Origin of the sequence: Gordonia amicalis NBRC 100051 = JCM 11271 (assembly GCF_000332995.1) — a bacterium.
GTDB lineage: Bacteria > Actinomycetota > Actinomycetes > Mycobacteriales > Mycobacteriaceae > Gordonia > Gordonia amicalis.
The window spans coordinates 1-57671 of the sequence record NZ_BANS01000029.1 but is presented as its reverse complement, the minus strand read 5'-3'; the positions used below and the strand labels follow the sequence as shown (position 1 = coordinate 57671).

Here is a 57671-nt window from a genome sequence, read left to right as displayed (position 1 = left end):
ACGCGCCTCGGTGCCGGAGTGGCGCGAGCGCCGCTGGTAGGCCGGTCCCGGTCCCACCCGCAAACCCACCATTTTTCGATATTTCCACCCCCGGCCAGGGAGGTGGCTTCATCGAAAAAGGGGTGGGTTTGGCGTCAAGTCGGGACGGCCGGGTTTGAGCCCCGCCCCCTCCGGATACCTGGTTCTCGAAGCGCTCTGCCAAACGTGCCCCCGGGATCCCGAAATTCCCGAACGGATCACGAAGAGTCGATTCACCTGCATGGATCCGGAGGGCGGGTAGCGTTGATCAGGCCAGAAACGCGCTGTACCCCGACGGATCTCGAACCGCACTCGATCGAAGAAGGTTGTGACCGAATGATTCTCCGCCGTATCGCCCGCCCGCTCCTCGCGTCTGCGTTCGTCGCCAGTGGCGTCGACGCCATCCGGAGCCCGAAACCGATCGCGCAGTCCGCGGCGCCTCTCGTCGACAAGGCACGCACCGCCCTGCCGCCGGAGGTCGCGGACAAGGTCCCGGAGAACACCGAGACCCTCGTCCAGATCAATGCGGCGGCGCAGATCGGCGGTGGCATCCTGCTGGCGACCGGCAAGTTCCCGCGTCTCGCCTCGGTTGTCCTGGCCGGCACGCTGATCCCGACGACGGCCGCCGGTACGGACTTCTGGAACGAGGCCGACCCGGTCCGCAAGGAAGCCCAGCGCGACGCATTCATCAAGAACGTCGGCCTGCTCGGCGGCGTGCTGCTGGCCGCGGTGGACACCGAGGGCAAGCCGTCGCTCGCGTGGCGCGGCCGGCAGAAGGCCGGTGCCGTCGCCGCGGCGCTCCCGATCGGCGCGACCGCCGGACATTCGACCTGGGATTCGCTCGTCGAGCGCACACACGAGGGTGCCGAGGTCGTCGGAGAACGGTCGGCCGAGGCCGGCGAGCTGCTGAGCAAGGGTGCCCACGTGCTGTCCGAGCGGTCCGCGGAATGGTCCGCCGAGGCGGCGGCCAAGTTCCGCGAGCACGCCCCCGAACTCGCTGAAGCTGCTCAGAAGCGTTCGCTCGAGATCGCGGACAGGGCCGCCGACACCGCGGCCGTCGTCGCCGATCGCATTCGCGATCGAGCACCCGTACTGGCCGACGCCGCGCTGGTGCGCTCGTCGACCTTGGCCGACGCAGCACTCGATCGTTCGTCCGAATTGGCCGAGACCGCCCGCAAGCGGGGCCCGAAGCTGGCGAAGAAAGCGCAGAAGCGCGCGGAGAAAGCCCAGAAGCAGGCCAAGAAGAACGCGCCGAAGATCGCCGAACTCGCCCGGGACCGCTCGGCCGAACTCGCCGAACTCGCCCGGGACCGCTCGGCCGAGTTCGCCGATCTCGCCCGCGCCCGTTCGGCCGAACTCGCCGAGTCCGCACGGCAACTCGCGGCCGCCGCCGAGGAAACCGCCTCGCACACCGCGGACGAAGGTCGCAAGCGCTGGCGCAAGGCGCGCGGCTGACCGTCCTGCCCGGTAGCCGGATGCGAGTACGACGCTGACCACCACCGATCACCACGCGGACGCGGCACACCCTCCAGAGAACTATCCCTGGGTGTCCGCGTCCGTTGTGGTCGATCACGTCCCGTCGCTCCCGCCTCCGGGTACGCGTCTGGTGGTCGCGGTCGGTTCGAACGCGGCGCCGAGCGTCCTCCGCCGCAAACTCGGGCACCTCGACCCTGCCGCCCTCCTCCACCTCCGGCGTGTGCGGGTCGCCAACATCACAGTCGGTCACTCCGCCCACGTCGCAGTCCGCGGATACATCCCTGCGGCACCTGTTCGCACAGCTCACGGCACATGGGAAACGGTGGCGGCCTGGCTGTCACCGCTCCAGACCGAGGCGCTCGACCTGACCGAACCCAACTACGATCGACGGACAGTGAACACGCACGACCATCCCCTCATTCTCGGTGACCCTCGGCTGCCCCACGACGGTCCCGCCACTCCGGACGAGTTCGACATCTACGTGTCGCGTCACGGAGTCCTCGCCGACCCCGCGACGGGAACGCCGCTGCCGTTCGGCAGCCAGGCACGCGTCGTCGGATGGCTGGACCAGCACCTGCACGATCCCGCCCTTCAGGGTTCGACGCCACAGGTCTGCGCGCGACTGGCGACTGCGGACCACGCGGCACGGATCACCGGGCTGATCAAGGACGCCGGGCTGGCACGGTCGGGGTGGCCCGTCGACGCGCGCGGAGGTGTGGCGTGACCGCCTTGTCCCCAGACACCGACACCGACCCTCGGATCGGCGAGGAACAGGAGCACCTCGACCGGGTGTACGGCCGTCTCGACCGGATGCGGCAGACGACCCAGCGGCGCCTGTCGTCGACCCTGAGCGAGCGCGGCGGAACCCCGCAGGCACGGTCGGAACGTGAGTCCTACGAGCGGATGTACAACGAGGATCTCGCGAAATTCGATGCCGCCGAACACAACCTGTATTTCGGCCGCCTCGACCTCGACGACGGCGAGATCCGGCGGATCGGCCGCATCGGTGTCCTCGACGACGGTCTGGGAGCAGACGGGACACACGACCACACCGCGACCGACGCGACATTGCTGCTCGACTGGCGGGCCCCACTCGCACGCCCCTTCTACCTGGCCACGCCGGCCGCCCCCGAGGACGTCGCCCGCCGTCGCCACATCCGGACCCGCAGCCGCAGGGTCCGCGGGGTCAGCGACGAATCACTGACCGCCGGCGACGCCCTGCTCGACGACTTCGGCCACGGCGACGTCGTCAACGAATCCGCTCTCGTCGCCGCCCTGAACGCGGCGCGCACCGGCGAGATGACCGACATCGTCGAGACCATCCAGCGCGAGCAGGACCTCATCATCCGGTCGACACACCGCGGTGTGACGGTGATCCAGGGCGGTCCGGGCACCGGCAAGACGGCCGTCGCGCTGCACCGTGCCGCGTACTTGCTGTACACACACCGCGAGATCCTCTCACGCAGTGGCATTCTCATCATCGGACCGAACGACGACTTCCTCAGCTACATCGGCCAGGTCCTGCCGTCGCTCGGCGAATCCGGCGTCCTGCTCTCGACGATCGGCGACCTGTTCCCCGGCGTCCGGGCACGGAGCGAGGACCCGCGGTTCACCGCCGGAGTCAAGGGCGGGCTCCGGATGGTCGACGTCCTCAAACGCGCTGTGCGCGCGAAGCAGTCGTTGCCGTCCCGTCCCGAACCGGTGGACTTCGACGGCTATCGGGTCGAGATCGACTCCGCCCTGATCAAGGCGGCGCGTGCCAAGGCCCGTGCGACCCGGCGTGCACACAACCAGTCCCAGAGGGCCTTCCTGAAGGCCGGTCTCGCCGAACTCGCGGCGCGGCACGCCTCGACCATCGGCTCCAGTCTGCTCGACGGTTCCCAGCTCCTGAGCCCCGCCGACATCTCCGACATCCGCGACGACATGAGCAGCGACCCCGACATCCGCGCGGCGCTGCTGAAATACTGGCCCACACTGACTCCGCAGGACATGTTGCGCGAGCTGCTCACCGACGAGCGTGCGATCCGCAAGGCCACGCCCGGCTGGTCCGACGCGGACCGGGCGGCCCTGCTGCGTGAACCGCGCACGTACTCGACCACCGGGGACGACTTCTCCCCCGCCGACGTGCCGCTGCTCGACGAGTTGGCCGAACTCATCGGGTACGGCACCGACGACGCCGAACGTGCCGAGCGCGCCCGCTGGCGTCGCCGGCTCGCCGAGGCCCAGGACGCACTCGACATCCTGACCGGTTCGGCCCCACAGGATCTCGAGGACGAGCTCGATCCCGAGATCCTGATGGCCTATGACCTGATCGACGCCGAACAACTGGCGTCGCGCCAGACCGAGACCCGGCGCGCCACCACAGCCGAACGCGCCTACGGCGACCGCACCTGGACCTTCGGCCATGTGATCGTCGACGAGGCACAGGAGCTCTCGCCGATGGCGTGGCGGATGGTGATGCGCCGCATCCCGAACCGGTGGATGACCATCATCGGTGACACCGCACAGACCTCCGACGAGGCGGGCACCTGGTCGTGGGGTGACGTGCTCGAGCCCTACGTCGCCAAGCGCTGGCAGTTCAAGGAACTGTCGGTGAACTACCGGACGCCCAGCGAGATCATGACCTACGCCGCGCGCGTCCTCGACGAGATCGGCAACGGCGAGACCTCGCCGACCTCGTTGCGCAGCAACGGTGTCGAGCCGGTCGCGATCCCGGTGACCGATGCCGGGGATGCGCAGAGCATCGCGACCGGTGTCCTGCGTGCCGTCGACCTGGCCGAACCCCAGGGACTCACGGCGGTCGTCGTCCCGGACGCCCTTCTCGATGCGGTGAACGCCGCGCTGGACCCGGACGCATTCGACGCGACAGACGTCGAGACCCCGAAGGTCTACACGGTCCGGACCTGTAAGGGTCTCGAGTTCGACACCACGATCGTCGTCGAACCCGCCGCGATCATCGCGCAGTCACCGCGGGGTCTCAGCGATCTGTACGTCGCACTGACCCGCGCGACGCAGCGACTCGTGGTCGTCCACGGCGACCCTCTTCCCAAGGTGCTCGCCGACCTGCCGGCCGTCACCGGCGTCGCGACTCCGCGTCGCTGAGCGCCGCGTCGATCCGCGGACCGAACTCCGCCAGCGCCTCGCTGCCGACGATCCCGAGGTGGTCGGTGTCGATGTCGATGCGGGTGATGTCACCCCCCCACATGGTGCGCCCAGCGGTTGGGCGCCTCGTCGGTCGAGTCCTCCTCGCCGTCGGTGGCGACGACGAGCATCGCGTCGTAGGGTCGCGGCCGGTGGGCGATGGCGCGTTCCGCAGAACTCGTCATACGCTGCAGCATCCGGTCGAAGGATTCCGCATCGAGCAGGCCGAGTCCGATGGCCTTGTCCCGGATCGCGGCCGCGATGGTCTCCGGCGCGACGGACCCCGGATGGGCGGGGTCGACGAGCTCGTCCACGTCGATGACCGCTCGCCAGCCGCCGAGCAGCTCGGCGGCCAGCTCACGCGCATCGATGTCCAGCGACATCTCCCCGTCGTCGGTCCAGCCGGTCGCCGGCTCGGCATCGTCGGCCGGGAAGCTGTCGAGCAATCCGAGAACGCCGACCTCCGCACCGCGCAAACGCAGTTCGACGGCCATTTCCTGCGCGATGAGACCGCCGATCGACCAACCCACGAGGTGGTACGGGCCGTCGGGGGCGATGCGCCGGATCTCGTCGACGTAGCGCACGGCCAGGTCGTGCACGGTGGCGTCGGGGAGGTCGCCGGCCACCACGTACGGGTCCTGGAGTCCGTACACCGGCCGGTCGTCGAGGTGGGGTGCGAGGCCACCGAACAACCACGCCAGCCCGTCCGCGGGATGCACACAGAAGACCGGGTTCCGCGATCCCTCCCGGCGCAGCGGCACGACGACGCCGCCGTTTGCCGCAGCGGTGGGGCCACCGGCGCGTTCCGGGTCGCGGTGTGCGGCCAGCCGCGCACCGAGATCGCGAGGAGTCGGCCCGGCGAACACCCAGGCGACCTCGACCGGAAGGCCGGTGCGGCGGCGGAGCTCCGCGACGAGCCGCACCGCGGACAGTGAAGTTCCGCCGACATCGAAGAATCCCTGGACCGCGGTCGTGACCGGGACGCCGGTGACTCCGGACATGCACTCGGCGACGAGCACCTCCCACTCCCCGACCGGCGCCTCGGGCCGCTCCGGGACACCCGCATCGCGAGCGGCAGTGCCGATCATCGTCGACATCCGCGCATGATCGGGCCGTCCGTCGTCATCGACCGGGATCTCGTCGACGATCGTCAGCGTCGACGGAACACAATGCGGGGCAATGCTTTCCACGGCAGCTCGACGAAGATCGTCCGCCGTGATGTCGGCGTCGACGCTCACCCAACCGTGGATCTCGACACCGGCGGCGCCCGGTATGGAGACGACGCCGCTCGACCGCACACCGTCGAGATCGGCGAGCATCCTCTCGACCCGGTCGAGATCGACCCGCAACCCACCGATCCGGACCTGACGGTAGAGGCGGCCGAGAACCTCGATCCGCGGTCCCCCACCGTCTTCCAGCCACCGTGCGAGCAGTCCGGTCGAGGAATCGACCGGCGTCTCGTCGGACCTACGCAGTTCACCCGGGATCCGCGGCGGCAGGAGTCGCCCGGCGGGATCGACGACGACGCCCGGTGCATCCGGAGAGCGGAGTCGACGACGGTCGTCGTCGGTGACCAGATCGATCTCACCCAGAACCGTGGCGGTCGGGACGTCCGCGGTGATCGCATCGACCATGCGATGGAAGACGTCGCGGAACACGGCGACCGTCTCCGGATCGAAGAGCCCTGCGGCGTAGTCGATCTCGCCGGCGATGACCGTCCCGTCGACGGTGTTCGTCTCGGCGAGTCCGAGAGTCAGGTCGACCTTCGCCGGCGGCGGGCCGGGATCGACCGGTTGCACACGCAACCCCTCTACCTCACCCAACTGTGCGAGCGGCGGTTCGGCTGACCCGCCGGTGGTGTCCGCGAGGTAGTTGATCATGACCTTAGCGCTTCGGCCACCTCCGCAGTCGAACGCGGCTCGGCCAGCTCAGGCAACGGTGTCGATCGCCGACGCGAGGGCCTCGACCGTCGGCGCGTCGAAGATCACCCGCACCCCGATCTCGACACCGAGTTCGGCGCCGAGCCGTGCGACGACGCGCGTCGCGGACAGCGAGGTGCCGCCGAGTCGAAGAACGAGTCGAGTGCGGACACGCCCGGTGCGTCGTCGGCGCCGTCCATGCCGAGGACCTCGGCGAAGGCCGCGGCGACCGTGCGTTCGGTCGCGGTGCGCGGTTCGACGTGGACGCCGCGGGAGAACTCGGGTACCGGCAGCGCGGCCCGGTCGAGTTTGCCGGTGGCGGAGAGGGGGATCTCGTCGAGCGGGACGATCGCGGTCGGCACCATGTGCGCGGGCAGCTGCCGTGCGGCATGGGCTGCCAGCGCCGACACGTCGATGACCGCACCTTCGCTGTGGTGAACCCACGACACCAGCACGGTCTCGCCCGACGTCGGGTGGGCGACACCGGCGGTGGTCGAGAAGTCGACCGCTGCATGACTTTCCAGCACGGCGTCGATCTCGCCCGTCTCGATCCGGAATCCGCGGATCTTGACCTGGAAGTCGCTGCGACCGAGGAAGTCGAGCTCCCAGCGGTCGTCCCGACGACGGCGGCGGACGAGGTCACCGGTCCGGTACATCCGCTCGCCCGGTCGCCCGAACGGCGCGGCGACGAACCTCTCTGCGGTCAGGGCGGTGTGGTTCAGGTATCCGGCGGCCAGCGCCTGGCCGACGAGGTACAGCTCGCCCGCGACGCCGGGTGGCACCGGATGCAGGCGGGCGTCGAGGACCAGCACACCGACTCCCGCGATCGGTCCGCCGATCGTGACGGGCCCGCCGGGACGCATGGCGCCGGATGCGGTCGACCAGATGGTGGCCTCGGTCGGACCGTACAGGTTGTACATGATGCGTCCGTCCGACCAGGCGCGGACGAGTTCGGGCGAGCAGGAGTCGCCGGCCACGCACACCACGCGGAGATCGGGGAACGCCTCGACGGGAACCGTGGCCAACGCACTCGGTGTGATCGTCATGTGCGAGACGGCCTCGTCGGTGATGACTGCCGCCAGCTCCCGGCCACCGGTGACGCCCGGTGGCACCACGACCAGGGTCGAGGCGGCGGCCACCGCGACCAGGGTCTCGAACACCGAGGCGTCGAATCCCGGTGCGGCGAAACGCAGCACCCGCGACGACGGGCTCAACTCGAAACGCGACCGGGCGTCGGCGACGAGATCGGCGAGCCCGCGGTGCGTCACCGCGACGCCCTTGGGACGACCGGTCGAGCCCGAGGTGAAGATGACGTAGGCCGTGTCGTCCATCCGGACGGACGGCAGCGGATCATCGAACACACCCGACTCCGGCGCCCATCGCGAGCGGTCCGTCAGGTCGAGAAGATCCTCGACGACGAGCCAGGAGGTGCCGACGTCCGGCTCGCTCGGTGCGCCGGCACCGCCGACGGCATCCGCCGCCGCGCACGTCACGCCGAGCGTCGTGGCCAGTGTGCCGGTCATGTACCGGATGCGTTCGGCCGGCTGAGACGGGTCGATCAGTCCGGCCGCCGCCCCGGTCCGGGCGATCGCCCAGAAGGCCACCGTGCCGACCGACGAACGGGGCACGGCCAGTGCCACGACCGTGCCCGGTCGTGCACCCCGCGACCGGAGTTCCGCGGCGAGCAATCGTGACGCCGCATCGAGTTCGGCGTAGGTCAGCGAGTGTTCACCGTCGGTGACGGCGACACCGTGCGGATGGTGGGCCACCGCGGAGTCGAGTAGCGCGGGCAGCGCGACCGCCGAATCCGTGAGGGCCGGCGAGTTCACGAGTGCCGGGACGGCGTCGGACTCCCCGGTCGGCAGGTCACCGATCGGGGTCTCCGGTGCGTCGACGACCGACCGCGCGATGGATTGCAGGCGATGCAGCAGGTCGGCGATGGTGTCCGCGTCGAACAATGCTGTCGCGTAGGTGATCACGACGGGCGTGTCCTCGTCGCGAGGCCGCCCCGGTGGGTCGACGACCGTCACCTGCAGATCCACCTTGGCGGTGGTGACCGGTACCTCGAGTTCGGAGACGACCAGTCCGGGGAGTTCGACGACCGGCCGTTCGGTGTTCTGAAAGGCGAGCGCGACCTGGAACAGCGGCGGGTGCGCCGTGCTGCGGGCGGTCGTGACCTCCTCCACGACCGTTTCGAACGGCAGATCGGCGTGATCGAGGGCAGCGATGTCGGTCTCGCGGCAGATCGCGAGAACCGTGGCGAAGTCCGCGTCACGTCGCAACGGGGTGCGCAGCGCGAGCGTGTTCACGAACATCCCGACGAGACTGTCGAGCTGACGCTCGCCGCGACCTTCCACCGGTGTGCCGATCACCAGATCCGCGCTGCTCCCCGACCGCAGCAGCGTGACCGCGAGAAGCGCGTGGACACACATGAACATGGTCGCGTCGTGCCGGTCGGCGAGTTCGAGCAGGCGGGACCACGTCGCGGCGTCGATCACCGCGGACAGTTCCGCCCCGCTCTCGTCGCGTACGGGCGCACGTGGACGGTCCAACGGCAGATCGGTGAGCTCGGGGACGCCGGCGAGCTGTGTCTTCCAGTAGGCGAGCTGACGGGCCGCGAGCGACGCGGGGTCGGCGCTGTCCCCGAGGATCTCGTGATGCCACACCGCATAGTCGACGTACTGCACGGTCAGTGGCGGCCACTCCGGGGCACGACCGGACAACCGGGCCTGGTATGCCTGGACGAAGTCCGCCACGAGCGGCGCCATCGACCCACCGTCGCCGATGATGTGATGGACGACCAGCACCAGCACCCATTCGTCGTCGGCGACCCGGATGAGCCGCGCCCGGACCGGCGCTTCGTTCTCGAGATCGAAACCGCGCGTGACGATGTCGGCGACCGTCGCGGTCACCCCGGGTGTGCCGGTACCTCGCATGTCGATCGGTGGATCCGCCCGGGCGTCGTGCCGCGCGGTATCGGGGTCGTCGATGATCTGTCGGGGAACCCCGTCGCCGGCGACGAACCGTGTGCGCAACGTCTCGTGACGGACGATCAGGTCGTCGAGCGCCGCGGCCACGGCCGCTGGATCGACAGGTGTGCCCGGCGCGTCGGCGTCCGAGCGGCCTCGCAGGCGCAGGACGGCCGGGATCAGGTAGGCCGCTCCCCCCGGGTTCATCGTCTCCAGGAACCAGATCCGGCGCTGGGCCGGTGACAACGGTAACGGCCCGGTGCGGTCCACCGGACGCAGCGGCGGCCGCGCGGGTCCCGGCTCATCGCCGTCGGCGAGTCGCTGGTCGATCACCTCGGCGAGGCCGCGCACCGTGGGCGTCGCGAAGAGGTCGCGCGCGGCCACCGTGGTCCCCAGGTCCTCGGTCGCGCGCGCCGCGACGCGGGTCGCGGTGAGTGAATTGCCGCCGAGGTCGAACAGCGAGGCGGTGACGCCGATCTCGTTCTCGCCGAGGATCTCCGCGACGAGAGCGGCCAGCCGCTCTTCGGTCGGGGTGGCGGGCGGTTCGTCGATTCCCGGGTCGTCGGTGGCGTCCGGTTCGGGCAGGAGCGTGCGGTCGAGTTTCCCGTTGACCGTGAGCGGCAGCGCGTCGAGCCACACGAACAGGGTCGGCACCATGTACTCCGGCAACGCGGCCGCGAGACGGGTCCGGACGGTGGCTTCGCCGGGTCCGTTCCCGGCGGTGGGTACGAGATAGCCGACGAGATGTTCGGTATCGCCGCGCATGCGGACGTCGGCGCCGGCCGCGTCGATGCCGTCGACGGCGGACATCGCCGACTCGACCTCGCCGAGTTCGATACGGAACCCACGCAGCTTCACCTGTCCATCGCGCCGGCCGACGAACTCGATCGATCCGTCCCTGGCGACGCCGATGTCACCGGTTCGGTACATCCGGCTGCCCGGCGGGCCGAACGGGTCGGCGACGTAACGCGTCGCCGTCAGGCCGTGGCGCCGGAGGAAACCCCGGGTCACCTGGACACCCGAAACGTACAGTTCGCCGGGCACACCGTCGGGCAGCGGCGCGAGCCGTGCGTCGAGGACGTGCACGCGGGACCCGAGAAGCGGTTGTCCGATGTCCGATGCCGTTGCGGCGTCGACGAATCCACGCGTGAGCTCGCGCCGCGTCATGTACACCGTCGTCTCCGTCGGCCCGTACATGTTGTTGAGCTGGGGCCCGGGGACGTCGGCTCCCGGCCTGGCCGGCGACCCGTCGGCGGCGCGGTCGGCCTGCCACTTCCGCACATGCTCGTAGTCGAGGAGCTCACCCGAGAAGTGGAGGCGCCGAACCGATTGCGGGAGAACCGAACCATGCGGCGGCCGGACCGCCGCGGCGAACTGGTAGAAGGACGACGGCGTGAAGTTGACGACCGTGACGCCCTCGCGGTCGAACACCTCGACCACGTCGTCCGGCGCACGCGTGGTGGCATGGTCGAGCACGACCAGACGGCCCCCGGCGAGGAGCGCCGCCCAGATCTCGCCCACCGACACGTCGAAGGCATACGAGTGGAACATCGACCACACGTCGTCGGGCGTGCTCTCGACCAGCGCGCCGAGCGCGACGAGCAGGGAGATCACGTTGTCGTGGGTGACCACAACACCTTTCGGCACACCGGTCGATCCGGAAGTGTACATGACGTAGGCACTCGTATGTGCGCCGATCCGATCGGGAAACGCCACCGGGACCGGTTCGGCCCACGCCGTCAGATCGTCGGGCGTCGAGACCCGGGCAGGCATGTCCGCCCAGGCGGCGGCGGTCTCGGGGTCGGCGAGGACGAGTACCGGCGCGGCGTCGTCGACGATGGTTCGCAGCCGCGCGATGGGATGGGTGCGGTCCAGCGGCAGGTAGGCCGCGCCGGTCTTGAGCACCGCGAGCAGTGCGACGACGAGCTCGGTCGACCGTGGCATCGCCACGCCCACCAGCGATTCCGGCCCGGCTCCGGCGGCGGCCAGTGCGCGGGCGAGCCGGTCCGTCCGATCGTCGAGCTCGCGGTAGGTGATCGCCGCGCCGTCGAGGTCGGTGAGCGCCACTGCGTCTGCGCGTCGGCGTGCCGACACCCGGAAGAGACCCGGGAGGGACTCCACGTCGCGCGTGCCGAGAACGTCGTCGATCCGCCGTTCGTGGTCGGCGAGGACCTCACCGGCGGTGGCCGCCAATTGTGCCGGGGTGCTTCCGGTTCGGGGCAACAGCGCCGTGACCGTCGCGCGCACCGCCGGGGCCGGATCCACACCGCGAGCGGCCAGGGTGGTCGCTGCCGCCGTCACCCGCCGGTGCAACTCACCGAAGGTCACGGGCCCCGACGCACCGACCATCGCCTCGGCGTCGGCCGCGTGGGTCGCGGCGAAGGTGAGCCTGCGCAGCACCGCCGGCTGGTGAGTGGACCCCGCGGACGTGCGCGCCCCGACGCTACGCGATACCGAGGTGTCCGACGTCACGCGGGGTCCGCCCGGTTCCGTCGGGGTTCACCGTTCACCGCATCGGCGCCTACGCACAGTGCGTTCGTCGCCGCGGTGCGGATGCACGCGAACACCTCGTCGATGGTGCGGTCCGCGTCGGCGAGGAGCGTGGTGACCGCGACCGTCAGCGCCTCACCCGGGTCCTCGTCCGGCACGGAGAAGGCCATGGCGACCGAGGTGGCCTCGAGGTCGGCGAAGGTCACCGACGGCGCCCCGGGGATGCCGATCACCGCGTCGAGCACCGTCGCGGCGACTGCGGACACGAGTTCGTGGAGCGCCTGCTCCTCGTCGACTACCTCCGACGACTGCCTGTCGGCCCAGATGGACAGGTCGCCGACCGGGGTGCCCGGCCGGGCCGCGATGTCGGTGAGCAGGTTCCGGTAGCGCTCGACGATCCGTTCGGCACCGGCTCGGTCGAAGAGGTCGGTGTCGTAGGCGATCTGGCCACCGAGTGCACCACCCCGATCCACCCCGTCCAGGTCGTCCGGGTACACCATGATCTCCAGATCGACCTTGGCCGCGATCGACGCCGGGGGCCGGACCCGGACGGACAGACCGTCGAGGCTCACCTCCGGGAAGTCGAGGTTCTGGTACGAGAGCATGACCGAGAACAACGGGTTGTGGCGGCCGCGCCGGACCGGTCCCGTCTCGGCGCGGTTCAGGTGGTCGACGATCTGGTCGAAGGCGACGTCGGCATGGGCCAGGTCGGTGACGTCCTCGGTCCGTACGCGTCGCAGAAGCTCGTCGAACGGCTCGTCGAGGCGCAGACGCGTTCGGAGCGGAACCGTGGTCGCGAGCATGCCGACCATCTCGGCCAGGGCGGGATCGTCGCGGCCGGCGAACGGCGTCCCGATCACGATGTCCTCGCTTCCGGACAGACGGCCGATGAGGACCGCGAGCGCCGCGTGCATCACCACGAACTGCGTCGTGTTGTTCACACGCGCGAGATGTTTGAGAACCGTTGCGGTTTCGGGCGGGATGCTCAGGTCGACGACACCTCCGCGGTGCCGGGGTTCGGCCGGCCGCGGACGGTCCGTCGGGATCACCGCCGGTTCCCGTACCGTCCCGAGGCGTCGTTCCCAGTACTCGAGTTGAGCCCGTTCCTCGGTCAGCCCACCGGGTGCCTCGGCCGCCAGCCGCTCGGCATGCCAGATCGCGTAGTCGGCGTACTGCACGCGCGGTGCGCTCACGGTCGCCGTCCACGGTCCCGCCTGCCCACTGATCCGGGCACGGTAGGCCGTGGTCAGGTCGCGGGCCAAGGGCCGCAACGAACCGCCGTCGGCGTTGATGTGGTGCACCACGAAGACGAGGAGGTGGCGGTCGGACGCCAGTCGCAGGATCACCGCCCGGATCGCGTTGGGGCCGGTCAGGTCGAAGCCCGGTTCGACGACGGCGGCGATCTCCTCCCCGACGCGGTCGGGGGTGGTGTCGACGAGGGCGACCCGGAATCCGCGGAGAGCATCAGCGGCCGGGATGATGACCTGAACCGGCCGCCCCTCGTGCAGCGGGTACCGCGTCCGGAGCGACTCGTGGCGGGCGATCACGTCCCCGAGTGCCCCCGTGAGGGCCGGGATGTCGAGGGGCCCATCGAGTTCGAGGGTGAATCCGACGTTGTACGCCGACGACGACGGGTCGATCTGGTTGAGTGACCACAGTCCGCGCTGCACACCCGTGAGGTCGACCATGTGCGGCCGTTCCCGCGGTGTCAGGACACGTCCCGCCCCGACGGACTCGACGGTGTGCAGTGCGGCGACGAAACTCGCGACCGTCGGGTTCTCGAACAGCAGGGCGAGCGGCACCCGCCGGTCGACGTGCTGTTCGACCCGGTAGGTCACCTTGGTCGCCGACAGCGAACTGCCTCCGAGTTCGAAGAATCCGTCGTGCACGCTGACCGTCTGGAGTCCGAGGACATCGGCGAAGATCTGCGCCACTGCCGCCTCCAGACGGCTTCGGGGAGCGACATATTCGCGAGCGGGTGAGATCTCGACGGCCGGCAGCGCACGGCGGTCCACCTTGCCGGTGCGGGTGACCGGGAACTCCTCGAGCACCTGGACGGTGTGTGGGACGAGATGTGCCGGCAGGTGGGCGACCGCGTGGTCGACGATCTGCTCGGGTGCCGGACTGCGGCCCGGCCGGCCGGTCACATAGGACACCAGGACCGTGTCGCCGGCCGGCGTGGGCATCCCCACACTCACCGAGTGCTCGACGTCGGGGTGGGTGACGAGCACTGCGTCGACCTCCCCCGGCTCGACCCGCATGCCACGGATCTTGATCTGGAAGTCGTTGCGGCCGTGATAGATCAGCTCGCCATCGGGTGTCCATGAGACGAGATCACCGGTGCGGTACATCCGTGTGCCGACACCGAACGGGTCGGCGACGAACCGGCCCGCGGACAGCCCGGCGCGTCCGTGGTAGCCCCGTCCGAGCGCACGTCCGGCGAGGTAGAGCTCGCCCACGACGCCGGGCGGCACCGGTCGCAGACCCGGGTCGAGAACCCGTGCTCCGACGCCGGAGATGGGGCGCCCGATGGTCACCGGCGCCGTCGCGCGCAGCGGTCGGGACGCGGTCGCCCAGATCGTGGTCTCCGTGGGACCGAACAGGTTCAGCAGGCGCCGGCCATCGGCATCCCACCGAGCGACCAGTTCCGGCGGGCACTCCTCCCCGCCACCATGATCGTCTCGACGTCCGGGACCGACGCCGGATCGATCGTCGCCAGAGCTGTCGGCGTGGCCACGGCGTGCGTGACCCGATGCCGTGCGATGACGTCCTCGAGTTCGGGTCCGGCGAACACGTCCGGCGGGCTGATCACCAGTTCCGCGCCCGCACAGATCGCGAGGATGATCTCCCAGACGGCGACGTCGAAACCCGGTGCGGCGAGCTGCACTACACGGGACGCCGGCGTGGCCCCGAGCCGGGCCTGCTGTTCGGCGACCATCTCCGCCAGCCCCGCGTGGGTGACCGCGGCCGCCTTCGGACGTCCCGTCGATCCGGATGTGAAGAGCAGGTACGCGAGATCGTCGACACGGGTGCGACGCGTCCGGTCCGCGTCGGTGACCGGATGGTCGCGGCGCCCGGCGATGTTCAGTTCCACCTCGAGGTCGTCGAGCAACCACTCCTCGACACCGAGGTCACGGACGCTCGTATCACGCTGCTGCGGTGCGGCATCCGGTTCCGCGGCCCGGTCGGCGGCGACCACCGAGTCGACGGTGATCACCAGGGCGGCGTCGCTGTCGGCGAGCATCGCCGCGCGGCGCCGTACCGGCAACCGCGCGTCGATGATGACGAACGCGGCCCCACTCATGGCCACCCCGAGCATCGTGAGCACCATCCGGGGCGACCTGGGGATGCTGACGGCGACCACCTCTCCCGGCCCCAGTCCGCGGTCGGCGAGGACACGGGCGATCTGATGCGTCACCGTGGCCACCTCGGCCCAGGTCAGTCGTGCGGTACCGTTCGTGGCCTCACCAGTGAGGGCGACCGCGGCGGGGTCGGCGGTGGCGAACCCCCGGGCGATGAGCTCCGCGAGGGTCGTCTCCGGACGGGCGCCGCGGCGTGGTGCGGCGAGCTCGCGCAGCGCGTCGGGTTCGAGCAGATCGATCGCGGCGAGGACACGATCGGGCCCCGACACCATCTGGCTGAGCACCCGCCGCAGCCGGGACGCCAAGTCGCGGACCGTGCTCTCGTCGAAGACGATCGGTGGCGTAGGCGAATTCGACGACATAGTCGTCCGAACGCTCGGTCACCGAGACGGTGACGTCGTACTTCGCCGACGGAACCCGCGCATCGAGCAGTTCCGCCGACCCCGTCCAGTGCGACAGGTCGGTCAACTGGTCGGGCTGCACGCTCAACGCGACCTGGAACAACGGCGAATGTGACGGCGACCGTTGCGGCGCGAGTGCGTCGACGACGCGCTCGAAGGGCACGTCGGCATGACTCATGGCCCGAGCGCAACGGCGATGTGCCCCGGTGACCAGATCCCGCACGGTGTCACCGGGCCGCAGTGCGGTGCGCAGGACCACGGTGTTGACGAACATGCCGACCAGATCGGCGACGGCCGGATCGTCGCGCCCGGCAACCGCGGTACCGATGCTCACGTCGTCCACCGCGGCGAGCCTGCCCAGCGTGAGGGCAAGCGCGGACTGAAGACCGCGAACGGGGTGACGGCCAGCGTGGTCGCCAGCCGACGGAGGTCGGCGGACAGCTCCGCGTCCAGGGTGACGTCGAGGTGGGCTCCCGCACTGGACATCACCCGCGGGCGCGGACGGTCGGTGGGCAACTGGAGCAGATCGGGTGCGCCGTCCAGTTCCGCACGCCAGAACTCGAGACCGTCGACCAGCGCCGGTGAGGGTTGTTCAGGCGTGCCCAGGACCTCGGCGCGTTCGACGGCGATGTCGGCGTACTGCAGCGGCAGCGGGGTGAACTCGGGGGACTCGCCGGCACGCCTGCTCTCGTAGGCCGTCATCAGATCCCGGAGCAACGGCCGCAACGAGTGTCCGTCGGCGGCGATGTGATGCAGCACGAGCACCACGACATCGCCGCGAGGGTCCCCGGTGATCAGCCGGCACCGGAACGGAATCTCTTCTGCCAGGTCGAATCCCACGTCGGTGATGGCGGCGATCGCCGCTTCGAGCGGTTCCGCGGCAGAAGCCTCCCGGCGTCCCTCCGTGCTGATCCGGACAGGTTCGGAATCGAGTACGGCGCCGGCGGACGCGGTGTCGAGGATGCGCTGTTCGGGTTCGCCGTCGACGGCCGGGAACACGGTACGCAGGATCTCGTGCCGGTCGAGGACGTCGAGCGCTGCTCGACGCAGCACCGCGGTGTCCACCGCGTGGGTGAGCCGCAGCGCGCCGGACATGTTGTAGGTCGCCTCGGCGGGTGACATCCGGTTGATGAACCACAACCGGGTCTGTGCCTGGGACAACGGTATCCGTGCCGGGCGTGGCCGGCGTCGACGCTCCGTGGACACGGGCGGGGTGTCCGAGACGACGGCGCGGGATGCGAGATCGGCGAGGTCGTCGCTGTCGAAGACGTCGGTCAGGGCGATCGTCAGACCGTGCCCGATCCGGGCCCGGGACACCATGCGTGCCGCGAGGATCGAGTCAGCACCCAGGGCGAAGAGGTTGTCGGACAGGCTGATCCGTTCTCGGCCCAACGCCTGGGCGACGAGGGAGACGATCGCCTTCTCGGCCGGTGTCCGCGCCTCGCGGAATTCCTTGGCGCCGGCTGTCAGGTCCGGGGCGGGCAACGACGACTGGTCCAGCTTCCCGGAGCGGGTCGTCGGGAAGTCGGCGAGGAACACGACTGCGAGCGGCACCAGCCGCTGACCCGTCCCCCGAGGCTTTCGCTGAACAGCCACGAATCATACGCTTTACATCTCTTTTGAGATCGAAAGTGATACAGCGCATCTCGGCTCCACACGACGCTCCGCACGCTGCCGCGAACTGCTGTGACTGGTGGGACCACGGAAGTCCCACGGAGTCACTTCGTTCACTTCTGTAGCGCGACAGCACTTACGTTGCGGTTTGGATTCGGTCGTTCGACCGACATCCGCTCGATGGAACGGATCTCCTCGCGCCCGCCATCCCCGACGGGGCAAGATTGGGCACATGAAAAGCGTGCAATTGGTCGAGGTCGGCCCTCGAGACGGCCTCCAGAACGAACAGACCATTTTGTCGGTGGACGACAAGGTCGAGCTGATCTCCCGCAGTGTCGAAGCGGGGATCAGTCGCGTCGAGGCGGTCAGCTTCGTCAACCCGAAGCGGGTGCCGCAAATGGCCGGCGCCGAAGAGGTCATGGCGCGGGTGCCGCGAGTCGACGGCGTCTCCTACATCGGACTGGTCCTCAACCGACGAGGTCTCGACCGTGCACTCACCGCAGCCGTCGACGAGGTCAACGTCGTGGTCGTCGCGACCGAGGAGTTCAGTCAGCGGAACCAGGGCTGCAGTGTCGACGAGGGCGTCGCCGCCGCCGTCGACGTCGTGCGCGATGCGCGAGCAGCCGGTCTCCGGACGACGGTGACCATCGCCGTGTCCTTCGGCTGTCCGTTCTCCGGAGAGGTCGCACCGGAGTGGGTCGGCGAGATCATCGCGCGGCTCACCGACGGTGCGGCGCCGGACGAGATCGCCCTGGCCGACACCATCGGCGTCGGCGTTCCGGCGCAGGTGCGCACGCTCGCCGATCTGGCCGCCGCACACGCGCCCGGGATTCCGCAGCGCTGGCATTTCCACAACACGCGCAACACCGGCTACGCCAATGCGCTGACCGCCCTGGACACCGGGGCCAGTGCGCTCGACGCGTCCATCGGCGGTTTCGGCGGTTGCCCCTTCGCGCCCGCGGCGACGGGCAACATCGCGTCGGAGGATCTGCTGTATGCGCTCGACCGGTCGAACATCTCGACCGGTGTCGACATGTACGGACTGATCGACGCCGCGGAATGGCTGGGCAGGTCCCTGGAAAAGAGCGTCCCCGCTCTCCTCGGGCGCGCCGGAGGGTTTCCGGAGGCCCGCTGAGGCGGGGACTGGCGCCGACCGCGTACCCAACCTGGCGGGTCAGTACAACTAACCCGTGGTGTGCACGATCAGCACGTCGCACGCCGACTTGCGCGCCACATCGGCCGGCACCGATCCGAGCAGGCGCCCGGCGATCGAGTTCAGGCCGCGGTTACCGACCACCAGGAGATCGGCCTTCACGTCGCTCACGAGCTGGAGCAGTGAGTCGACCGGCGCACCCTTGACGGGGCGCTGGACGATGGTGGCGGCTCCGGCCTTGGACGCGCGTTCCTTGGCGGTCCGCAGGATCTCCTCGGTCGGCGTCGAGCCGGTGACCTGGTAGGCCTCGTCCTTGAGGATGTCGGCCGCCTCCCCGGCGCCGCGCTCGCTGGGGAAATACGCGCACGCGATCACCAACTGCGCGCGTTCGCCCGCGAGTGCCCCCGCACGTTCCACCGCCTTCATCGACGACTCCGAGCCGTCGGTCCCGACGACGATGGTCTCGTATGCGCTCATCCCAACCTCCGACATGAATTCGCCTCGCTGCCCATCAGCGAGGCGTCACCTAACATCCCCCATATTGCAGGGTTCTTTCACCGGGACATTAGTTTGCCACGGCGTGTCTGTCCGCCGATCGTGGTGATCGGCACACCGTCCGGAAGCAACGGTCCCGGGGACTTCGCAGGTCACCGCCCTACTTGATGCCTGCCGCGTCCATTCCCCGCAGTTCCTTCTTCAGGTCGGCGATCTCGTCGCGCAGCCGGCCCGCCAGCTCGAACTGCAGGTCGCGGGCGGCGCTCATCATCTGATCGGTCAGCTGCGACACCAGGTCGGCGAGTTCGGCGCGCGGCATCGTCGACACGTCCCGCTTCTCGATCACGCCCGCACTGCCGGCCTTCGACACCTCGCCCTGCGCCCGGCGGCCACGGCTGGCGTTGCGGCCCGAACCGCCGACCGCGACCGCCTCGTCCTCGGCTTCGCGGTACACCTGGTCGAGGATGTCGGCGATCTTCTTGCGCAACGGCTTCGGGTCGAGACCGCGCTCCTTGTTGTAGGCGATCTGCTTCTCGCGGCGACGCTCGGTCTCGTCGATGGCATTGCGCATCGAGTCGGTGATCTTGTCAGCGTACATGTGCACCTCGCCCGACACGTTGCGGGCCGCACGGCCGATGGTCTGGATCAGCGAGGTGGTGCTCCGCAGGAACCCTTCTTTGTCGGCGTCGAGGATCGCGACCAGCGACACCTCCGGGAGGTCGAGCCCCTCGCGGAGGAGGTTGATGCCGACGAGGACGTCGTAGTCACCCGACCGGAGCTGCCGAAGCAACTCGACACGACGCAGGGTGTCGACCTCCGAATGCAGGTACCGCACGCGGATTCCCAGTTCCAGCAGATAGTCGGTGAGGTCCTCGGCCATTTTCTTGGTGAGCGTGGTGACAAGGACGCGTTCGTCGCGCTCGGTGCGCTGCCGGATCTCGTGGACCAGATCGTCGATCTGCCCCTTGGTCGGCTTGACCACGACCTGCGGGTCCACCAGACCGGTCGGGCGGATCACCTGCTCGACGAACTCGCCGTTCGACTGACCGAGTTCGTATGGTCCCGGCGTCGCCGACAGATACACGGTCTGACCGATGCGGTCGACGAACTCGTCCCAGGTCAGCGGGCGGTTGTCGACGGCCGACGGTAGACGGAAGCCGTACTCGACGAGATTGCGCTTGCGGGACATGTCGCCCTCGTACATGCCGCCGATCTGCGGCACGGTCACGTGCGACTCGTCGATGACCATGAGGAAGTCGTCCGGGAAGTAGTCGATCAGGGTCGCGGGCGCGCTTCCCGCCGAGCGACCGTCGATGTGGCGGGAGTAGTTCTCGATACCCGAGCAGAACCCGACCTGGCGCATCATCTCGAGGTCATAGGTCGTCCTCATCCGTAGGCGCTGGGCCTCGAGCAACTTGCCCTTCGCCTCGAGCTCGGCGAGCCGTTCCTCGAGTTCCTGCTCGATCGAGGCCATCGCCCGCTCCATCCGCTCCGGACCCGCGACGTAGTGGGTGGCCGGGAAGATGCGCAACGTGTCGACCTGGCGGACGACGTCACCGGTGAGCGGATGCAGATAGTAGAGCGACTCGACCTCGTCGCCGAAGAACTCGATGCGCACCGCGAGTTCCTCGTAGGACGGGATGATCTCGACGGTGTCGCCACGGACACGGAAGCTGCCCCGGGTGAACGCCGTGTCGTTACGGGTGTACTGCACGTCGACGAGAAGCCGCAGCAGGGCGTCGCGGTCGATCTCCTGGCCCACCTCGAGCTCGACCGAGCGGTCGAGGTAGGACTGCGGGGTGCCCAGGCCGTAGATGCACGACACCGAGGCGACCACCACGACATCACGACGCGAGAGCAGGCTCGACGTCGCCGAGTGGCGGAGTCGTTCGACGTCGTCGTTGATCGACGAGTCCTTCTCGATGTAGGTGTCGGTCTGCGCGATGTACGCCTCGGGTTGGTAGTAGTCGTAGTACGACACGAAGTACTCAACCGCGTTGTTGGGCAGCATCTCGCGGAGCTCGTTCGCGAGCTGCGCGGCGAGTGTCTTGTTGGGTGCCATCACCAGGGTGGGGCGTTGGACCTGCTCGATGAGCCACGCGGTGGTGGCCGACTTGCCGGTACCCGTGGCACCGAGGAGCACGATGTCCTTCTCCCCGGCCTGGATCCGCGCGGTCAGATCCTTGATGGCGGCGGGCTGGTCACCTGCGGGCTCGTACTCGCTGACCACCTCGAAACGGGCTTCGGTGCGCTCGATCTCGCCGATCGGACGGAACTCGGAGTGCGCGAGCACCGGACGTTCTGCTGCAAAAGCCATAGTGCCAGGGTAAACGCGCCGTACGACAGGAGTGTTCCCGCGCGGTCGCGGCCCCCGGGTCCGACGCGGGACGGAGACCGGGAACAACTCCGGTTTTCGGGCTGAGTTCGGCGGCGGCCGCCACTACATTCGGGGCATGACGAGCAACAGCGGTCCGACCACCGCCGCGCCGGCCGCCGCAACCCATTCGCTGCACCCGCCCAAGCGGGAGGTGTTCGATGTGCCCGCCATGACGAACACCGACAACAAGGGATTCGTCCGCGAGGTCGAGGAGTACCGCGTCACCGATTACGGCCTCTACATGTCGCGCCCCGCGCCCGGTCACCCGCGGTTCGACCACCTCGAGTCGTGGCTGCTCCCCGGACTGGGGTTGCGCGCCAACATCTTTCACTATCAAGGTGGTTATCGGGCGGATCAGCGTCTGTACCTCGACATCGGGCGGTTCGTCGGACCCGACGAACGCGGCCGCTGGTACGCCGAGGACTGGTACCTCGACCTCGTCGACGTGCCGGGCTCACCGCTGGAGCTCATCGACGTCGACGAGATCTTCGAGGCACACCGGTGCGGATTGCTCGACAACACCCGGTGCGTGGAGGCGGTCGAGATCGCGACCCGCGCGCTTGTCGGGGCGGCCGCGCACGGCAACGATGTGCAGGCGTGGCTCGACGACACCGCCGGCGGCGTGGTGTTCTTCCGGGACCACCGGCCCGGCTACGGCCGGTAGACCCAGTCGGGTCGGGGGTCCCGGTACCTCGGGGATCCCAGTAGGTAGGGGATCTCAGTAGGTCGGGAGCACGAAGCATGCCCCGTTCCGGATGAACTGCGGCAACTGCACTCCGGTGCCGACGTCGACGGTCCGCGACCCTGACCACGCCGTCGAGGGTCGCGGTGAGCACGTGACGTCCGGGCGCGGCGGGCCGCCAGGTCGGCTTGACCTCGACGGTCGAGGGCCTGGCGTTGTAGATCGTCACCGTCCGCCCGGCTCGCGTGGAGGTGATCTTCAGCGTCGACTTCGCCGACTCGGGGTCGCCGACGATCACCGACAGCTTGTAGGAACAACCGGCACCGTAGAGACCGTAGTTCGATGAGCCGTTGGCCGACGAACCGTAGCCGGGCAGGGTGTCGACGGCGATTGCCTGCAGGGCGGCGTCAGCCGGCGCCGCGGTCACGACGGCGGCCGTGACGGCCGCACCGACAGCGATGCCGCCGACGACGGTACGCACCCGATTCGGACTACCCTGACCCCACATGTGTGCTCCTCACAGCGCCGTGACAGCTGGTTGATCCGCACCGGAATCGGTGCGTGTCGCAAAGCTAACAGCGCCGGGCCCACGATGTGGCCGATTCAGGAAACATTCGTAGTCAGTTCGGGCGAGCGCCTCAGGCGGTCTCGATCCGCACGGTTGCGGGCCGCCCGGGATCGCAGGAGCCGTGGACGCCGGGCCCGGCCGGAGCGAACCCACCGACCGCGAGGAGGTCGGCGAGTTCGGCCGATGCGGCGCCGTCGCGGGCGGTGATGCGCAGCTCGGCCTTCGCCGCATCGGTGATCTCGACGGCGGTCGCCCGCTCGCCCGCGATCGCCCACAGCCGGTTGACCAGCCGCGGCGCCGGGCCGTCCGGATTGGGTTCGGCCGCAACGAGTGCGGGGACCGGCTCGGCGACCCGGCGTGCACGGACGTTGGCCTCGAACGGTACGAGCCGGTCATCCCAGACCCGCGCGGCGGCGGCCGCGAGATCGTCGGCCGATCCGGAATTGTCGAGCCAGACATCCGCGACCGCGCGCCGCTGCTCGTCGGTGGCCTGAGCCGCGATTCGCGCTCGCGCATCGGCTTCGTCGACGCCGCGCATCGTGGTGAGGCGATGCAGTCGGACGTCGGCGTCCGCGAACACGATCACCACGAGATGGAAGAAGGGCGCTGTGTGGTTCTCCACCAGCAGCGGGATGTCCTGGACGACGATCGCGTCGTCGGGTGCCGCTTCGAGCAACTCCTGGGTACGTGCGCCGATCAGCGGGTGGGTGATCCCGTTGAGCGTCTTCCGCGATTCGTCGTCGAGGAACGCCTTGGCCGCGAGGGCAGGGCGGTTGAGGCTGCCGTCGGCGGACAGGATGTCGGGGCCGAAGGCCTCGACGAGCGCGGCGAGACCGTCCGACCCGGGTTCGACCACCTCGCGGGCGATCTTGTCCGCGTCGATGATGTACGCGCCTCGTTCGACGAAGGTCTTTGCCACGGTCGATTTGCCGGCGCCGATGCCGCCGGTCAGCCCAAGCCTGATCACGTCACCAGTCTGGCAAACCCACCGACGCCTCGCGCATACCGGCTGCACCAGTGTGTCGCGTCGGGTCAACCGGTGACCGCGTCAACCGGTGACCGCGGCGAGTTCGACGGTCTCGTGCGGCAGGCCCGCCTCGGCGACCTTCGCCCCCGTCTCCAGGTTGATCGCGATGATCTTCTTCGACGCCGGTTCACTCACATAGGCGACACCGTCCTGCACGACGAGATTCGGCATCGGCGACTGCCATTCGTCCGGTTCGCTCCACTCCCCGATCGCCGGGATTCGAGCCGTGCGGGTCCCGGATTCCACGTCGAAGACGTGCAGCGCGCCGTCGGTTCCGAGAATCACCGCAGACCCCCCGGGGCCGCGTTCCAGCGACCGGAAGCTGTACGAGGTGCCGAGATCGACCAGTCGGAGCTCGCCGGTACGGGTGTCGGTGAGCGAGAATCGGGTCGGCCGTTCGAGTTCGGCGTCCCGGTCACTCTTGTAGTCCCCCAGCACGATCGGCGATCCGTGGTCACCGGCCTGGTTCCCGATGCGGCCGTAGGGGTCCGGACTGGTCACCTTGTGGATGTTGTTGCCGTCGACGATCAAGATGCCGTCCTCACAGCCGAAGGTGAGGCGGCCGGCGGACGCGGCGGCCTCGCCGTGAACGCCGGGACATTCGTCGTTGCGGGCGATCTCGGTCCGCTCCTTGTCCAGAATTGCGATGCCGCTGCGCGATTCGTCGTCTCCGCGCGTGACGACGACCGATCCGTCGCCGCGGAACACCGCGACCCCGTGGTGGGGTTGCGGAACCGTGAACGTGGTGGCGACCGGGTTGCCGCGCAGTAGTTCGGCCGGTTCGACGATGTCGACCTGCCCGGTGCCGTCGCTGAATAGGCTGATGCGCGAGTCGTGGACCACGACGTGACCGGGTTCTGCTCCGCCGAAGCGCATCTCGGTGAGAGAAGGCTCGGCGGTGTAATGATGCCCGTGGTCGCCGTGCGCCTTGGTCCAGGTTCCGGCGTCGAGGACCCGGAAGCCGCCGGTTTCGGAGACCAGGACATGCCGCCCGTTGCCCGCGCTGTTGAGACGGACGAATCCGTCGACCGGCAGGTCGGCGACCTGTTCGAGCGTGGTCGCGTCGAGGACGAGGATTCCGCCGTCGTAACTGAGGCTGAGACGCGGTGTCGCACTGTGCCGTTCCGCGGGTGGCGTCGACGAATCCGCGGGGCGCGCCGCCTCCCCGGGGTCGGAATCCCCGCATGCGACGAGTGCGAAGGAGGCTGCGGCGAGCAGCGCGAGAGAACGGGTCAGGGTTGTCCGTGGTGATAGCACTCGGACAGTGAACATTCTAATGAAAATGATTGTCAACAACGTATGCTTGCCACCATCCGTGCGAGAGAACCTCAGTCGTCGCCGATGAGTGGCCGCAAACCATCGAGCAGGCAGACCAGGCCGAAGTCGAACACTTCGTCGGGAGCGCCCGGAGCCTGATGACGTTCGCCGGCCGCAGTTCCCACGCGCCCCGAGAGGGGAAACCTGCCGTCCGGGATCACCGCGTCGAGTTCGGGAGCGACCACCTCCCACCACTGGGCGTCGGTCATGCCGCTGACGGTCGCCGCGGCGCCGGCGGCCAGCGCTTCCCGGGCGTTGCCGGTCACGAAGGCCACCAGGAGGGCGAGAATGTGGTCGCGATCGAGGTCGGAGATGTCCAGGGATTCGAGGACTTCGAGTTGCCGCTCGTAGCGGGTGAGACGGTGGGGCCCGAGAACCTGGCGCCACGGGTTGGCGTCGAGCAACCAGGGATGTGCCAGGTACTCCGCTCGCAGCACGCGTGCGACCGAGGCGAGGGATTCCCGAACCGTCGTCGCCGGGCTCGGCATCGGCGAGTCGCCGGCAACATGGTCCACCATGAGAGCAACGAGGACATCTCGCGTGGGCACGTAGGTGTAGAGAGTCATCGGGCCGACACCGAGTTCAGCCGCTAGCGCCCGCATCGAGAGCGCGTTCAATCCTCGATCGTCGGCGAGCGCGATCGCCTTGACGACCATCTCGTCGACGGTGACCCGTTGTCGCGGACCGCGCCTCGGCGCTTCGGGCTCGGCACGTCCGCGCCACAGCAAGCGCACAAGGGTCCGCGCGTCTTCGGCAGTCGACATGTGTACTCCTTTCCCGTACGGTGTACGGAGAATAATTCCGTACACCGTACCAAGTGAGGAGTTCCGCTGACCACACAGGCCACCTACCTCCCCGACCTGCACCAGTTCGCGATCTGGTCGTCCCACGACTCCGGGACACGCTCGGACACGTGCCGTCTCGCGGTCCCGGCCGGGCGTCGCCTCGTGGTCCGCGACGTGTCGTGCGACCTCGTCGACGTCGACGCCCTTGCCACCCAGGCATCCGATGCGCCTTCGGTACAGGTCTGGCAGCAACTCCTTCGGGGCGAGGACGAGACTCCTCTCCCGCTCGCCGCCCATGCCGAGGTCGATCCGACCGGCACGGCGATGACCACCGCAGATTTCGCTCGGACGGCGATGCGCGCATGTCTCACCACCGATCAACTCCTCCGCGATCGCCTCCGTGCGCAGCTACGGCCCTACCAGGTCCGGGGTGTCGCGTGGCTGGCATCCACCGCCGAATCCGAAGGCGGAGCGGTACTCGCCGACGAGATGGGACTGGGCAAGACGGTTCAGGCCGTGGGGCTCCTGTCGCTCCGCGCCGACACCGGACCGCAACTCGTCGTGTGCCCGACGAGCCTGGTCACCAACTGGGCGCATGAGATCACCCGATTCGCACCCGGGCTCGCCGTGTACACCGGATGCATCGAGGAAGCTCCGGACACCGCCGGATCGGTCACGATCACCTCGTACGCCCGACTGCGGTTGGGCATCGACGAACTCGCGGGACGGAGGTGGGCCACCGTGATCTACGACGAGGCGCAGGCGTTGAAGAATCCCCGTACCCAACTCTCGCGCGCGGCACGCCGCGTCGATGCGCAGGCGCGGATCGCCCTGACCGGCACGCCGATCGAGAACAGCCTCGACGAGTTGTGGGCGATCCTTCGGGTGGTCGCCCCGTCCGTCTTCCCGCACCGGGCCGTGTTCCGGCGGCGCTTCACCCGTGCGGTCGATGACGGGGATTCCGGTGCGCTGCAACGTCTACGCGTCGCCGTCGCACCCGTCATGCTGGCCCGGACCAAAGCCCGGGTGGCTTCCGCCCTACCACCGAAGATCCACAACCCCGTGCTCGTGGATCTGACCGCGGAGCAGGCGGAACTCTACGACGCTCATCTGGCCGCGATCGAGGACGCCGGGTTCGGCGTCGGAATCGAACGCCACGGACGGATTCTCGCGACCCTCACGCGGTTGAAGCAGATCTGCAACCATCCCGCTCTGGTCACCGGCGACCGCGACCGCGGCCGCCTGCCGGGCCGGTCGGGCAAGTTCGACCGCTGCATGGAGATCCTCGAGGAGAACATGGAGACCGGCTCGCCCACTCTCGTCTTCACGCAGTACCGCGACACCGGTGACCTCCTCGCCGACCATCTGGCCGACAGATTCGACTGCGACATCCCGTTCTTCCACGGTGGGCTCACACCGGGGCGGCGGGACGAACTGGTCGCCGACTTCCAGGCGGGGCGGACTCCGGACGTCATGGTGATGAGCCTGAAGGCCGGCGGCGTCGGCCTCACGCTGACCCGCGCGTGCGACGTCATCCACTTCGACCGCTGGTGGAACCCAGCCGTCGAGGCCCAGGCGTCCGATCGTGTCCATCGGATCGGGCAGGATCGGCCGGTCACCGTCACCACGCTGACGACCGCCACGACGCTGGAGGAACACATCGACAACCTCCACCGGCGTAAGGCGGCGCTCAGCGCACATCCCGACGAGTCCTCGGCTCTCGCAGAACTCACCGCGCTCAGCGACGAACGGCTCATCACCGTCCTCCGGCGCAACCGAAATCTGGACCCGGCAATCCGGGAGGCGGAATGACCACGACACCAGCCGAATTCGGATTCAGCGCGTGGGGCGCCGAGATCGTCCGGCTCGCCGAACCGCTCTCGACCCGGACCCCGAACCCGTTGGCACCGCGGGCCCGCAGCATCGCCCGCAACGGGGGTGTCACCCTGACCGTCGACGGACGGCACGTGGAGGGACTGGTCCAGCGCGGTGGCGAGGCATCGGTCGCACACCTGGAGTTCTCGGCGATGACCTCCACGACAGCCGTCGTGCTCCGCGACCTGCTGGGCTCGTCGGCCGAACCGTCCGACGAGGTCCACCGTCGGCTGAAGGAATCGGGTGCGTGGTCGCCGGCGGTCCTCGACGTCGCAGACTGTTCATGCCGGGCACGCGGTGACCGATGCCTGCACATTCTGGCCGGGCTCTACGCGGTGGCGGCTGCGGTGGATCGGCAACCGTCACTGGCACTGGAGCTACGGGACTTCCGGGCACCGACCGACGACTCGCCGACGGACTCCGGCACCGGCTCGCCAGGATCCCGGTGGGTGTCGCTGACCGCCTTCGACGTCGCCGACTACTACGAGATCACGACGGCATCCGAGCACGACGATTGAACCCGGACATACGAAAAGCCCTCCCGGGAGATCCCGGGAGGGCTTTCGTGTGCTCAGTGAGCAGAGGTGTCAGGCGTTGCCCGACAGCTTCTCGCGCAGAGCGGCGAGCTGCTCGTCGCTGGCCAGCGAACCACCGGCGGACGGACCGCTGGTGTTCGACGAGCCACCGCGGCTCTCCGAAGCCGACGAGTAGTCGGTCGGGGCGTTGGCAGCCTCGGCTGCGGCAGCAGCGAACTTCTCCATCTGGGCGGTGTGCATCTTGTGGCGACGCTCGGCCTCGGCGTACCGGGCCTCCCATGCCTCACGCTGCTTCTCGTAGCCTTCGAGCCATTCGTTGGTCTCGGCGTCGAAGCCCTCGGGGAAGATGTAATTGCCCTGCTCGTCGTAGCTGTCGGCCATGCCGTACTTCGAGGGGTCGAACTCCTCGGTGTAGTCCTCGTTGGCCTGCTTGAGACTCAGCGAGATACGACGACGCTCGAGGTCGATGTCGATGACCTTGACCATCGCATCGTCGTTGACGGCGACAACCTGATCCGGCACCTCGACGTGGCGCTCGGCCAGCTCGGAGATGTGGACCAGACCCTCGATGCCCTCGTCGACGCGGACGAACGCACCGAACGGCACGAGCTTGGTGACCTTGCCCGGAACGATCTGTCCGATCGCGTGGGTGCGGGCGAACTGACGCCACGGATCTTCCTGGGTGGCCTTGAGCGACAGCGAAACACGCTCGCGGTCCAGGTCGACGTCGAGGACCTCGACGGTGACCTCGTCGCCCACGGCGACGACCTCGGACGGGTGATCGATGTGCTTCCAGGACAGCTCGGAGACGTGGACCAGACCGTCGACGCCGCCGAGATCGACGAACGCACCGAAGTTGACGATCGAGGACACGACGCCCTTGCGGACCTGGCCCTTCTGGAGCTGGTGCAGGAACTCGCTGCGGACCTCGGACTGGGTCTGCTCGAGCCATGCGCGACGCGACAGGACCACGTTGTTGCGGTTCTTGTCGAGCTCGATGATCTTGGCCTCGATCTCCTTGCCGATGTACGGCTGCAGATCGCGGACGCGACGCATCTCCACGAGCGATGCCGGGAGGAAGCCGCGCAGGCCGATGTCCAGGATCAGGCCGCCCTTGACGACCTCGATGACGGTGCCCTTGACGGCCTCGTCCTTCTCCTTGAGCTCCTCGATGGTGCCCCAAGCCCGCTCGTACTGCGCACGCTTCTTGGAGAGGATCAGACGACCTTCTTTGTCCTCCTTGGTGAGGACCAGGGCCTCGACCTCGTCACCGACGTTGACGACCTCGTTGGGGTCAACATCGTGCTTGATCGACAGTTCGCGAGAAGGGATGACGCCTTCGGTCTTGTAACCGATGTCGAGCAGAACCTCGTCCCGATCGACCTTGACGATGGTGCCTTCCACGATGTCGCCATCGTTGAAGTACTTGATCGTGGAGTCGATGGCGGCGAGAAAGTCCTCGGCAGTGCCAATGTCATTGATGGCTACTTGCGGCGAGGTGATCGTGGGGGACGACATATGTTGAGTTGCTCCGGACAGGTGTGTAGTAGGTACGATTCTTGAGGTATTTCACGGCATGAAACCCCTGATCAGAAGCATTTCGATCGGGGCGCGTGCCTGTCGCGCGTCATCGAGCACACGCGCGTTCGTCAAGCCTACTCCAGCGGCGTTGTGCTGGGCAAATGCCCGTGAGACCACCGGTGGGACGTCCACTCCGGGCCACCGGGAACCGAGGACACGTGCCGTCCGGACACAGCGCACAGTCGGTGCCCGCCCGCCTTTTCCTGGTGCACGATCGCGAGTTGGATCACCGGGTACATCCGGAGAGCTCTGGTTGACTACGTCCGTGGCACATTCGATCGAGTTGTTACCCGACGACGACACCGACCACTGGTTCCGGCACCGCTGGGCCGCGCTCGCCGACGCCGACCTGCCCAGCGCCCAGCGCATCCGTTCGGACACCAACCGTCCGCACGTCACCCTGCTGGCGGCCCGCCACATCGCGACGGCCGCCGACGTCGCCCTCGGCCCCGCCGCCCAGCGTCTCCCGCTGAACTGCATCATCGGTGCGCCCATCGTGTTCGGCCATGGGTCGCGCCATACGCTCGCGCTGCTCGTCGTCCCGAGCACCGAGTTGCTGTCGCTGCATGCCCAGGTCGCACGGACGGTTCGCGAGCACACCGCCCACCGCGACGAGGACGTGCAGGACGACGACCCCACCCCGAGCACCTTCGCTCACGTGGACCCGGGCGCCTGGACCCCGCACTTCACCCTCGCCCGACGCCTGTCGTTCACACAGGTCGGCGAAGCACTGGGCACACTCGAGTCGCTGGGCAAACCCGACCGGATCTGCACGTTCACCGCATTGCGGCGCTGGGACCCCGACGCCGGAACCGAACACGTGGTGGCCGGGCGGGCGTGCTGAGGCGACGACCTGCGGACCGAGTCGAAACCGCACCGTGACCGGCTCGAGAGCCAACGCTGCCATCGTTCCATCATGACGATCACACCTGATGGCACCGAACCGCCCGGACAGAGCCCGCACCGCACGACCATCGCACCGACGGCGCCGAGTGCCGATGAATTCGCCGAGCGATTCCTCGACTCCACACTGGCCACCGCGGAGACCATGAGCGTCTACCTCGGGGAGCGCCTCGGCTGGTATCAGTGCCTCGCCGACCATGGTCCACTCACCGCCGCCGATCTCGCCGCCCGGACCGCCACCGACGCACGGTACGCCCGTGAATGGCTGGAGATGCAGGCGGCCTTCGGCATCCTCGCCGCCGACCTGTCCGACACCCCGACGACATTCGCCATCTCACCCGGCGTCGCCGAGGTCCTCACCGACACCTCCAGCCGTTCCTATCTGGGTGCGCTGCCCCGGATGTTCGCCGCCTCGTTCGGCCGGCTGCCCGAACTGCTCGATGCTTATCGCAACGGAGGCGGTGTCAGCTGGGAACAACTCGGAGCGGACGCGCGTGAATGCCAGGCCGCACTCAACAAGCCGTGGTTCGACACCGAACTCGGACCTGCTCTCGGCAGGGTCGCCCACCTCCATCAGCGACTGTCGCGACCGGACGCGAAGATCGCCGACATCGGCTTCGGCGCGGGTCATTCGACCATCGCCCTGGCCCGCGCCTATCCGGAGGCGACGTTCGTCGGTCTCGACGTCGATGCGGCATCGGTGCAGATGGCGCGTGACAACGCCGAGGCCGCAGGACTCGGCGACCGAGTGCAGTTCCATCTGGCCGGCGGAGAGGAGGCCACCGCACACGGACCGTTCGACGCCGCGTTCGCGTTCGAATGCCTCCACGACATGCCGCGGCCCGTCGACGTGCTGGCCGCGGCCCGGCAAGCCCTGGCACCCGGTGCGCCGATGATCGTCATGGACGAAGCGGTTTCCGACGAATTCTCCGGCCCCGCAGACGAACTGGACAAACTGATGTACGGGTTCTCACTCTTCGTCTGCCTACCGGATTCGATGAGTTCGCCGCCGTCGGTGGCCACCGGCACAGTGATGCGACCCGCCATCCTCCGGTCGTACGCCGAGCAGGCCGGCTTTCAGAGCGTCGAGGTGTTGCCGATCGAGGGTTTCGGCTTCTTCCGGTTCTACGAACTCATCCAGTGACCCGAACTTCACTCGACCCGTCCGACTCCCACAGGTCCGACACATGTCTTGACGATAAATAATTTGGCATGCGACCATTTTTCCGTGCCGGGATCCGGACCGGCGCCGGACGGTAGGAGACGCGTGACCTATTCGCCAGATCGACTCCTCGAGGCGATCGACGCCAACGCTGTCGGACTGCTGGTGGGGCTGGGCGTGGCGATGCTCTGCCAGACGGTGTGGCTGATCGAGGCAGCACGCGTCGCACGCCGCGACTCGAGCTACTCGATACCGCTGGCCTGCACCCTCTTCTGGTTTGCCCACGACATCGCCTATGTCGTCCGCTTCCGCGACTGGTTCTCCACCTATGACCACTGGTTCCTCCAGCTGTTCTGGCTCGGCCTGCTGAGCGCCGCACTCCTGGAGTTCGTGTTCTTCGCCCAGCTCATCCGATACGGCCGTCGAGAACTGGCACCGGCGTGGTCCCCTTTCCAGTTCACGCTGCTGATCATCGCGGCGACCACCGGTTCCATCCTCGCGTGGGAGTATCTGCGACTCCTGTTCGACGACCCGCTCTATCTCGCGAGTTCGGCACTGACCCTCATGTCATATGCACTGTTCGGCCCGTCGATGACACTGCGCCGCAGGTCATTTCGCGGTCAAAGCCGGTTGATGTGGCAGTGCTTCACGACGATGACTCTCGCCTGGTGGATCGCGACGGTCGCATTCCTGCCGGGCCCCTTCCGGTCGTGGCAGTACCTCGCCGTCGGCGTCTTCACGGCCGCGGTCGGCGTGGCCATGATGATCGCCATCCGTCACGCACCGCAGTCGCCGAACGCGACCGAACCGGCCCGTTCCGACCCCACATCCGAGGAACCGGTCCCCGGCACCCGGTGACACCGCGCCCGCGTCCGTGGTGATCGGGCCCCCGGCCGCTCGACAGGCTCTGCCGCCGCCGGGCCGTACCGGACGGGGACCTATCATCGCAGGATGCCCACGAAGGACGACCGTGAGAATTCGGAGACCACCGAACAGGAGACCTCCGTACGACCTCCACGCGTCCTGGGCGACGTCGACTCCGCGACAAGTGACCGGGCCAGCCGCTGGTGGTGGGACTACGACGCGGAGAATTACCACGACGAGCACGGCGCCTTCCTCGGCACCTACACCGGGGGCGGCGAGTTCGTGTGGTGTCCCGAAGGTGTCCGCGAGTCCGAGGCCGGCCTTCTCGGCGAGATCCGGGGCCGCACGATCCTCGAGATCGGCTGCGGCTCAGCACCATGTGCCCGCTGGCTGGCGGCCAACGGCGCACACGCCGTCGGTGTCGACCTGTCCCGTCGCATGCTCGGGATCGGACTCGACGCCATGGACGCCGACGAGGTGCGCGTGCCGCTGATCCAGGCGACCGCCGAAACGCTTCCGTTCGCCGACGAGTCATTCGACACCGCCTGCTCGGCCTTCGGCGCAATCCCCTTCGTCGCCGACTCCGCCGGCGTCATGGCCGAGGTCGCCCGCGTCCTGAAGCCCGGCGGCCGTTGGGTTTTCGCGGTCAACCATCCGATGCGGTGGATGTTCCTCGACGACCCGGGACCCGAGGGGCTGACCGTGCACATCCCGTACTTCAACCGGACCCCGTACACCGAAACCGACCCGAGTGGTCAGATCACCTACGTCGAGCACCACCGGACCATCGGCGACCGGGTGCGCGAGCTCCGGGCAGCCGGGTTCATCCTCGACGACATCATCGAACCCGAGTGGCCCGACGATCACGATCGCGAATGGGGGCAGTGGAGCCCGTTTCGCGGACGCTACTTCCCCGGCACCGCGATCTTCTGCAGCCACAAACCTGCATGACGAGCCGGGGTCCCGGCCTCAGAGCAGCTTCGACAGGAACTCGCGCGTCCGCCCCTCCTGCGGATTGGCGAGAAGTTCGCGCGGGTCACCCTTCTCCACGACGACGCCGCCGTCCATGAAAACCAGCTGGTCGGCGACCTCGCGCGCGAATCCCATCTCGTGGGTCACGACCACCATGGTCATTCCCGACGCGGCGAGTTCGCGCATCACCTTGAGGACGTCGCCCACGAGTTCGGGGTCGAGTGCCGAGGTCGGCTCGTCGAAGAGCATGAGCTTGGGTTCCATCGCCAGGGCCCGGGCGATGGCCACGCGCTGCTGCTGACCGCCGGACAACTGCGCCGGATAGGCGTCGGCACGATCCGACAGACCGACCCTTTCGAGCAGGTACTCGGCCCGTTCGATGGCCTCGGCCCGTTGCTGCTTCTTCACCTGGATCGGCGCCTCGATGATGTTCTCGAGGGCCGTCCGGTGCGGGAAGAGATTGAAGTGCTGGAACACCATGCCGATGTCGCGGCGTTGGGCTGCAGCAGCTTTGGCGCTCATCTCATAGAGCTTGCCGTTGCGCTCCCGGTAGCCGATGAGGTCACCGTCGACGTAGAGCCGGCCGGCGTTGACCACGTCGAGATGGTTGACGCACCGCAGGAACGTCGACTTGCCCGAACCGGACGGACCGATCAGACACGTCACCTCGCCCCGGGCGACCTCGAGTGAGATGCCCTTGAGGACCTGGACCGATCCGAAGCTCTTGCACACCCGGTCGGCGAGGACCATCGGTGTCTCGGCGGAACTCATGCGTTCTCTCCCCCGGTCGTGCGGCCTGCTCCCGGTCCGCCCGCGACGTCATCGGCCGCAGCCGCCTGCCCGTCGGCCATCGCCTTCAGCTGTCGTGCGGTCAGCGCGCGGGTGGCGCCCCGTGAGTAGTGGCGCTCCACGTAGTACTGGCCGACCATCAGGATGCTGGTGACGACGAGGTACCAGGTCGAGGCGACGAGCAGCAGCGGGATCGGTTCGAAGTTGACGCCGGAGATGTCACGCACCCGTCCATAGAGGTCGAGTGTCAGCGGCACCGCTGCCACGAGGCTCGTGGTCTTGAGCATGGAGATCAACTCGTTGCCGGTGGGCGGGATGATCACCCGCATGGCCTGTGGCAGCACGGTCCGGCGCATCGTCTGCGCCCACGACATGCCCAATGCGATCGACGCCTCGGACTGTCCCTCGCCGACCGACGACACGCCCGCGCGCACGATCTCGGCCATGTACGCGGCTTCGTTGAGACCGAGGCCGATGACCGCGAACAGGAATGCGGCGTGGAGGGTCTGGATGTCGAAGGACGCGAACTGGTGAACGAAGGGAATGCCGACGTCGATCTGCTTGTAGATCGCCGGGAACAGACCCCAGAAGACGAGCTGCACGTACACCGGTGTGCCGCGGAAGATCCACAGGTACACCCAGGCGGTGCCGCGCAGGACGGGATTCGGCGAGAGCCGCATGATGGCGAGGGCGACACCGAGGACGATCGCGATCGTCATCGCCAGCACCGTGAGTGCGAGCGTGTACCCGACGCCGGACAGCACGCGTTCGTCGAACAGATAGCGGCCGTAGGTGCCCCAGGCGTAGGCCTTGTTGGTGGCGGCCCCGTAGACGAACAGCGCCGCCAGCACGAGGATGATGACGGCGGCGATCCACTGCCCCGGTCGGCGAAGCGGTACCGCCTTGATCGGTTCGGGCTCGCCGGCCGTGGTGGTGGAGTCGGTCTGCGGTGAGGTCATCTCAGCTCACCGCTCCGTTGATGACGGAGACATCGATCATGCCCTCCTGCAGGCCCCAGTTGGCCGCGATCTCGTCGTACTGTCCGTTGTCCATCAGATATTGCACGGCCTTCTGCAGCGCGGGTCCCAACCCGGAACCCTTCCGAACCGGCCATCCGTAAGGCGCCGAGTCGAACAGTTCACCGGCGGCCTTCAGCTTTCCGTTGGTGCGTTTGATCGCATAGGCGGTGACCGGCGAATCCGCCGACATAGCGTCGACCCGGCCGAGGATCAGCGCGTTCACCGCCTCGTCCTGGCTGTCGAATTTCACCTTGTCGATCGGCGGAAGACCTCTGGCCACGCATTCGGCGCTCTTGGCCGGGATCTCGTCGGTGTCCTCGTAGGTGGTGGTCTGTACCGCGACCCGCTTGCCGCACGCGTTCGACGGGTCGATGGCCTCATCGGAGTCGGCGGCCTGTGCCCACTGCACGCCGGCGCTGTAGTAGGTCACGAAGTCGACCTGCTTCTCCCGCTCGAGCGTGTCGGTGAACGACGACATGCCCAGCTGGTAGGTCCCCGCCTGCACCGACGGGATGATCGTGTCGAACTGCGATTCCTTGTACACCGGCGTCAGGCCGAGGACCTTGCCGACGGCGTTCATGAGGTCGACGTCGTAGCCGATGATCTTGCCGTCCGGCCCTTTGAACTCGTTGGGCTGGTACGGCACGTTGACGCCGACGACGAGCCGACCGGTGCGAGCGATCTCCGGCGGAACCAGCGCGGCGATCGCCGGTACCTTCGCCACGTCGACGTTGATCGGGGTCACCTGGTTGGCGCGCTCGCGTTCCTCGTTGTTCACACAGCCGGTGACCACGACCGCGAGCACCAGGAGCACGCCGAGCAACCGGGCCACACGTGGTCGAAGGGAACGTCGGTCGACCCGCGTCGAGGCCCGTGTCACAACACATCCCTTCGATCTCGAACGATCACCTGGTCAGACAACACACTGTAGTTGCCACCCGTCCCACCGGCTGACCACCCGGAGTTCACGCACGTCCGCGTGCGCGTCACGTGCCGGTCACCCGCCGGACCGCCTCTGCGGCGAACTCGGTGGTCGATGCCGTCCCGCCCAGGTCGGCGGTCGCGATCGCGGCCGCGAGGGTGCCGGCGACCGCCGAATCCATGCGGTCGGCAACCGCGATCAGTTCCGGGTCGTCCGCGATGAGCCCGTAGCGCCGGAACCCCATGGCCACCGACGCGATCATGGCGACGGGATTCGCGACGCCCCGCCCGGCGATGTCGGGGGCGGCTCCGTGGGTGGCCTGCGCCATCACCTGGGTCGTCGAACAGTTCACCGAACCGGCGATGCCGAGCGAGCCGGCGAGTTCGCCCGCCAGGTCGGACAGGATGTCGCCGAAGAGGTTCTCGGTGACGATGACGTCGAAGTCAGCGGGTCGGCGGACGAGCAGCGCCGCCATGGCGTCGACGTGTTGTTCGGTGATCTCCACGTCGGGAAACTCCTTGCCGACCTCCCGGCACGCGTCGCGGAACAGGCCCGTGGTCAGGCGCAGCACGTTCGCCTTGTGCACGATGGTCAGCCGTGCCGGACGACCGGAATCAGCGCGGTCCCGTGCGGCTTCGAAGGCGACCCGCGCGATGCGCTCGCTGGCCGACCGGGTCACGAGCCCCACGGCCAGCGCGACATCCGGGGTCGGCATGAACTCACCGCTGCCCACGGTCATGTTGCGGTCGGCGTAGAGGCCTTCGGAGTTCTCCCGGACGATCAACACGTCGATGTCGGGCTTCGTCGCCGGCACACCCGGAAATGCCTTGGCGGGACGGAGATTGGCGAACAGTCCGTACCTAGTGCGCAGCACCGCCCCCGGGGTGCGGCTGCGGTGCTCGACCGGGTACGCCGCCGAATCGTGCGGCCCGACGATCCACAGACCGAGGTCGTCGAGGGCCGACAGCGTCGCATCGGGTACCGCGTCGTCGTGGGAGGCGATGGCGGCGGCGCCGAACGGGAGTTCCTCCCAATCGATCCCGAAGCCCTCCACGGCCGCTGCCGCGTCGGCCACCGTCATCGCGGCCGGCACGACCTCGGGACCGATGCCGTCGCCGATGAGAACACCGACCCGCCTGGGCGAGGAGACCATCAGTGGGCCGCGTCGTCCCAGGACCGACCGAACCCGACCGACACCTCTAGCGGGACCGACAGCGTGATGGCGTTACCCATCTCCTCACGCACCGCTGCCTCCACCGCGTCCCGCTCACCGGGCGCCACCTCGACCACGAGTTCGTCGTGGACCTGCAGCAGCACCCGCGATGTCAGCTTCTCCGCGACGAATCGCTTGTGGACGTTGATCATCGCGACCTTGATGATGTCGGCCGCGGTGCCCTGGATGGGCGCGTTGAGCGCCATCCGCTCGGCGGACTGGCGTCGCTGGAAGTTGTCGCTGTTCAGGTCGGGCAGGTAACGCCGGCGGCCGAACAGGGTCGCGGTGTACTCGTTGCGCCGGGCCTCGGCGACCACATCGTGCAGATAGTCACGCACGCCGCCGAAGCGCGCGAAGTACGCCTCCATCTGTTCCTTGGCCTCCTCGCGGCTGATCTTCAGCTGTGCCGCGAGTCCGAAAGCGCTGAGGCCGTAGGCAAGTCCGTACGACATCGCCTTCACGCGGTGACGCATCTCGATGGTCACCTCGTCGATCGGCACCCCGAAGGCGCGCGATCCGACGAAGTTGTGCAGGTCCTCGCCGGTGTTGAAGGCCTCGATCAGTCCCTCGTCCTCCGACAGGTGCGCCATGATCCGCATCTCGATCTGGCTGTAGTCGGCGGTCATCAGACTTTCGTAGTTGACCTCGGACGCCTGGTCGGTGCCGACGATGAAGCCGCGGCGGATCTCGCGTCCGGCCTCGGTGCGGACCGGGATGTTCTGCAGGTTCGGCTCGGTCGACGACAACCGGCCGGTGGCCGCGATGGTCTGGTTGAAGGTGGTGTGGATGCGACCGTCGTCCGCCACCGATTTCAGCAGACCATCGACGGTGACCTTCAGCCTCGTGGCGTCGCGATGCTCGAGAAGGTGTGCGAGGAAAGGATGTTCGGTCTTCTCGTACAGCGACTGCAGGGCGTCGGCGTCGGTGGTGTAACCGGTCTTCGTCTTCTTGGTCTTCGGCATGTCGAGCTTGTCGAAGAGCACGGTCTGCAGCTGCTTCGGCGAGCCCAGGTTGATCTGTTCGCCGATGACCTCGTAGGCCGATTCCGCGGCTGCACGAATCCGGTCGTTGAACATCTGCGCGAGTGCATTGAAGTGGTCGACGTCGACGGCGATGCCGGCGGCCTCGAGGTCGGCCAGCACGAACGACAGCGGCAGCTCCATCTCGGTCAGCAGCGGCTTGGAGTCGATGCGGTCGAGCTCGATGTCGAGCGTGTCGGCGAGTTCCTGTACCGCCCGCGCCTCGAGCATGTGCTGTTCGGCGACCTTGCCCTCGGTGTCGTCGTCGAGCAGTGACATCTGGCCGTCACCCGCACCCGTGTCGGCGCGCAGTTCCCGGCGCAGATACCGCAGGGCGAGGTCGTCGAGGTTGAAGGTCCGCTGTCCGGGGCGGACGAGATATGCGGCCAGCGAGGTGTCGCTGGTGACCCCGTCGAGCTTCCAGCCGCGCGAGCGCAGCGCGTGCACCGCCCACTTGGCCTCGTGAACAGCCTTCAGCGCGTCGGGATCGGCAAGCCAGTTGGCCAGTGCCGCATCATCTTCCGGCGTCAGCGTGGTCACATCGACGTACGCCGACGAGCCGTCGGCGGCCGCGATCGCCAGACCGGTCGGGTCCGAGCCCACGACGACGTGCGGCGCGGTCACCGCGAGACCCGTGCGGCCGGTTCGGGCGTGTTCGGTGAGCCAGCTCGCGACCTCACCGGCACCGAGGACCGAACCGTCGAGGTCGAATCCGGCCTCGGCTTCGGGCTCAACGGAACTCAGGGTCGAGAACAGGCGGTCGCGCAGGACGCGGAACTCGAGGTCGTCGAAGAGCTGGTGGATGCGGTCGCGATCCCAGCCGACCATCGCGAGGTCGTCGGGGCCGGCCGGCAGCTGCATGTCGCGGATGAGTTCGGTGAGCTGACGGTTGGTCTGCACCGAGGCGAGATGAGCACGCAGGGCGTCGCCGACCTTGCCCTTCACCTCGTCAACGTGATCGACCAGCGAGGCCAGCGAACCGTATTCACGAATCCACTTCGACGCGGTCTTCTCCCCAACCCCGGGGATGCCGGGCAGGTTGTCGCTGGGGTCGCCGCGCAGCGCGGCGTAGTCCGGGTACTGCGCCGGGGTGAGACCGTACTTCTTCTCCACCTCTTCGGGGGTGAAACGCGTGAGGTCCGAGACACCCTTGCGCGGGTAGAGGACCGTGGTCGAGGCGTCGACGAGCTGCAGCGAATCGCGGTCACCGGTGACGATCAGGACCTTGAAACCCTGTTCGCGGGCCTGGGTCGCGAGGGTCGCGATGATGTCGTCGGCCTCGTAGCCCTCGATGGCCATGACCGTGACGCCCAGCGCGTCGAGAACCTCCTTGGTGAGGTCGACCTGCCCGTTGAACTCGTCGGGCGACTTGGAGCGCTGCGCCTTGTACTCCGGGTACATCTCCGAGCGGAACGTCTTCCGCGAGACGTCGAAGGCGGCCGCGATGTGGGTGGGCTCCTCGTCGCGCAGCAGGTTGATCAGCATCGAGGTGAAGCCGTAGACGGCGTTCGTGGTCTGCCCGGAGTGCGTCTTGAAGTTCTCGGCCGGGAGCGCGAAGAACGCCCGATATGCCAGGGAATGTCCGTCGAGGAGCATGAGGACCGGTTGCTTGGTCTTGACCTTGCTGCCGGTACGGGTTGCTGCCGGGGAACTCTGCGCTGGACTCACAGTCGCTGAGTCTAGTGATCCGTTCCGACACCCGGACCCCGCCCGCCGGGTGTTCGACTCGGAGGTGGACGACCAGTGTCACATCGGGCGGTACATCGCCCAGACCTTCGGGCCGTCGAGCGGCAGTTCGAACTCCTCGGTGACCTGGAAGCCGAACCGCTCGTACAGCGGCACGTTGAGGCCATTGGAGCATTCCAGATACGCGGGTCCGTCGATCTGCTCGAGCCGGTGCGTCAGCAGCGCCGTGCCGATGCCGGCACCTTTGACCGGGGCACCGATCTGCCCCAGATACCAGTGGGGCTCTTTGGGACGATACTTCGCGAACTCCGTCTCGAGCTTGATCCCGCGGTTGACGCGCGGCCCGAGAGTACGGAAGAACTCCCACGACGACACGATCTGAGCCCACGTCGAGATCTTGTGCCCAGGAGGGTCCCAGGCGGCCGCACCGACCGGTTGCCCGTCGCGCATCGCGAGATCGAGCGTCGAACCCCGTCCGTGACTGTGGACCAGCAGCGTACGGAACATCGCGCGGTGCCGAGACGTGTCGGGGTCCATCCACACCGTCACCGGATCGTCGGCGAAGGCCTGTGCGAGCAATGCACTCGCGAGTTCGACGTCTTTCGTCTGCGTGATGGTCACCGGCACCATCCGACCAGCGTACGGCGCCGACCGTCGAGCCAACACGACATTGCGTCGATCGAACCGATCGCGTCGCGCCGCAGATGTAACTTCCGGGAAACGTCGTTGTCGTCACGCGGCGACGATGCTGCGGCTAAGTTCCCCAAGTGACCCGCCGCACAGCAACACCGGCGGGCTCATGCGCCGACCGATGCCAACCCGCACGGGTCAACAGGGAGGTACCACCCTCGATGACAGAGCCTGACCGGCAGGCCCCACTCGTGTCCGATGACCACACCGAACGGATTCACACGCATCGCCCCGAGTGTCAGCCCGCCTGCCAGACCCGTTCACCGTCCTCCCGCCCGCTGTCCCGGCGACGACCGACACGCAGGACTTCCACCCGGCGCACCGCATCGACCATCCTGCTGTTCATCGCGGCATCGGTACTGTGCGGGCTGTTCGGGACCCCGTCGGCCGATGCCGCTCCCGACGAGGTGCGGGTCTTCGGCGTCCTGCGGAACGGCACGGAGAAGGTCGCGGGTGTGAAACTCGAGGCCAAGGACGCCGCCGGCAGCGTCGTCGGGACGGCGACCTCGTCCGCGACCGGCGCCTGGTCGGTCATGGTCCCACCCGGGAAGTACACGATCGTCGTCGACACCGGTTCTCTCCCAGACGATGTCGAGGTCCAGAAGTCCGAGTTACCGGTCGATGTCAGCGGTGGAACCGCCCGGCCGGTCATCTTCTCGTTCGGCGAGGTCCGAACCGGCACCGAGGTATCGGCGGTCGCCGAACTCACGCGCCTGGCGATCGACGGCATCCGCTTCGGCCTCATCATCGCCATCACCGGCGTCGGGCTCAGCCTGATCTTCGGTACGACAGGCCTGACCAACTTCGCCCACGGGGAGCTGGTGACACTGGGAGCCGTCGTCGCGTGGGTGTTCAACGTGAGGGTCGGGCTGCAGCTGATACCGGCGACGATCCTCGCCGTCATCGTCGGCGTCGGCATCGGCATCCTGAACGAGCTCGGCCTCTGGAGACCGTTGCGACGACGACGAACCGGGCTGATCGCCATGCTCGTCGTGTCGATCGGTCTGGCCCTGGTGTTGCGGTATCTGATCCTGATCTTTTTCTCCGACCGGGCCGAACCATTCGACGACTATCAGGCGCAGACCCAGATCGGGTCGGGTCCGTTCGCGATCACACCGGTCAATCTCGCCTGCATCATCATCTGCATCGTCGTGCTGCTCGGCGTGGCTCTGCTGTTGCAGCGCACCAGGATCGGCAAGGCGATGCGCGCCGTCGCCGACAACAAGGATCTCGCCGAGTCGTCGGGCATCGACGTCGACCGCGTCATCCTGTTCGTGTGGGCACTCGCCGGCGGGCTGGCGACGCTCGGCGGCGTGATGTTCGCGCTCTCCGAACTCGGCGGCCGCGTGCAGTGGGAAATGGGTTTCAAGCTCCTGCTGCTGATGTTCGCGGGCATCACCCTCGGTGGTCTCGGCACCGCCTACGGCGCGCTGCTCGGCTGCCTCATCGTCGGACTGCTCGTCCAGCTGTCGACGTACATCCTCAGTCCCGACCTCAAATACATCGGCGGCCTGTTGATCCTGATCATCATCCTGACCATCCGGCCCCAGGGCATTCTCGGATCGCGAGCGAGGATCGGCTGACCCATGGACATCATCTCCGCGCTACAGATCGCGCTCGCGCAGCTCGTCGGCCCGTCGGCTATCTTCTACGCTCTGCTGGCCATCGGTCTCAACCTGCACTTCGGCTATGCCGGGCTGCTCAACTTCGGCCAGATCGCCTTCGCGCTCCTCGGCGGCTACGGCGTGGGCATCATGGCCGTCAACTACGACCAGCCACTGTGGCTGGGCGCCATCGTGGGAATCGCCGCCGCCGGCATGCTCGCGGTGGTCCTCGGCATCCCGACGCTACGTCTGCGAGCGGACTATCTGGCGATCGTGACGATCGCCGCGTCGGAGATCCTGCGACTGGTGTTCCGTTCGACGTCGGCCGACGATTTCACCCACTCCACCAACGGCATCTACGGATACGCGAGCGGTTTCTTCACGATCAGCCCATTCGACAACGGCAAGCAGTACTCGTTCCTCGGGGTCAAATTCCTCGGTGGCGACCTGTGGTCGATGGTGGTGGGCTGGATCGTCGTCGGTCTCCTCTGCCTCATGGTCTACCTCCTCGTGCGCAGCCCGTGGGGGCGTGTACTCAAGGCGGTGCGCGAAGACGAGGACGCGGCTCGTTCGCTCGGCAAGAACGCCTACTTCTTCAAGATGCAGGCGCTGATCCTCGGCGGTTGCATCGGCGGCCTCGCAGGCGTGTTCAACGCGCTTGCCACACAGTCGATCAACCCCGACTTCTACTCGACCGCCCAGACCTTCTTCGCGTACGGCGCACTGATCCTCGGCGGTGCGGCGACCGTCTTCGGACCGGTTCTCGGCGCGATGCTCTTCTGGTTCCTCCTTGCCATCCCCGACGCACTGCTGCGCCAGGCGACGGCCGGCGACGACCCCCTCCTCGACCTGTCGGCGCAGCAGGTCGGCGCGATCCGCTACGTGCTGCTCGGTCTGGCGATCATTCTGATGATGGTGTTCCGGCCACAGGGACTCCTCGGCAACAAGAGGGAGGTGCAACTCGATGCCTGATGACGGCCGCCACACGGCTCACGACGACGAACCCTCGACGCCCACCGGACCGGCAGCCGGGGTCACGGCCGACGGGACAGACCCCGGCATCGCCGACACCAGGGCGACGCGCCGCGACCTCGAGACGCTGTCCGCTCCCGAACGTGCACGCCTGTTCGCCGACGTCTCACCCGAGCCCGGGTCCGCCAAGCCCGACCCGATCATCGTGGTGGACAACATCTCTCGCACCTTCGGCGGCATCAAGGCGGTCCAGGTGGATCACCTGGAGGTGCAGCGCGGGGCCATCACCGGTCTCATCGGCCCCAACGGCGCCGGCAAGACCACCTTCTTCAACCTGATCACCGGTTTCGACAAGCCTGATTCCGGTACCTGGTCGCTCAACGGCGAATCCCTCGGCCGGATGGTTCCGCACCAGGTCGCCCGACGGGGCATGGTCCGCACCTTCCAGCTGACGAAGGCACTGTCGAAGCTGTCGGTGCTCGACAACGTCAAACTCGGTGCGACGGGACAGCGTGGCGAGCACTTCCTCGCCGCCCTCGCACCGTGGACGTGGCGCAGGCAGGAGGCCGAGATCACCGAGCGCGCCCATGAACTGCTGCGTCGGTTCAAGCTCGACGCCAAGGCGGGCGACTTCGCCGGGTCGCTCTCGGGTGGGCAGCGCAAGCTGCTGGAGATGGCGCGCGCGCTGATGACCGATCCGGAGATCGTGATGCTCGACGAGCCGATGGCGGGTGTGAACCCGGCTCTGACACAGAGCCTGCTCGAACACATCAAGTCGCTGCGGGACGAGGGCGTCACAGTGGTGTTCGTCGAACACGACATGGACGTCATCCGCGACATCAGCGACTGGGTCGTGGTGATGGCCCAGGGACAGATCATCGCCGAATCCCTGCCGGATCGCCTGGGCGACAACGAGGCTGTCGTCGACGCCTATCTCGGGGGGCATCACGATCAGGCGCTGGAGTTCGACGATCGAGGGCAACCGGTCGGCGCGACCGCGGTGCTCGCGGAGAAGGTCGAGGCGGCCATCGAGGCCACTCTGGAGGTGGGCGGCGACCTGTCGGAGGTCACCGAATTGCCGCCCACCGGCGCGGACGAGAAGGAGGCGCAGTGATGAGCACCGGTTCGGACGCCGGGTCGCTGACGCCGGCACAGCTCGCGGCCACGCCGGAGGAACACCGCAGGCTCGCCACGAATGCCCTGCTACGTGCCGACGACATCACCGCCGGCTACCTCCCGGGCATCAACATCCTCGAGGAGTGCAACTTCTTCCTGGACGACGGCGAGATCGTGGGCATCATCGGGCCCAACGGTGCCGGCAAGTCGACACTGCTCAAGGCCCTGTTCGGGCTGATCCCGGTGCGAAAGGGCTCGGTCACCCTACGGGGCGACGACATCACCTCGGCCAAGGCCCACGTCCTCGTCGACAAGGGCGTCGGGTATGTCCCGCAGACGCAGAACGTGTTCCCTGCGTTGTCGATCGAAGAAAACCTCGAGATGGGCGTCTACCTGCGTCCGAAGACCTTCGTCAAGCGGTTCGAGTTCGTCTCGGAACTGTTCCCGCTGCTGTCCGAACGCCGAAAGGTGAAGGCGGGCGCGCTGTCCGGCGGCGAACGACAGATGGTCGCGATGGGACGTGCGCTGATGATGGATCCGGCGGTGCTGCTGCTCGACGAGCCGTCGGCCGGCCTGTCCCCCATGTTCCAGGACGAGGTGTTCATCCGCTGCAAGGCGATCAACGCCACCGGCGTCTCGATCATCATGGTCGAGCAGAACGCCCGCCGCTGCCTCCAGATCTGCGACCGCGGTTACGTTCTCGACCAGGGCCGCAACGCCTACACCGACACCGGCAACAACCTCGCGAACGACCCCAAGATCATCGAGCTCTATCTGGGCACCCTGGCGGGCAGCTCGGAGAAGAAGAAGTAGCAGGGACCCTCGGCTCGCGAGCCGAGGGTCCCTGGTTCCGTTGTGGCTACTGCGCGGCCACCGAAACGTACTTGCGGGTCGGGGTCAGCAGCTTGTTCTCCCCGTCGAACTCGAGGACACCGTACGAGCCGACGCTGGGCTCACCGGCGGCGTTGAACGCCAGGTTGCCGGTCTTGCCGACGTAGGCGATCGTCTTGCCGCTCTTCAGCAGATCCAGGCAGGCCTGGTACGAGTCGCAGTCCTCGTCGCCGTTGGTGACGCCGATGATGGTGGCGGCGATGGTGCGACCGTCGGTCGACTTGGCCGCTGTCGCCGCGAGGGCACTCAGCACCGCGGCGTCGTAGCTCTCACCCGAGTAGTTGTAATCGATGAGCTCGGGATCGAGCTCCTTGAGGGCGGACTGGAACTCACCGCTGGTCTGCGTGAGCGGGGTGGTGCCCTTCATGCCCTTGAGCAGACCGGAACCGACCGATTGGCCCAGCGCGTTGCCCATGTTCCCGTCGACGCCGTAGACGAGCTTGCCGTCGCTCGGCCCGATGCCGACCTCGTGCATACGGGTCAGGATCTTGGCGCTCTCCTCGAACCCGATGAGCGCGATGCCATCCGGGTTGAAGTTCTTCACCTGGTCGACCTCGGCGTTGAACGACTGGGCGTTCGGGTCGTAGATGATCTTCTGGATCTGGTCGGCGGGCACACCGGCGGCCTCCAGGTCACGAACGGTGTTGTCGGCCAGCCCTGTTCCGTACGGGTCGTTGAGCGCGAGGACCGACACGCGCTGAACGCCGTCCTCGGCCATCGTCTGCGAGAGTGCCTGTGCCTGCAGGACATCCGCGGGAGCGGTACGGAAGTACTGGCCCTTGTCCTGGTAGCAGGTGAACTCATCGGAGGTGTTGGCCGGCGAGAACATGACGGCGCCCGCGTTGGCGATCTTGTCGATGACCTTCAGCGACACCGACGACGACGCCGCGCCGATGATCACCTGGGTACCGGCGGACAGTTCGCGGTCGACAGTGGCGTTGGCCGTGTCGGTGGTGGTGTCGCCGGAGTCGCCGGTGACCAGCGCAACGGGCTGATCGAGCACACCGCCGGCGGCGTTGATGTCCTTGATGGCGAGGTTGACGCCGGCGACCATGGGCGGTCCCAGGAAGGCCAGGGAGCCGGTCTCGGGGAGCAGCGTGCCGATCTTCAGCGGCGCGGTGCTCGCCGGTCCCGGGGTGGCCTTCGGCGGGTTACAGGCCAGTTTCTGGGCGAGGCCCGGTCCGGGAGGCGCGGGCGTGGACTCGACAGCTGCGCTCGCCGACCCTCCCGAGCCTTCGTCGGAACCGGAATCAGAGCTGCTGCAGCCTGCGACGACGAGCGCTGCCGCCGCCGTCATGACCACTGCCCCGCTCGTCAGGAAACGAAAGGACATCGGTGTTCTCCTTGCGATTGGAGGTATCCCACGAAGGCGGCGCATCGACATCGACGCATCGAACCGCGCCTCGCTGGAGAAAAGCTAGCGCGATCTTGTTGCCCTTGCGTAAAGACAGTGAAACTGGCTTGCGCGCACAGGCATTGCGTCAATCGACCCTCGGGCGGCTCAGTTCGCTCCGAGAGTCTCCACGACCACCTGGGCCACGGCTTTCATCGTGGTCCGACGGTCCATCGCAGCGCGCTGAATCCATTTGAACGCCTCGGGTTCGGACAGCCCCTGTTTCTGCATGAGCAGACCCTTGGCACGTTCGACGAGCTTGCGGGTCTCGAGCCGCTCGTTCATCGTCGCGACCTCACGCTCGAGCAGCTTGAGCTCGTGATAGCGGCTGACCGCGACTTCGATGGCGGGCACCAGGTCGGCCTTGGTGAACGGTTTGACCAGGTAGGCCATGGCACCGGCGTCCCGCACCTTCTCGATGAAGTCGCGCTGGCTGAAGGCGGTGAGCATGACCACCGGCGCCAGCCGCTTCTCCGCGATCTCGGTCGCCGCGTCGATGCCGTCGCGGATGGGCATCTTGATGTCCATGATCACCAGGTCGGGCCTCAGCGACTCGGTGAGCTCGACGGCGACCTGCCCGTTGGGGGCCTCGCCCACGACGTCGTAGCCCTCTTCACGGAGCATCTCGATGAGATCCATGCGGATCAACGAGTCGTCCTCGGCCACCAGAACCCGGTGTGTCTTCGTGGTCTCACCAGCTGTTGTCGTCGCGCTGTCGGTCACCGTCACCATCCCCTCCTCCACGCCATAGTTGCTCCGAAGAGTACCGGTTACCGGGCCGGTCGGCCGATCATCTAGAGTTGGCTCCTGCACGGGGCAACCCGAGCACTGGCCCCCGTAGCCCAATTGGCAGAGGCAACGGATTCAAAACCCGTCCAGTGTGAGTTCGAGTCTCACCGGGGGCACCATCAACCTGCGATAACGGGCACCCGTCTGCGCGTACCCGCGACTTCCAGAGAACCATCACACCTGCGCCGGCCTTTGGCGAGCAGTGGCCGGCTTTCCGATCTGTGGGAGCCCCTGGCGAGGGTTCGCTCGAGAGCCACAGATCTCCAGGTTGTCCATCAGTGTCGCTTTCGCACCCGCGTTCGCCAGCCTGCTGAGGCTCAAGATGGGGTCCACCTCGTTGGCCCTGGTCGCACGTCCCCAAACACCGTCAGCACGAGTATCGTGATCCGAGTCAGCCACTGACGCTCGCTGGAGTCTCGTATGAAACAGTCGACGTGCCGAGCTTGCGGACTGCTACTACGCGAAGACGCCCGTTTCTGCGATGGATGCGGGACGAGGCTCCCCGGCCTCGACACCGCCGAGTACAAACAGGTTACGGTCCTGTTCGCAGATGTGGTGGGGTCGATGACAATCGCCGAAAAGGTCGGTGCAGAGCGCCTGGCCGAGCTGATGTCGGAGCTGATCAGCCGCTCGGCCGAAACCATCAGCAGCTACGACGGGCTCCTGAATCAGTTCACCGGTGACGGTCTGATGGCTGTGTTCGGCATACCGAATGCTCTTGAGGACCATGCGGTTCGCGCCTGCCTCGCTGCTCTGCGCATTCGCGAACGGGCGCGGATGCTCGCCGACGATGCCCTCAACCGAGACGGCGTCGATCTACAGATCCGGATCGGGCTCAACTCAGGCCGAGTCGTTGCCGGAGAGATCGCTTCCAGCGCAATAGGTTACACCACTTTCGGCGAACACGTCGGCTTGGCCCAACGGATGGAATCGGCCGCGCCCACCGACGGCATACTGTTGAGTTCCAGCACCGCTCGACTCGTCGAACACGTAGCGGAGTTGGGTCCAGTCCAGCTCGTCCCCATCAAGGGTCGCAACACGCTGGTCGAGGTCCGCACTCTCGAAGACCTCAAGCCCGGGGCAGCGCTGCATCGTGGCGTGTCGGAAACACTCCTGGTGGGCAGGTCGACTGAACTAGCACAACTCGATTCCCTTCTCGACCACGCGGTGAGTGCGCGCGGCGGGGTCGCGCGGATAGTGGGGCCGGCCGGGATCGGGAAGACGAGGATCGCTGCCGAGCTCGCACACATGGCCTCTCGCCGCGCGATCCCCGTCCACACCACCTCCTGCGAGTCCCACACCCGCAACCTGCCCTACTCCGCGCTCAGCCGGTGGCTGCGGACACTCTTCGGTGCCGATTCCCGCGAACCCGGTGACGTGCGAGCGGTTCTGCGGTCGAGGTTCGTACACGACGACCCTGAGGATCTACTTCTTCTCGAGGACCTGCTCGGCGTCGCCGAACCATCGATCGATCTGCCCCAGATCTCTGCCGAGGCGCGACGACGCCGGGTTCGATCGTTGATCGGCCGCGGCGTGCGGGCCGACGTCACGTCAGCACTCGTCGTTATCGAAGACGTGCACTGGATGGATGACGAGAGTCAGTCCACGATCGCGGAGCTCATCGACGACCTGCGCGATGCCCGATCGCTCGTGGTGATCACTCACCGGCCCGACTACCGTGGACGTCTCGTCGGCATCCCCGCCGCGCAATCGCTGGTGTTGCCGCCCCTCGACGAAAGTCAGACGGAGGCCCTGCTCGCCGATGTTCTCGGCAGCGATCCGTCGGTTCGCCGAATCTCTGAGCAGATCGTCGAAGCATCGGGAGGCAACCCGTTCTTCGCTTCCGAGATCGTTCACGACCTGGTCGAGCGGGAAGTTCTCAGCGGGCAACGCGGGCGTTACCGATCCAGTCACAGACTCACGGACATCGCCGTGCCTCCGACGCTCTACGCCGCCATCGCAGCTCGAATAGATCGGCTGCGAAGTCCGACGAAAGCCGTTCTGTACAGCGCAGCTGTCATCGGAACCGGATTCCGGGCAGAGCTTCTCGTAGCCGTATCGCAAGAGGTCGTGAACCTCGCCGAAGCGATCGATGAACTCCTCGCCGCCGAACTGCTCGAGCGCCCACCGAACACATCCGCCGCGGAGTTCGCATTTCGGCATCCACTCATACGCACCGTGGCGTACGAATCACAGCTGAAAGCGACCCGACGCGAACGACACCGACGAGTTGCGGTCGCCATCGAGGAGAACAGTCCTGCCCACGTCGAACAGCACGCCGGATTGATCGCGAGCCACTATCGGAGTGCCGGCGACCTCCGGTCCGCCTACGCCTGGCAGATGCGGGCCGGTGACTGGCTCGCGCGCCATGACCGCTCCGCGGCATGGACGAGCTGGCAGCGGGCCCGCGAGATCACCGAGCAACTGCCAGTTCATGACACGGAGCGCGTGAGGTTGCAGATCGAGGTGCTCACCCGGCTCTGCGCGGAGGTCTGGACCGTGGGCGGCAACCTCACCGACGCGCGGTTCGGGCGTCTGCGGCAGCTGTGTGACGAGTCCGGCGACCGACGATCCCTGGCAGTCGGCATCGGCGGAATGATCATGGCGCTGACCGGGCAACACCGCCACCGAGAAGCACAGGCACTGTGCTCCGAACTCCTTTCGCTGATCGAGTCGCTCGATGACCCGACCGTCACGGGCGGACTGCTGCTGACCGTGGGCCACGCCAAGTCCGAGGTGGGCGAGCTACGGGAGGCACTGCGATTGGCACAGGCGGTCATCGATCTCATCGGCGGCGATCTCACCCGCGGCAGCGTCGTCTTCGAGTCTCCACTGGCCACGGCCACGCGGCGGCGGGGACTGTACCGAATGTGTCTGGGCGTGCCCGGCTGGCGCCGTGACGCCGACATTGCGGTGGCCCTGGCTCGGAGCCTTCACGCAAGCGAACTCGTCAACGCCCTACTGTACAAGTACATTCTCTCGATCCCCCAGGGCGCCCGTTCTGTCGACCCGACCTCGCTCGACGAGACGAGCGAGGCGCTCTCGATCGCCGAACAGATCGGAGACGAGTATCTCCTCACATTCGCTCGTCTTACTCGGGGCCTGGTTCTGGTTTACCAACACGATGCCGGTGAGACTGTTGACTACGAGGACGGAATCGGCCTGCTGCGACAAGCACAGGCCACGGCATCCCGCCGTGGATATGCGATCAACGCGACGGCTCTGCTCAATCCCGCGATCGCTCGCCATCGCGACAAGCATGGCGATCTCGACGGTGCGATCGAACTGGCGAGGAGATCGATCGCGGTCATGGAGGCGGCAGGCGAGGTCCTCTCCCGGGGAGTTGCCACCACCGTCCTGGTCGAAGCGTTGTTGTCCCGCGGCCACACCGGAGATCGGTCGGAAGCCGAGGAGGCCACCACTCGCCTGGCGGCGATGCCCGTCGACGACGGCTTCGTGCTGAACACCTTGTCTGCTCTACGCCTGCGCGCACTTCTCGCCGATGACCGTGGTGATGCCGAAGCAGCGGTGTGGCTTCGCGAGCAGTACCGCGATCGTGCGGTCGCGGCCGACTTCGACGTCAGCCCCTCCCACCTGTGGTGAAGGCTTCTGCCGACAGCAGCCAGGGACACAACGGCGCCACCGAGCTCACGGATCCCCCGTCGGTCGGCGCGGGTCCACCCGTGCCACTCAGCTCGATCAGTTCTGGCTATCGCCGAAACAGTTTGTTCCCCAACCACACCAGTGGGTCGTACTTCCGGTCGGCCACTCGTTCCTTCATCGGGATCAGCGCATTGTCGGTGATCTTGATGTTCTCGGGGCACACTTCGGTGCAGCACTTGGTGATGTTGCAGAAGCCTAGGCCGTGCTCGTTCTGTGCGGTCTCGCGCCGTTCGGCGACGTCGAGCGGGTGCATGTCGAGCTCAGCGATGCGCATGAGATAGCGCGGCCCGGCGAAGGCCTGTTTGTTCTCCTCGTGATCGCGCACCACATGACAGACGTTCTGGCACAGGAAGCACTCGATGCACTTTCGGAACTCCTGGGATCGCTGTACGTCGACCTGCTTCATGCGGTACTCCCCCGGTCCCAGACCCGGTGGCGGGGTGAAGGCCTGGATCTCGCGGGCCTTCTCGTAGTTGAACGAGACGTCGGTGACCAGGTCGCGGATCACCGGGAACGTCCGCAACGGGGTCACCGTGATGACCTCGTCCTCGGTGAACGTGGACATCCGGGTCATGCACAGCAGTTTGGGGCGACCGTTGACCTCCGCCGAACACGAGCCGCACTTGCCGGCTTTGCAGTTCCATCGCACGGCCAGGTCGGGGGCCTGGGTTGCCTGCAGGCGGTGGATGATGTCGAGCACCACCTCGCCGTCGTTGGCCAGGACCGTGTAGTCCTGCAGCCCACCGCTTTCGGTGTCACCTCGCCACACCCGGAACTTCGCGTCGTATCCCATGTCAGTCCTCCGACTGTCCCTCGGCTCGCTCGCCTCCGGCGCCGGGGTGACCGGCGATCTCGGCGGCGGTGTAGTACTTCTCGATCTCTTCGAACTCGAAGAGCTCCAACAGATCGGGCCGCATCGGCTCTTGTTCTTTCTTGACGACCTCGACCTCCGGCACCGGGGAGCCGTCGCCGATGTCCGCGGTGCACACCAGCAGTGTGTTGCGCCAGTCCGAGTCCATCGACGGGTGGTCGTCGCGCGTGTGTCCGCCGCGACTCTCGGTACGCATGAGGGCCGCTTTTGCCACACACTCGCTGACCAGCAACATGTTCCGGAGATCGATCGCCAGATGCCAGCCCGGGTTGAACTGCCGGTGACCTTCGACCTGCATGTCGCCGAGCCGGTTTCGAAGGTCGGCCAGAACTCGCAGCGCTTCCTGCATCTCGTCTTCCTTACGGATGATGCCCACGAGATCGTTCATCGCCTGCTGCAAATCCATGTGCAGCGTGTAGGGGTTTTCCGGTTTGCCGTCGGCCGGCGGATCGAACGGCGAGAGCGCGTATCTCGCCGCGCGGTCGATGTCGTCCTGGGCGATTCCGGGCCGGTTGCCCAGTGACTCGACATACGACGCCGCGCCGAGCCCGGCGCGTCGACCGAAGACCAGCAGGTCCGACAACGAGTTACCGCCCAACCGATTCGATCCGTGCATCCCCCCAGAGCACTCGCCGGCAGCGAACAGACCCGGTACCCGGGAGGCGCCGGTGTCCGGATCGACCTCGATCCCACCCATCACGTAGTGGCAGGTGGGGCCCACCTCCATCGGTTCGGCGGTGATGTCCACGTCGGCGAGCTCTTTGAACTGGTGATGCATCGACGGGAGTCTGCGGATGATCTCCTCGGCCGGCATCCGGGAGGCGATGTCGAGGTAGACGCCACCGTGTTCGGTTCCGCGACCGGCCTTGACCTCCTCGTTGATCGCCCGAGCGACCTCGTCACGTGGAAGCAGATCGGGCGTGCGGCGGGCAGAGTCGTTGTCGGCCAGCCACTCGTCGGCTTCATCCTCGGTCTCGGCATACTGCCCCTTGAACACCGGCGGGATGTAGTCGAACATGAACCGCTTGCCGTCGGTGTTCTTCAGGACTCCGCCGTCACCGCGGACGCCCTCGGTCACCAGGATGCCCTTCACGCTGGGCGGCCACACCATCCCGGTCGGATGGAACTGGACGAATTCCATGTTGATCAGGCTCGCGCCGGCGCGCAGGGCGAGAGCGTGGCCGTCGCCGGTGTACTCCCAGGAATTCGACGTCACCTTGAAGGATTTGCCGATCCCGCCGGTCGCGACCACCACGGCAGGCGCCTCGAACACGATGAACCGCCCGGACTCCCGCCAGTAACCGAACGCGCCGGCGATGGCGTCGCCGTCCTTGAGCAGCTCGGTGATGGTGCACTCGGCGAAGACCTTGATCCGTGACTCGTAGTCGCCGGTCGCCGCGAAGTCCTCCTGCTGCAGAGACACGATCTTCTGCTGCATCGTCCGGATGAGTTCCAGTCCGGTCCGGTCACCGACATGCGCCAGCCGCGGGTAGGTGTGACCGCCGAAGTTGCGCTGGGCGATTCGACCATCGGCGGTCCTGTCGAACAGCGCCCCATAGGTTTCCAGCTCCCATACACGATCGGGTGCTTCCTTGGCGTGGAGTTCGGCCATCCGCCAGTTGTTCAGGAACTTCCCGCCGCGCATCGTGTCCTGGAAGTGGGTCGCCCAGTTGTCCTTCGCGTTCGCGTTACCCATCGACGCCGCACAACCACCCTCGGCCATCACGGTGTGTGCCTTGCCGAACAGCGACTTGCACACCACGGCCACGGAATAGCCCTTTTCCCGGGCCTCGATGACCGCCCGCAGACCGGCACCACCCGCACCGATCACAACGACGTCGTACTGGTAGCGTTCCGGTTCGGTCATCTAGCGCGACTCCCAACTTTGAAAACGGTTGCACAACAGTGGTTGCGACTCAATCGATCAACCCACGAACCTCAGATCCGAGATGGTGTCGCTGGCCACCAACATGATGTAGAAATCGGTGAGCATCAACGTTCCGAGCGTGATCCAGGCGAACTGCATGTGCCGGGTGTTCAGTCTGGAGACCCGCGTCCAGATCCAGTACCTCACCGGATGTTTCGAGAAGTGCTTGAGCCGACCGCCGGTCACGTGACGGCACGAATGACACGACACCGTGTAGATCCAGAGCAACAGCACGTTGACCACGAGGATCACATTGCCCAACCCGAAGCCGAAACCACCGCCCTTGCCGTGGAATGCGACGATGGCGTCGTAGGTGTTGATCACCGAGATGACGACGGCCACATAGAAGAAGTACCGGTGCGAGTTCTGGATGATCAGCGGAAGCCGTGTCTCCCCGGTGTACTTGGTATGGGGTTCGGCGACCGCACACGCGGGCGGCGACAGCCAGACCGACCGGTAGTAGGCCTTGCGGTAGTAGTAGCAGGTCAACCGGAATCCGAGCAGGAACGGCAGCGACAGGAACGCCAGCGGTATCCACATCGGCAACTCGGGGAAGGGCGTGCCGAAATGGCTCGACCCAGGGACGCACGACTCGCTCAGACACGGCGAGTAGAACGGCGTCAGGTAGTGATAATCCGCGACGTAGTAGGCGCTCCGGACAAACGACCGCACGGTCGCGTAGACGACGAAAGCCGCGAGGCCCACGACCGTCAGCAACGGCGACAACCACCATCGGTCGGTCCGTAGGGTTCGCACCGTCAGGCGCGCCCGTCTCGGGGAGAAGACCCCGAGTGACTCCCGCTCAGCCGCGGGGGCGCTCACTTCGTGCGCTCGCGCGAGTGGAAGCCGAGCCCTTCGTCTTGAGCGCCGAGCCACGCGGACTCGTCAGATTTGCTGTCGGGAACGTAGATGACCTGCTCCTTGGCCTTCACCTTGACCGGCTTGGGCGGGCTGTGTTCGAAGTCGTGCAGGTCGATCTCAAGGCGGTCGAGGTCGTTGGCCATCCGGCGAACCGCGTCGGTATCGCCGTAGTGCGCCCTCAGTCCGACGATGTGATGCCGCAGCGTGGTGATACTACGGTGCAGTTCTCTCATTTCGGCCGTTATCATGGCGCTCCCTCCACAGCCTATGTGATATCCAACACAGTACCGGCAGGGTCGGTTCAGTCAACGGTTTCCGAGGATCGTGTCGCGTGGACGGGGAACGCGACGGTTCGCGCACTCCTGGCACTGACCCGCAACAGCGCGTGGCGCATACGATCTGACATGTCGCTCAATGTCGCCGAATCCTCGTCCTCGAGGGCGGTCAACGCGCGGCTGGCGACCGGTCTTCGTCGACTACCTCTGTCTGGCGCGGACGAACGCAACCGCGTTCAGCCCGACGGACGTCATGCCGCTCGCGCGCTGGATGAAGCCGGCGATGGCCGTGCAGGCCATGCTGTCGATAGTGATCCTCAGCCTCGTCGGCGCGAACGCCGTGAACCTGCTCGGGCAGGGTTAGACCGGTTCTCGGACCACGCCGAAGTGACGAACAGATCCCGAGAGTCCGGGGAGTTCCTTCAACGGCGTCCAGGTCCGCAGCCCGTCGCCACTGTCGGAGTAGAAGTACCGGCGGTCCCGATAGGCGTCGACATAGAGCCGCCAGTTGCCGTTCGGCAGCTGGACCACGGCAGACCCCTCGACCAGGCGACCCCACGGACCCGGAGCGACGAATCGGTACGGCCCCACCAGCGACCCGGATACCGCGTGTTCGATGACCTTCTTGGTCTCGTTCTTGGTGAACGCGTGATACGTCGCCCCGACCTTCACGACAGCGGTGTCGATACGGTCCGCCCCGAGGCCGAGGATCGGAACCGGCGGACTCCACAACCGAAGTCCCGGCTCGAGCGCGGTCATCAGATACGGAACGAATCCGCCACCCGTCGACATCGACAGGATCACGTTGACCCGGCCACCTTCGACGAACCACTCCGGCGCCCACGCCTTGGTGGTGAACGGCGACAACGACGGTCCGTCACTGGAGCCCGCCGATCCGAAACTCAGCGAGCCCGCCGACGACCCGGTGCCGTCACCCGTGCCGGGCAGGAAGGCACAGCACAACGGCACCGGGTAGTTGTGCATGAAGGTCCAGTTCACGCGGTCACGACTGCGCGCGAATCCGATCGATGTCGAACCGGTGGTGTAGGTGACGTAGTACCACCCGTCCGAACTCCGGAAGATACTCGGGTCACGCACCAGACCCGACGGCGGCTGGTAGGCCGACATGCGGATCGGCTGGAACTGGGTCGCGTCCGAGGACTGGTAAACGTCCATGTGCTGGGCACTGGTGTTGGAGAACCCCACCATCGTGTACCGCCAGCTGTCCGGTGCCGCGTCTGCGGCACCCGGGGTGCCGACCAGCAGCGCCGAGAGTGCAAGGACCGCGATCACCAATGTGCCGACGCGGGACCGGCGAGTGAGGATTCGCTGGGGCAGCAACATTGCAGCAGTATCCGCGAAATCGACTGTGGTGTGAATGGCTTTCGCCGATACAACCACCGGCATTCGAGACACCCGGGGTGCCAACCAACGACCGGAGGCCCTTTACACCACACCCCCGACAATTCTCGTGCCGCCATCCAGCACCGAATTCTTCTGCACGGCAGAATAATTGCGTGTACAGTCGAACATGTATTCGAACCACGGATTCAGGGGGTGACCGTCATGACCGACATCGCATCTACTGATGTCGTCGACGAGCCCTCCCCTGCCGAGATGCCCGATTTGCTCGATGAACTCGACACGATCGTCGACAAGCTGCAGAACACCGGCTTCACCCAACTCTCCGATGCCGAGGTCGACGACGCCGGCATGCGCATCGAACGGGCCATCACCCGACTCACCTACACCGGTAACCAGCAGATCGTCGAAGCCGACCAGCGCGACCTGCCACGCAAGTCCGGCTACCGCAGCGTCATCGACTACATGAAACACCGGCTCCGCATCGCCTACCCCGGCAAACGACTCAAGCAAACCCGGGCCACCGCAACCTTTCCCGACCTCACCACCGGTGAACCCCTCGAACCCACGCACCCGACCCTGGCCGAGGCGTTCGCCAAAGGCCAAGTCGGTTCAGCTCACGTGCACGCCGTGATGGACGTGTTGGACCAGATCCCGCACGCCGTCGACCACGACGTCAAGGTCGCCGCCGAACGACAGATGACCGAGATCGCCGTCGACCACACCCCCGCCGACATCACCAACCTCGGCGCCCGACTGCTGGCCCACCTCGACCCCGACGGCACCCTCACCGACGACACCGACCGCAAACGACGCCGCAACCTCTCGGTCAACCGGCAACGCGCCGACGGCACCGCGAAGATGACCGCCACCCTCACCCCCGAACTGCTCGCCCGCATCACCATGCTCCTGGCCGTGTGGG

General features: G+C 67.3%; 41 protein-coding genes, 1 tRNA gene and 2 pseudogenes (1 of these 44 running past the window's edge). 20 read left to right on the top strand and 24 right to left on the bottom strand.

What is annotated here, in order from left to right; translation table 11 throughout:
- From GOAMI_RS14805 to GOAMI_RS14790, 4 genes are all read left to right on the top strand, one after another.
- A protein-coding gene (locus tag GOAMI_RS14805; RefSeq protein ID WP_006437352.1) for an MBL fold metallo-hydrolase crosses the window boundary here: on the top strand, positions 1-40 show its end. The gene continues 653 nt to the left of window position 1, outside the view; 40 of the gene's 693 nt are visible here — the last part of the coding sequence; the start codon falls outside the window, past its left edge; its stop codon occupies positions 38-40.
- A gap of 314 nt (positions 41-354) precedes the next feature.
- Positions 355-1473, top strand: a complete 1119-nt coding sequence (locus GOAMI_RS14800; protein WP_006437351.1) for a DoxX family protein — start codon at positions 355-357, stop codon at positions 1471-1473.
- A 91-nt stretch (positions 1474-1564) separates the two neighbouring features.
- Positions 1565-2218 carry a hypothetical protein gene (locus tag GOAMI_RS14795; RefSeq protein WP_006437350.1) on the top strand — a complete coding sequence of 218 codons (654 nt, stop codon included), beginning with the start codon at positions 1565-1567 and terminating at the stop codon, positions 2216-2218.
- Complete coding sequence (locus GOAMI_RS14790) at positions 2215-4596, top strand: HelD family protein (RefSeq protein ID WP_006437349.1); 2382 nt, start codon at positions 2215-2217, stop codon at positions 4594-4596. Before GOAMI_RS14795 ends, GOAMI_RS14790 begins: the two co-directional genes overlap by 4 nt.
- Here GOAMI_RS14790 and GOAMI_RS23515 read toward each other — a convergent pair.
- The 5 genes and pseudogenes from GOAMI_RS23515 to GOAMI_RS14775 form a co-directional block, all read right to left on the bottom strand.
- A complete protein-coding gene (locus tag GOAMI_RS23515; protein WP_255219197.1) occupies positions 4568-4699 on the bottom strand; it encodes a hypothetical protein in 132 nt (43 codons plus the stop codon). The two genes, GOAMI_RS14790 and GOAMI_RS23515, sit on opposite strands and share 29 nt — an antisense overlap.
- Complete coding sequence (locus GOAMI_RS14785) at positions 4686-6515, bottom strand: thioesterase domain-containing protein (protein WP_006437348.1); 1830 nt, start codon at positions 6513-6515, stop codon at positions 4686-4688. Before GOAMI_RS14785 ends, GOAMI_RS23515 begins: the two co-directional genes overlap by 14 nt.
- Positions 6516-6563: 48 nt before the next feature.
- Positions 6564-6650, bottom strand: a pseudogene (locus GOAMI_RS23930) (hypothetical protein); the annotation flags it as partial.
- Positions 6620-11995, bottom strand: coding sequence for a non-ribosomal peptide synthetase (locus GOAMI_RS14780; RefSeq protein WP_006437347.1), 5376 nt, complete (start codon positions 11993-11995; stop codon positions 6620-6622). The pseudogene GOAMI_RS23930 and the gene GOAMI_RS14780, both read right to left, overlap by 31 nt.
- Positions 11992-17333 (bottom strand): annotated as a pseudogene (locus GOAMI_RS14775) (amino acid adenylation domain-containing protein); the annotation flags it as partial. The pseudogene GOAMI_RS14775 and the gene GOAMI_RS14780, both read right to left, overlap by 4 nt.
- 289 nt (positions 17334-17622) lie before the next feature.
- Here GOAMI_RS14775 and GOAMI_RS14770 point away from each other — a divergent pair.
- The gene (locus GOAMI_RS14770) at positions 17623-18525 is read left to right on the top strand and encodes a hydroxymethylglutaryl-CoA lyase (protein ID WP_040004872.1); all 903 of its coding nucleotides are present in this window, start codon (positions 17623-17625) and stop codon (positions 18523-18525) included.
- 48 nt (positions 18526-18573) lie between these two features.
- Here the strand turns inward: GOAMI_RS14770 and GOAMI_RS14765 are convergent, their stop codons facing one another.
- Together GOAMI_RS14765 and uvrB are read right to left on the bottom strand one after the other, a co-directional pair.
- Positions 18574-19020, bottom strand: coding sequence for a universal stress protein (locus GOAMI_RS14765; RefSeq protein ID WP_006437342.1), 447 nt, complete (start codon positions 19018-19020; stop codon positions 18574-18576).
- A 178-nt stretch (positions 19021-19198) separates the two neighbouring features.
- Positions 19199-21355: an excinuclease ABC subunit UvrB gene (uvrB, locus tag GOAMI_RS14760; protein WP_040004871.1), complete on the bottom strand. Its 2157-nt coding sequence runs from the start codon at positions 21353-21355 to the stop codon at positions 19199-19201.
- Between the two features lie 136 nt (positions 21356-21491).
- Here uvrB and GOAMI_RS14755 point away from each other — a divergent pair, with 136 nt between their 5' ends.
- Entirely contained in the window at positions 21492-22079 is a 588-nt protein-coding gene (locus GOAMI_RS14755; protein WP_040004870.1) for a ribonuclease FAU-1 family protein, read from the top strand.
- 656 nt (positions 22080-22735) lie between these two features.
- On the opposite strand, the gene coaE is transcribed toward GOAMI_RS14755, so the two are convergent.
- The 3 genes from coaE to GOAMI_RS14735 form a co-directional block, all read right to left on the bottom strand.
- Entirely contained in the window at positions 22736-23632 is an 897-nt protein-coding gene (coaE, locus tag GOAMI_RS14745) for a dephospho-CoA kinase (protein ID WP_006437339.1), read from the bottom strand.
- A gap of 81 nt (positions 23633-23713) precedes the next feature.
- Positions 23714-24949 carry a zinc metallochaperone AztD gene (aztD, locus tag GOAMI_RS14740; protein ID WP_006437338.1) on the bottom strand — a complete coding sequence of 412 codons (1236 nt, stop codon included), beginning with the start codon at positions 24947-24949 and terminating at the stop codon, positions 23714-23716.
- A gap of 71 nt (positions 24950-25020) precedes the next feature.
- Positions 25021-25773, bottom strand: coding sequence for a TetR/AcrR family transcriptional regulator (locus tag GOAMI_RS14735; RefSeq protein WP_006437337.1), 753 nt, complete (start codon positions 25771-25773; stop codon positions 25021-25023).
- A 195-nt stretch (positions 25774-25968) separates the two neighbouring features.
- Here GOAMI_RS14735 and GOAMI_RS14730 point away from each other — a divergent pair, with 195 nt between their 5' ends.
- On the top strand, positions 25969-27606 hold the full coding sequence (locus GOAMI_RS14730; RefSeq protein ID WP_051995427.1) for a DEAD/DEAH box helicase: 1638 nt from the start codon (positions 25969-25971) through the stop codon (positions 27604-27606).
- Positions 27603-28187, top strand: coding sequence for an SWIM zinc finger family protein (locus tag GOAMI_RS14725; RefSeq protein WP_006437335.1), 585 nt, complete (start codon positions 27603-27605; stop codon positions 28185-28187). The genes GOAMI_RS14730 and GOAMI_RS14725 overlap by 4 nt, the downstream gene beginning before the upstream one ends.
- A 69-nt stretch (positions 28188-28256) precedes the next feature.
- On the opposite strand, the gene rpsA is transcribed toward GOAMI_RS14725, so the two are convergent.
- Positions 28257-29723, bottom strand: coding sequence for a 30S ribosomal protein S1 (gene rpsA, locus GOAMI_RS14720; RefSeq protein ID WP_006437334.1), 1467 nt, complete (start codon positions 29721-29723; stop codon positions 28257-28259).
- Positions 29724-30051: 328 nt separating this feature from the next.
- Between rpsA and GOAMI_RS14715 the strand changes: the two genes are divergently transcribed.
- From GOAMI_RS14715 to GOAMI_RS14700, 4 genes are all read left to right on the top strand, one after another.
- On the top strand, positions 30052-30630 hold the full coding sequence (locus tag GOAMI_RS14715) for a 2'-5' RNA ligase family protein (RefSeq protein ID WP_006437333.1): 579 nt from the start codon (positions 30052-30054) through the stop codon (positions 30628-30630).
- 72 nt (positions 30631-30702) lie between these two features.
- On the top strand, positions 30703-31833 hold the full coding sequence (locus tag GOAMI_RS14710; protein WP_006437332.1) for a class I SAM-dependent methyltransferase: 1131 nt from the start codon (positions 30703-30705) through the stop codon (positions 31831-31833).
- Positions 31834-31956: 123 nt separating this feature from the next.
- Positions 31957-32709 carry a hypothetical protein gene (locus GOAMI_RS14705; protein ID WP_006437331.1) on the top strand — a complete coding sequence of 251 codons (753 nt, stop codon included), beginning with the start codon at positions 31957-31959 and terminating at the stop codon, positions 32707-32709.
- 93 nt (positions 32710-32802) lie between these two features.
- Positions 32803-33666, top strand: coding sequence for a class I SAM-dependent methyltransferase (locus GOAMI_RS14700; RefSeq protein WP_006437330.1), 864 nt, complete (start codon positions 32803-32805; stop codon positions 33664-33666).
- 18 nt (positions 33667-33684) lie between these two features.
- Here GOAMI_RS14700 and GOAMI_RS14695 read toward each other — a convergent pair whose 3' ends face one another.
- The 6 genes from GOAMI_RS14695 to GOAMI_RS14670 all read right to left on the bottom strand — a co-directional run bounded on the left by GOAMI_RS14695 (position 33685) and on the right by GOAMI_RS14670 (position 40965).
- Positions 33685-34458 (bottom strand): amino acid ABC transporter ATP-binding protein, encoded by a 774-nt coding sequence (locus GOAMI_RS14695; protein WP_006437329.1) that lies wholly within the window; start codon positions 34456-34458, stop codon positions 33685-33687.
- Positions 34455-35435, bottom strand: a complete 981-nt coding sequence (locus tag GOAMI_RS14690; protein WP_006437328.1) for an amino acid ABC transporter permease — start codon at positions 35433-35435, stop codon at positions 34455-34457. Before GOAMI_RS14690 ends, GOAMI_RS14695 begins: the two co-directional genes overlap by 4 nt.
- Before the next feature lies 1 nt (position 35436).
- Positions 35437-36375: an ABC transporter substrate-binding protein gene (locus GOAMI_RS14685; RefSeq protein ID WP_006437327.1), complete on the bottom strand. Its 939-nt coding sequence runs from the start codon at positions 36373-36375 to the stop codon at positions 35437-35439.
- Between the two features lie 106 nt (positions 36376-36481).
- On the bottom strand, positions 36482-37570 hold the full coding sequence (locus GOAMI_RS14680) for an isocitrate/isopropylmalate dehydrogenase family protein (RefSeq protein WP_006437326.1): 1089 nt from the start codon (positions 37568-37570) through the stop codon (positions 36482-36484).
- The gene (gene polA, locus GOAMI_RS14675; RefSeq protein WP_006437325.1) at positions 37570-40317 is read right to left on the bottom strand and encodes a DNA polymerase I; all 2748 of its coding nucleotides are present in this window, start codon (positions 40315-40317) and stop codon (positions 37570-37572) included. The genes GOAMI_RS14680 and polA overlap by 1 nt, the downstream gene beginning before the upstream one ends.
- Before the next feature lie 78 nt (positions 40318-40395).
- Positions 40396-40965, bottom strand: a complete 570-nt coding sequence (locus tag GOAMI_RS14670; protein WP_006437324.1) for a GNAT family N-acetyltransferase — start codon at positions 40963-40965, stop codon at positions 40396-40398.
- Positions 40966-41186: 221 nt separating this feature from the next.
- On the opposite strand from GOAMI_RS14670, the gene GOAMI_RS14665 reads away from it, so the two are divergent.
- From GOAMI_RS14665 to GOAMI_RS14650, 4 genes are read left to right on the top strand one after another with little or no spacing between them, the layout of a single operon-like run.
- On the top strand, positions 41187-42608 hold the full coding sequence (locus GOAMI_RS14665) for a branched-chain amino acid ABC transporter permease (RefSeq protein ID WP_006437323.1): 1422 nt from the start codon (positions 41187-41189) through the stop codon (positions 42606-42608).
- 3 nt (positions 42609-42611) lie between these two features.
- Positions 42612-43601: a branched-chain amino acid ABC transporter permease gene (locus GOAMI_RS14660; protein ID WP_006437322.1), complete on the top strand. Its 990-nt coding sequence runs from the start codon at positions 42612-42614 to the stop codon at positions 43599-43601.
- Positions 43594-44715: an ABC transporter ATP-binding protein gene (locus tag GOAMI_RS14655; RefSeq protein ID WP_006437321.1), complete on the top strand. Its 1122-nt coding sequence runs from the start codon at positions 43594-43596 to the stop codon at positions 44713-44715. Before GOAMI_RS14660 ends, GOAMI_RS14655 begins: the two co-directional genes overlap by 8 nt.
- The gene (locus tag GOAMI_RS14650; protein ID WP_006437320.1) at positions 44715-45530 is read left to right on the top strand and encodes an ABC transporter ATP-binding protein; all 816 of its coding nucleotides are present in this window, start codon (positions 44715-44717) and stop codon (positions 45528-45530) included. The genes GOAMI_RS14655 and GOAMI_RS14650 overlap by 1 nt, the downstream gene beginning before the upstream one ends.
- A 46-nt stretch (positions 45531-45576) precedes the next feature.
- Here GOAMI_RS14650 and GOAMI_RS14645 read toward each other — a convergent pair whose 3' ends face one another.
- Both GOAMI_RS14645 and GOAMI_RS14640 read right to left on the bottom strand, forming a co-directional pair.
- Complete coding sequence (locus GOAMI_RS14645; RefSeq protein ID WP_006437319.1) at positions 45577-46941, bottom strand: ABC transporter substrate-binding protein; 1365 nt, start codon at positions 46939-46941, stop codon at positions 45577-45579.
- 168 nt (positions 46942-47109) lie between these two features.
- On the bottom strand, positions 47110-47733 hold the full coding sequence (locus GOAMI_RS14640; protein ID WP_006437318.1) for an ANTAR domain-containing response regulator: 624 nt from the start codon (positions 47731-47733) through the stop codon (positions 47110-47112).
- Between the two features lie 99 nt (positions 47734-47832).
- On the opposite strand from GOAMI_RS14640, the gene GOAMI_RS14635 reads away from it, so the two are divergent.
- A tRNA-Leu gene (locus tag GOAMI_RS14635) sits at positions 47833-47909 on the top strand.
- A gap of 301 nt (positions 47910-48210) precedes the next feature.
- A complete protein-coding gene (locus GOAMI_RS14630; RefSeq protein ID WP_006437317.1) occupies positions 48211-51393 on the top strand; it encodes an ATP-binding protein in 3183 nt (1060 codons plus the stop codon).
- A 106-nt stretch (positions 51394-51499) separates the two neighbouring features.
- Here GOAMI_RS14630 and GOAMI_RS14625 read toward each other — a convergent pair whose 3' ends face one another.
- Genes GOAMI_RS14625 through GOAMI_RS14610 form a run of 4 tightly spaced genes read right to left on the bottom strand, consistent with a single transcriptional unit; the run spans position 51500 to position 55360 of the window.
- Entirely contained in the window at positions 51500-52246 is a 747-nt protein-coding gene (locus tag GOAMI_RS14625) for a succinate dehydrogenase/fumarate reductase iron-sulfur subunit (RefSeq protein WP_006437316.1), read from the bottom strand.
- 1 nt (position 52247) lies between these two features.
- Positions 52248-54191, bottom strand: coding sequence for a fumarate reductase/succinate dehydrogenase flavoprotein subunit (locus tag GOAMI_RS14620; protein WP_006437315.1), 1944 nt, complete (start codon positions 54189-54191; stop codon positions 52248-52250).
- A 57-nt stretch (positions 54192-54248) separates the two neighbouring features.
- Positions 54249-55073: a succinate dehydrogenase subunit SdhC gene (sdhC, locus tag GOAMI_RS14615; protein ID WP_006437314.1), complete on the bottom strand. Its 825-nt coding sequence runs from the start codon at positions 55071-55073 to the stop codon at positions 54249-54251.
- On the bottom strand, positions 55070-55360 hold the full coding sequence (locus GOAMI_RS14610) for an Rv0250c family protein (protein ID WP_006437313.1): 291 nt from the start codon (positions 55358-55360) through the stop codon (positions 55070-55072). Before GOAMI_RS14610 ends, sdhC begins: the two co-directional genes overlap by 4 nt.
- A 166-nt stretch (positions 55361-55526) precedes the next feature.
- Here GOAMI_RS14610 and GOAMI_RS14605 point away from each other — a divergent pair, with 166 nt between their 5' ends.
- Positions 55527-55751: a hypothetical protein gene (locus GOAMI_RS14605; protein WP_006437312.1), complete on the top strand. Its 225-nt coding sequence runs from the start codon at positions 55527-55529 to the stop codon at positions 55749-55751.
- Here GOAMI_RS14605 and GOAMI_RS14600 read toward each other — a convergent pair.
- Positions 55748-56731 (bottom strand): glycoside hydrolase family 43 protein, encoded by a 984-nt coding sequence (locus GOAMI_RS14600; RefSeq protein ID WP_006437311.1) that lies wholly within the window; start codon positions 56729-56731, stop codon positions 55748-55750. The two genes, GOAMI_RS14605 and GOAMI_RS14600, sit on opposite strands and share 4 nt — an antisense overlap.
- Positions 56732-56953: 222 nt before the next feature.
- On the opposite strand from GOAMI_RS14600, the gene GOAMI_RS14595 reads away from it, so the two are divergent.
- On the top strand, positions 56954-57671 hold a 718-nt coding region (locus GOAMI_RS14595), incomplete at its 3' end, for a DUF222 domain-containing protein (RefSeq protein WP_040004875.1).

Bases quoted from the DNA above. Each gene is read 5' to 3' on its own strand.
- GOAMI_RS14800 (WP_006437351.1), top strand. From the start codon at position 355: ATGATTCTCCGCCGTATCGCCCGCCCGCTCCTCGCGTCTGCGTTCGTC.
- GOAMI_RS23515 (WP_255219197.1), bottom strand. From the start codon at position 4,699: ATGTGGGGGGGTGACATCACCCGCATCGACATCGACACCGACCACCTC.
- GOAMI_RS14785 (WP_006437348.1), bottom strand. From the start codon at position 6,515: ATGATCAACTACCTCGCGGACACCACCGGCGGGTCAGCCGAACCGCCG.
- GOAMI_RS14770 (WP_040004872.1), top strand. From the start codon at position 17,623: ATGAAAAGCGTGCAATTGGTCGAGGTCGGCCCTCGAGACGGCCTCCAG.
- GOAMI_RS14765 (WP_006437342.1), bottom strand. From the start codon at position 19,020: ATGAGCGCATACGAGACCATCGTCGTCGGGACCGACGGCTCGGAGTCG.
- uvrB (WP_040004871.1), bottom strand. From the start codon at position 21,355: ATGGCTTTTGCAGCAGAACGTCCGGTGCTCGCGCACTCCGAGTTCCGT.
- GOAMI_RS14755 (WP_040004870.1), top strand. From the start codon at position 21,492: ATGACGAGCAACAGCGGTCCGACCACCGCCGCGCCGGCCGCCGCAACC.
- GOAMI_RS14735 (WP_006437337.1), bottom strand. From the start codon at position 25,773: ATGTCGACTGCCGAAGACGCGCGGACCCTTGTGCGCTTGCTGTGGCGC.
- GOAMI_RS14725 (WP_006437335.1), top strand. From the start codon at position 27,603: ATGACCACGACACCAGCCGAATTCGGATTCAGCGCGTGGGGCGCCGAG.
- rpsA (WP_006437334.1), bottom strand. From the start codon at position 29,723: ATGTCGTCCCCCACGATCACCTCGCCGCAAGTAGCCATCAATGACATT.
- GOAMI_RS14710 (WP_006437332.1), top strand. From the start codon at position 30,703: ATGACGATCACACCTGATGGCACCGAACCGCCCGGACAGAGCCCGCAC.
- GOAMI_RS14700 (WP_006437330.1), top strand. From the start codon at position 32,803: ATGCCCACGAAGGACGACCGTGAGAATTCGGAGACCACCGAACAGGAG.
- GOAMI_RS14695 (WP_006437329.1), bottom strand. From the start codon at position 34,458: ATGAGTTCCGCCGAGACACCGATGGTCCTCGCCGACCGGGTGTGCAAG.
- GOAMI_RS14690 (WP_006437328.1), bottom strand. From the start codon at position 35,435: ATGACCTCACCGCAGACCGACTCCACCACCACGGCCGGCGAGCCCGAA.
- GOAMI_RS14680 (WP_006437326.1), bottom strand. From the start codon at position 37,570: ATGGTCTCCTCGCCCAGGCGGGTCGGTGTTCTCATCGGCGACGGCATC.
- GOAMI_RS14670 (WP_006437324.1), bottom strand. From the start codon at position 40,965: ATGGTGCCGGTGACCATCACGCAGACGAAAGACGTCGAACTCGCGAGT.
- GOAMI_RS14665 (WP_006437323.1), top strand. From the start codon at position 41,187: ATGACAGAGCCTGACCGGCAGGCCCCACTCGTGTCCGATGACCACACC.
- GOAMI_RS14660 (WP_006437322.1), top strand. From the start codon at position 42,612: ATGGACATCATCTCCGCGCTACAGATCGCGCTCGCGCAGCTCGTCGGC.
- GOAMI_RS14655 (WP_006437321.1), top strand. From the start codon at position 43,594: ATGCCTGATGACGGCCGCCACACGGCTCACGACGACGAACCCTCGACG.
- GOAMI_RS14650 (WP_006437320.1), top strand. From the start codon at position 44,715: ATGAGCACCGGTTCGGACGCCGGGTCGCTGACGCCGGCACAGCTCGCG.
- GOAMI_RS14645 (WP_006437319.1), bottom strand. From the start codon at position 46,941: ATGTCCTTTCGTTTCCTGACGAGCGGGGCAGTGGTCATGACGGCGGCG.
- GOAMI_RS14640 (WP_006437318.1), bottom strand. From the start codon at position 47,733: ATGGTGACGGTGACCGACAGCGCGACGACAACAGCTGGTGAGACCACG.
- GOAMI_RS14630 (WP_006437317.1), top strand. From the start codon at position 48,211: ATGAAACAGTCGACGTGCCGAGCTTGCGGACTGCTACTACGCGAAGAC.
- GOAMI_RS14625 (WP_006437316.1), bottom strand. From the start codon at position 52,246: ATGGGATACGACGCGAAGTTCCGGGTGTGGCGAGGTGACACCGAAAGC.
- GOAMI_RS14620 (WP_006437315.1), bottom strand. From the start codon at position 54,191: ATGACCGAACCGGAACGCTACCAGTACGACGTCGTTGTGATCGGTGCG.
- GOAMI_RS14610 (WP_006437313.1), bottom strand. From the start codon at position 55,360: ATGATAACGGCCGAAATGAGAGAACTGCACCGTAGTATCACCACGCTG.
- GOAMI_RS14605 (WP_006437312.1), top strand. From the start codon at position 55,527: ATGTCGCCGAATCCTCGTCCTCGAGGGCGGTCAACGCGCGGCTGGCGA.
- GOAMI_RS14600 (WP_006437311.1), bottom strand. From the start codon at position 56,731: ATGTTGCTGCCCCAGCGAATCCTCACTCGCCGGTCCCGCGTCGGCACA.